The sequence below is a fragment of the Flavobacterium sp. genome, assembly GCF_036759525.1.
Taxonomy (GTDB): Bacteria; Bacteroidota; Bacteroidia; order Flavobacteriales; family Flavobacteriaceae; genus Flavobacterium.
Genome location: NZ_DAIOUN010000004.1, coordinates 124,136 through 181,806 on the forward strand (window position 1 = coordinate 124,136; position 57,671 = coordinate 181,806).

Here is a 57,671-nt window from a genome sequence, read left to right on the forward strand (position 1 = left end):
GACAGTTGATAGTTGAAGCAGCCGGTAAAGCATCGAATACCGGAGCCGAAGTATCTTGAACCGTTATTGTTTGTGTAGCAGTTCCGATATTTCCACACCCATCAACAGCTTTAAATGTTCTGGTTATAATTGTTGGACAAGAACCGGATACTGCATCTTGGTAAGTTACATTTGAAATTACGGAAGTATCAGTAACAGAACCTCCTAATTGATTAAATTGAGCAATAGTAAGATTGGCTACAACCGAGGAATAAGGTGGTGTGTTTGAAGTAAAGCTTGTGCCACATCCTTGGATAGTAATTGCTGCAGGAGCTACTACAACCGGAGCAATATTATCACCAGCTGAAATCGTAACAGGTAATGTCTTTTGACAATTATTAGCATCAGTAACAGTTACAGTATAAGTTCCAGGAGATAGATTCGTTAAATCTTCTGTCGTTGCACCATTACTCCACAAAATACTATAACTGGGTGTACCACCCGAGATAGTTAAATCTATAGAACCTGATGTAGCTCCTGAACAACCCGGTGAATTGGGAATGGCACTCAACATCAATTCAGTCGGACTATTAATGGTTTGTGTAAATGTATTTGTTAAACCTAATGAATCAGTAACTCTTAGAGTAACAATATTGGTTTGTGTGGTAAATACGTGGGTTGGATTTTGTTGAGTAGAATCTGTAATGCCATCGTTGTTAAAATCCCATGCAAAAGTGTAAGGAGGTGTCCCACCGTTTGTAGTAGATGTAAAATTTACAGTTGTATTGTTACCTACTCTACAAGCTTTGTAAGTGTATTGAACAGCAAGAGGAGCTGCAACTGTAACATTACTTGGGAATTCACATTGTGATTTACTGTAGGAATTACAAGTGTATGAGTTTTGTATGGAAGGATTGTTGGTGGTCCAAACAACTAATATACGAGACAAAGTAATTTCTTGTCCACATACCCAATTGAATGGCCCAAATAATAGACGTTGGCCTGAACCCGGAGTAACGGTTCCCATCCATACATTCAAGGATTGGGTTACACCGTTAATGTTCAAGTCTGCGAACAATCGTACATTGTTAATGTTAGAATTTGAATTCGAGGTATAATTCAGCATGATAAACATGGGCTGAGTTGTACCTGGAGTACAAGTGGTGTTTGTTAAAGGTACACCATTAACATTAGTTAAACTCAAAAAAACTTGGTTCAACGTATAATTATTAGAAGTACAATTGAAGTAATTCTGATAATAATTTGGTGGAGAACCGCACAAACGTAAATCGGGTGTTTGTGTTGTAAATTGAGCAAACAAATTACTAATACTAAAAAGAATTAATGTTAGTAAATAAAATAGTTTTGTTTTCATGATTTACTTGTTTAAGATAAGGGGACAGATGCTATAAACATTACTGTCTTAATTATAATATATAGTACTGGGTTAATATATTTTAGATTCAGATAACTCCCTGTAAGGAAGTCTATTAATACTAACGTTTAAAGACAGAAAGTTTTCTGTTACGTTTTTACCTAAAAAGGGTCTTAGGTTTGAAGGTCTTTTTTCCATAACTTTTATATTAAATAAATTGATAGAGTTTGGGGTTCTATGCTTTTGGACTTTAATTCATGGGTAAAACTAGATACAATACCTATGTAAAGTGTATTTTTTTCTGTAACTAACCAAAAAAGTCGATAAATAACACTGCGTGTGTTTTTCGCAGACCCTTTTTTCGATGAAATACCTCATTTATTGTTGTTTTTCTATTTTTAATCGTTAAATCTTTCTTAATCACGATTCGAAAGTAGAATTTAATTTTAAATAAAAAAAATATTTTATCGATAAAATGCAATTTTTCATCGATAAAGTGTGTTAAATAAAATTTTGTGTACGAAAAATCTGTTAAATAAGGTAGATTATCGATGTTTTTTTTAAGATAATTTTAGTTTTTTATGTCTAAAAAGTTCTACAAGGGTTGTCAATTATTCTGTTTTTTTAGGAATTTTTTATATTAATTCTTATATTAGAACTTTATTTTAACATAGTCTATTGAAGCAATTAGTATTGATAAGGCATGCAAAATCCAGTTGGGATTTACCGGTTCCGGATAAAGATCGTACTTTATCTCTTAGAGGAATTCATGATGCTCATGCAGTTTCCCTAAAAGCTAAAGATTATTTGCCCAATAATTATGTTATTTTTTCCAGTTCGGCTAAAAGAACGATAGAAACAGCAACCCTATTTTCTCAAAATTTACAATGGCCTTTAGAAAGTATTTTTTTTAAAGATGAACTCTATACTTTTGACGGAAAAGAATTGGAAAAATGTATCAAACAGATTTCAAATAGTTATGAAAATGTTATTCTTTTTGGTCATAATGCGGCAATAACAGATTTTGTTAATAAATTTGGAGACGTTTTTATAGAAAACGTACCTACTACCGGTTTGGTATCCATGCAATTCTCATGTGACGATTGGGCCCAATTAGGTAAGGGTATTATTCTTAAAACCCTTTTTCCAAAAAATTTAACTCATGATTAAAGCCATAGATTACAGATACATAGATAGAGAAAAAAGTTGGTTATGTTTTAATGCAAGAGTCCTTCAAGAAGCCGCAGATCCTACAGTTCCTCTTTTAGACCGACTTCGTTTTTTGGGAATTTTTTCCAATAATTTGGATGAGTTCTTCAGAGTTCGCTTTGCAGCCATTCGCCGACTTTCACTTACCAATGAAGCTGATGAGAAACTTTTAGGCGGAATCTCTTCGAAACAACTTATAAAAGATATTACTTCTATTGTAATAAAGCAACAATCTGAAAGTTTACGCATCTTAAACATTATTGAAAAGGAGTTGGAGAGCGAAGGTATTTTTATTATAAATGAATCTGAGATTTCTAAAGAACAGGAAAATTACATAAAGGATTTTTTTATTCAAAAGGTCAGTCCTGCTTTGGTAACCATAATCTTAAATGATTTAGCCGAATTCCCCTTGTTAAAAGATACATCAGGTTATTTGGCCGTTAAGTTGGTTATGAAAGAAAAAATTGAACAAGAGAGTACTTTTTTAGGCTTAAAAAAATTGAAGAAAGATGTTCGTTATGCAGTTATAGAAATCCCAAAAACGATTAATCGTTTTGTGGTTTTACCTTCTAATTCAGATAAACAATATATTATCCTTTTAGATGATGTAATTCGATACAATCTGAACAGCATATTTAATATTTTTGACTATGAGAGTATTTCGGCTCACATGATTAAAATAACCCGAGATGCTCAGTTAGAAATAGATAGTGATATCAGTAAAAGCTTTGCCGAAAAAATATCAGAAAGTGTTCGTGACAGACGCATCGGTGAACCGGTTCGTTTTGTATATGATCAATCAATTGGTAAAGATACATTGAAGTTCTTCTTGGAAAAAATGAAAATTGATTCTACAGATAGTATCATTCCGGGAGGACGTTATCACAATCGAAGAGATTACATGGATTTTCCAAATTTGGGTCGTTATGATTTATTGTATCAAACCAAAACCCCTCTTCCGGTTGATGGCTTGGGATTGGATGGAAGTATTTTACAAAAAATTAGCGAAAAAGATTATCTGGTTAATGCTCCTTACCAATCTTTTGCCTATTTAATTAAATTTTTAAGAGAAGCGGCTCTAGATCCAAAAGTAGTAAGTATAAAAATTACATTATACCGATTAGCCAAAAATTCACAAATTATCAGTTCACTTATCAATGCCGCCAAAAACGGAAAAAAAGTAACCGTTCAAATTGAATTGCAAGCTCGTTTTGATGAAGCTAGCAATATTTCATATGCAGAACAAATGCAAACCGAGGGAATAAACTTAATTTTTGGTGTAAAAGGACTTAAGGTACACAGTAAAATTTGTGTCATTGAACGCTTGGAAGATAAGAAGATAAAGCGGTATGGATTTGTATCAACAGGAAATTTTAATGAGTCTACCGCCAAAGTATATACCGATGTAACTTTATTTACCAGCCATCAACAGATTTTAAAAGATGCCGATAAAGTATTTGATTTTTTTGAAGTAAATTATCGCGTACACCGCTACAAACATTTGATTGTATCTCCCCATTACACTCGTAATAAATTGTATAAACTTTTAGATCGGGAAATAATGAATGCTTTATCCGGTAAAGAAAGTTATATTAAATTGAAAATGAATAGTTTGTCTGATTATAGAATGATTGATAAACTTTACGATGCGAGTAGGGCAGGAGTTAAAATTCAATTGATTGTTAGAGGAATTTGTTGTTTGATTCCCGGAGTAAAAGGCATGAGCGAAAATATTGAAGCAATAAGTATCGTAGATAATTTTTTAGAACATTCTCGCATTTTTATTTTTGGAAACAATGGCAAACCCGAAGTTTATATTTCTTCTGCCGATTTTATGACCCGTAATATTGATGCAAGAGTAGAAGTAACCTGTCCTATATATGACGAGTCTATTCAAAAAGAACTAATAGATAGTTTCGACTTGGGCTGGAAAGGAAATGTAAAAGCAAGACTTCATTCTGAAAAATTAGATAACAAATACCGTGTTCGCAACGAAAATGAACGCGTATTTAGAGCTCAGTTGGAAACCTACAACTATTACAGGAATCAACTTAATGTTATAACAGAAGAAATTTAAACCCCAAATTTTTACGAAATGATTACAATAAAACGCTATGCAGCCATAGATATTGGATCCAATGCCATGCGATTGTTGGTATCAAATATTGTTGAGCAACAAGGTAGAGAACCCCAATTTAATAAAAGCTCATTAGTGCGTGTGCCCATTCGTTTGGGACAAGATGTGTTTACGGTGGGTGAAATATCCGATGAAAACATCAATCGAATGATTGATGCCATGAAAGCCTACAAATTGTTGATGAAAGTTCATAAAGTAGAACACTACAAAGCCTGTGCAACTTCAGCCATGCGTGAGGCCGATAACAACAGAGAAATTGTTGAAATCATCCAACGCGAAGCTGATATCGATATTGACATTATTGATGGGAAAAAAGAAGCCAGTATCATTGCTTCTTCAGATTTGAAGGAATATATAACAACAGATAAAACCTATTTATATGTTGATGTTGGGGGTGGAAGTACCGAGTTTTCTTTGTTTTCCAATGGAAAAATCATTGCATCAAAATCTTTTAAAAACGGTACCGTTCGGATGTTGAATAATATGGTGAATGAAATCGTTTGGACCGAAATTGAAAAATGGATTAAAACACACACCGCTCCTTTTGACGAAATTACGTTGATTGGCTCCGGCGGAAACATCAATAAATTGTTTAAAATGACGGGCAAACAACAAGATAAACCGTTGACCTACCTGGGTTTAAATGCTCAATTTGCCATGCTCAATAAAATGACCTACGACGAACGCATAGCTGAGTTAGGTTTGAATCCCGACCGTGCCGATGTAATCATTCCTGCCACTAAAATCTATTTGAATGCCATGAAGTGGAGTGGAGCTCGCCATCTCTATGTTCCAAAAATCGGACTCTCAGACGGAATTGTGAAGGCAATGTATTATGGGAGAATTTGATAATTATTTTATTTGAAATATTTTATTTTCATATTTTTTTCAATTAATGCTTTTTCACAAAGTCAAAATTCTACATTTCGTATTGAAGCTTTTAAATTAATCGATGAATTTAGTGATGGACCTTGTTTTATAAAATCATATTTAGAAATTGAGGGAGTAACATCTGTTTATTTACAAAGTCTTGATTTAAATGTTGATGTAAAGTTTATATCTGAATTAAAAAGAATTATAAAAAAATCAAAAAAATGGAAATCAATTAAATTTGATTGCTCTGATAAATGTAGAGGATGCGATACGGTTGATAGTATGTTAGTATTAAATGATTCAATTCAAAACGACACTTTATATTTTGTAGATAATTTTAGTAAAATTTATAGCCCTAAAATGCAAAAAGTTTATTCTGATGAAAATCAAAAATTAAAAAAAATTTTCAGTAAGAGTGAAGAGTTAAATCAATTTATTAAAATGAATTTTAATGTGATTTTAGATGAAATATTACGAAAAAAGAACGATTCAATTTCAATTCATTCTATTAAAATAAATGATAAATCAATTTATGAAATTTTTGAATTTACTGAAAATAAATCTCAAATCATAAAAATTAATCAAATCTCAAGTTCAAAAAATTATTATTCACTTAAAATTAATAATCAAATCTTAAAGAAAGAAAATGAGATTTTAGAGTTATTTCCAGATTTAAAAATAGAAACTAATTATAGAAAGAGACTTTTTAAAGATAAAGATGGAAATTACATAATTACAGTAAAAATTGCAGATAATTTAGGCTGGATAACATTTGATATGAATGAAGAAATTATTCAAAATGTAGAAATATCACTTAATTAAAACCACCAATCTACCAATCATAAATCCGCGAACATCCGCTTTTGCAAAACAAATCAAAAAAATCCCTGACACTCTGTTAAATCCGTCCAAACTGTGTTCCATTAAAAGTATATATTGTTCACCCAAATTGACACATTGACTAATTGACCAATTGCCACATTAACTAAACATCCAAATCAAACGTCTTTCGCAACACCTCCAAATTCGGATTGATTTCTTTCATGCGATTGAATTTGTCTTGCGGTGTAAAGGCACGTTTGTTCTCCATTTTTTCATTCACCACCAACTCAATTTCTATGTCGTGGTTGTGTAACATGCCACGCAAGTAGCCTAAAACTTCATTTTTGGTGCGTTCAAATTCAATCTTAGTTCCTTCATTGGGAAGTTCATGCGTGATTTTGGTTCCTTCCAATTTGGGATCGTTTATCAACATAAGCGATTGCATGATCATCTGCCCTCGTTCTTCTAACTTTTGGGCAAATTTATTCCATTGCAACAGCATGTCTGTTTCTGTAAAAGGTTCAGTGGGATATTTAATGGTTTCTCTAACGACTAATTTTTGTGCTTCAGCTAATTCTTTTTTCTGTTTAATACTCGATAAAGAAAATGCAGAAACCTTTGGTTCAGTTGAAAGCGGTGGAATTATCGGTTTGGGTTTTTCTACTGTGTTTTCGGGAACAGTAGGTTTTGGTGTTTCAGTTTTAACTGTCGGTACAACTTCAACGGAAGTGTTGACTACTTCGATCGCACCTAATTGTCCCAAAAAATGAAAGGGTGGAATTATATATCCGTCAACTTTTTTTTTTCTCCATCAAAGGTGATGGAGCCCAATTGCATCAAACAAAGTTCAATAAGCAAACGTTGGTTTTGACTGGATTTGTATTTTAAATCGGTATCGTTGGCCAACTCAATCGCTTTCAATAAAAACTCCTGACTGCATTTTTGAGCTTGTTCGCCATACATTTTTTGAGCTTGTTCTCCGGCTTCCAACAAAGTCAAAGTTGCCGGATTTTTGCAAACCAATAAATCCCTAAAATGAGAAGCCAACCCTTGTATAAAATGATGAGCATCAAATCCACGTGCCAAAATATCGTTAAACGCGATCAACAATTCCGGTAATTTATTGGCTAAAATTAAATTGGTAATGTTGATATAGGATTCATAATCCAATACATTCAGATTCTCTGTAACAGCTTGACGCGTCAAATTAGTGCCGCAATACGAAACCACGCGATCAAAAATGGATAACGCATCACGCATGGCACCATCTGCTTTTTGAGCAATAATGTGCAATGCATCGTCTTCGTATTGAACCCCTTGGTTTTCGGCTACATAGGCCAAGTGTTCTTTAGCATCTTTTACCGTAATCCGTTTAAAATCAAAAATTTGACAACGCGATAAAATGGTTGGAATAATTTTATGCTTTTCGGTGGTTGCCAAAATGAAAATGGCATGTTTAGGTGGTTCTTCCAACGTTTTCAAAAACGCATTGAAAGCTGCCTGCGAAAGCATGTGTACCTCGTCAATAATATACACCTTATATTGTCCGGTTTGTGGCGGTATACGAACTTGGTCAATCAAATTTCGAATATCGTCTACCGAGTTGTTGGAAGCCGCATCTAATTCAAACACATTAAACGCAAAATCCTCATTCGGATCGTCATAACCGGGTTGGTTAATCTTTCGAGCTAAAATTCGGGCACACGTTGTTTTTCCCACCCCACGAGGTCCGGTAAAAAGCAATGCTTGAGCTAAGTGATTGTTTTCGATGGCATTAAGCAATGTGTTGGTAATAGCCTGTTGTCCCACCACGTCAATAAACGTTTGGGGTCTGTATTTTCGGGCAGATACTACAAATTGTTCCATCAAAAAAGTTTGGATGACAAATATAAAATTTAATTATCGATTGGCAAGGGAAGGAGGGAAAATTAGTTAATGTGGCAATGGGGCAATGTGGCAATTGGGTAATGCGTCAATTGATTAACGATTGAAGAATGATGATTGTTGATTACAAGAAAACTATCTGGATTTTTATTTTTTTTGTGTTGATTCATTAATTTAGTGTTTTAATATAATTTTCCATCTTTATAAGTTCTAATGAAAATAGCAATACAGCAAAATAAAATTTCAATAGGTGAGAAGTATAAAATTTATTTAAACAAAGAAAAAGTTTATTTTGCTTCATCAATGCCTTTTAGGTTTTTGTCCATTATTAATTTGTTTAAAGAAATGGAATCAAGACCAAGAATCGTTTTAAAAAAACGTTGGAGTTGGTTTGAAACGAAATATGATATTTTTAGAAATGACCATGAAAAATTAGAATTTAGAACTATAAGTGTTTGGAAGAATCATCATAAATGTAGAGTAGGCCAGGATTATTATGAAGTTTTCGGTCATAGAGGAAAAAAATATTCAGTTTTTAAAAATAATAATCAAATAGCATTTTGGGATAAAAATACTGTAGTTTGGTTTGAAGGAGATAATTATGTAATTACAGCAAATAATGATTGTGATATAGAATTGATAATTTCTTTTTGCTTAATTATTGATAATAAATCTGAAAATGGGAGTAGTAATGGTAACGCTTTTACAATTGATCTTGGTAATATTGGTTTTGAAGCTAGAAAATTTGATGTTAATTGGAAGCCAAAATAATATTTTTTAATTGATAATGATTTTGAATTTAATAAAGTGTAATTGAGTTTAAAACATGTTTTTATTTTTTTAAAATATTGCTTAAAGCAACATTAACAAAATACCTCAAAAGTCCTCAGAACATTCTGCAAGTGTCTCCCAGCTTTGCGGTTTTTTTATTTCAAATAGATACTTGGTTGAAAGCAGTTAAGTGTCGAATGAAAAATTAGCGTTTATTGATTTTTGAACTAAGTTAGCTATCATCACTGAGAACAGACAACCGACATCAGACAACCGACAACCGACAACTGTTCATTACCCTAACGTTAAATCTCTCAATGTTTTACACAAAAGTTTTTTATGTAGAAATAAAGTGTACCTTTGCACCCTGAAAAAAACACAGATGGAATCAATTAGAAACATTGCAATTATTGCCCACGTTGACCACGGTAAGACGACTTTGGTTGACAAAATTATGTATCACTGTCAACTATTCCGTGAAAACGAAAACACCGGTGATTTAATATTAGACAACAATGATTTAGAACGTGAACGTGGAATTACCATCGTTTCTAAAAATGTTTCTGTAGTATATAAAGGTACAAAAATCAACATTATTGATACGCCGGGTCACGCCGATTTTGGTGGTGAAGTAGAGCGTGTGTTGAATATGGCTGATGGGGTTTGTTTGTTAGTAGATGCTTTTGAAGGACCCATGCCACAAACCCGTTTTGTATTGCAAAAAGCCATAGATTTAGGGTTGAAACCTTGTGTGGTTATCAATAAAGTGGATAAAGAAAATTGTACTCCGGAAGAAGTGCACGAAAAAGTTTTCGACTTGATGTTTGAATTGGGTGCAGAAGAATGGCAGTTGGATTTCCCAACGGTTTATGGTTCGGCTAAAAACAACTGGATGTCTGACGATTGGAAAAATGTAACCGATAACATTGAACCGCTTTTGGATATGGTGGTTAATAATGTTCCGGCTCCAAAAGTTTCTGAAGGAACCCCACAAATGTTGATCACGTCTTTGGATTTCTCGTCTTTTACCGGTCGTATTGCGATTGGCCGTTTAGAAAGAGGAATTCTTAAAGAAAATATGCCTATTTCTTTGGTAAAAAGAGATGGCAAAATTATCAAATCAAGAATTAAAGAATTACACACTTTTGAAGGTTTAGGCCGTAAAAAAGTAATGGAGGTAGCTGCTGGAGATATTTGTGCAGTAGTTGGAATTGAAGGATTTGAAATTGGCGATACCATTGCCGATTTTGAAAATCCGGAAGCTTTACAAACCATTGCTATTGATGAGCCAACCATGAGTATGTTGTTTACCATTAACGATTCGCCGTTTTTTGGTAAGGAAGGCAAGTTTGTAACTTCTCGTCATATTAAAGATCGTTTGGCAAAAGAATTAGAGAAAAACTTAGCTCTTCGCGTGGCGGATACCGATTCAGCTGATAAGTTCATGGTTTTTGGTCGTGGTGTATTGCACCTTTCGGTTTTGATTGAAACAATGAGAAGAGAAGGATACGAATTGCAAATTGGTCAGCCACAAGTTATCATCAAAGAAATTGATGGTCAAAAATGTGAGCCTATTGAGGAATTAACCATCGACTTACCGGAGCATGTATCCGGAAAAGCAGTAGAGTTTGTTTCGGTTCGAAAAGGTGAAATGTTAAGCATGGAAAGCAAAGGTGAGCGAATGATTATCAAATTCAATATTCCATCGCGTGGAATCATTGGTTTGAGAAATCAATTGTTAACTGCTACTGCCGGAGAAGCCATTATGGCTCACCGTTTCATTGGTTATGAGCCGTTTAAAGGGGAAATTGCGGGTCGTATCAACGGTTCTTTAATTTCGATGGAGAATGGAAAAGCCATTCCTTATTCAATCAACAAGTTACAAGATCGTGGTAAATTCTTTGTGGATCCAAACGAAGATATTTATGAAGGTCAGGTTGTGGGTGAAAATTCCAGAGGTGATGATATGACCATTAATATTACCAAAACGAAACAGTTAACCAACTTCCGTTCTGCGGGAGCTGATGATAAAACGAAGATTATTCCGGCGATTAAATTCTCTTTAGAAGAAGCTTTGGAATACATTCAAAAAGATGAGTATGTAGAAGTAACACCAAAATCACTTCGTTTGCGTAAAATCTATTTGAATGAAAACGATAGAAAACGTTATAAGTTATAATACAAAAACCATCCGATTGGATGGTTTTTTATTTAGGGACTACTTACTATCATAATCCAAAGTGATTCTTTGTATTTTCCTTGAGCATCTGTGTAATAATATAGGAGTGCCTCTTCCCATGTGTCAAATCGTTCTAAGTATACACTTCGCAATTTGGTATTTGGATTGTATAGGATTTTAGGATTTAAGCCTATCGAATTCAGGTAATTGTAAAACCGATTGGCGTTATAAGGATAAGCAAAAACATTGGCTACAACATAAAATCCTTTTTGTGTTTTAGGTATGGTAACCGGTTTTCCGGCCAATACTATTTTTTTACTTGGATTTTTTTCTTTTTGAATCTTTTCACTAATCTCATTCCAATAAGTTAGCGGGATTTTTGTTGCCTCTCTAAAAGAATCCGTTTTACTATCATTGTTAGCGGATTGCAGGATCGTTTTATCCTCGGTGCTATTCTCTAAACGTGTGTTTTCTTTTGTCGGATTTGGGTTAGAGGTAGTAAAAGCGGAGTTTGAATTTACGTTATTGGCGGTTTTAAGTGAGGAGTTGGAGCTTAAAGGTTCTACAATTTCAACATTTAAAGCTGTAAAAAATAAGGCATAGCGGTCTCCCGTTGATTTTAATTTCAAACTAATTTTTGAAGTATTATTTTCTATTATACTATTGTTTGTATTATCTATGTTTAACAATCCGGCATCATAACCCAAAGTATTACGGCTATTGGGATTTCTATCAGTAAAATAATCATCGTATGCAATGAGCGTGCTGTTAAAAAAGTTGGTTTCCGGTTTTAGTGGATGAGCCAAAGAGGTATATTTGATTTGATTTCCGGATTTGATTTCCAATCGATCTCCGTCCAAACCTTCATCTCCCTCCAAAGCAGCAAAAGCTAATTTAGCATTAACTTTTCCGTTGGGTAACGTATTAAATCCTGTAAATTGAATTTCAACCGGCTTTGTAGTAATTCCGGCAAAACCATCGTAACTAGTAATAAATTTTGCGGTTTCGGTCGTGTCTTCGTAAACAATAAATAGCGACCAACCACCGGCGACACCTCCACTTAATTTTCCCTGAGTAGCCTTTATGTTTGCAACGAAATATTCTCCGTTGGGATTTTCAAGTTCTTGAACCAATGGAGTAACATCTGCATAAACGGCATAGGGAGCACTTTCGGCAAAGTTTTTTTGATTAAGCCCATCAAATATAATTTCACCTACTACCGTTTGGTAATTTTTTTTCCCCGGAAGTTGAATTAAAATGCTATCTATGGATAGTCTGGAATTATCTTCTGCGTGGTATTTCCATTTCCGATTGCGAATTCCTAAGGCATATTTGTAGGTGGCAGACCAGTACAATCCGGCATATATAATTTTTTTTCTCTCAGGATTATTTAAGCTTAAGGTGGCAGAGCTGGAGCTAAATGTAGTCTCAATAGTATCTACATCAATATATGCCATTTCAAATTCATCATTTAACTTGGCTTTTTTACCTATTTCGTTGTAAGGTGTTGTATTGTTTCTAGAATCAACTCGATTAACAATTTGATTAGAAATAAGGGCCATGTCTCCTTTTATGTATTTTTGGAAACGAATTTTAAATGGAGTAGCTATTTGGGCTTCACTGATTAAGGGTGTCAACAAAAAACTACTAACTATGCAAAAAAGTTGGGCAATATCTCTTTTAAACTTCATTTTACAAATGTGAGATTTTTTTACTAAAATAGTAAATATAATCCAACTTAAACCAGAAATAGTATATCGATTTTGAAATGTTTTAACCCTATTTGGTTAATAAGAATTCAAAAGGAATATGAAGTCTTTCTTTCCAAGCATTTTCAGAATGATCGGCTCCTACAAACTTTCGGGTAATCCAATGATTTTCATCAAATCCTTTTGTTTTTAAGATGTTGTCTACTTCTTGTTGTAACGGTTCATAAACCGCATCTAAGGTCTCTGTTCCGTAATCAAAATATATTTTACAAGAATTGGAAGTGGGTAAATTATTTTTTAGATAAGTGTAAAATGCTTCAGGTATTGGATTTTCTTTCATTGCAAAAGTTCCGGGCCAATGCGTAGATAGACAAGCAGCCCCTCCAAAAATTTCCGGATATTCGCATAGGGCATAAAGCGAAATTAATCCACCCATACTTGAACCGGCAATAAATGTATAGGCTTTTTCTTTACGTGTGGCATACGTTTTATCAACAAAAGGTTTCACTTCTTCCACAATAAACTTCAAATAAGTGTCAGAATAAGGTTTAAAGCTTTCTTGGGTTCTTCCGGCTTCTCTTAAAGATTCGGTTACTAGGTTTTTTGCTTTATCACTTAAAGATTCGAATGGTTTTTGCGGGAAATATTCGGGATGTCTATCTTTTCCGGCATTCCAAATCCCAACTACAATTGTATTCTGAATTTTTCCGTCTCTATACAATTGGGTTATGCATTCATCTACGCCCCATTCTTGAGAATTCCATGTTGTTGAAGCATCAAACAACATTTGCCCGTCATGCATATACAATACGGCATATCTTTTTCTTGGGTTGTAATTTTCAGGAAGCCAAACAGCTATAGTTCTTTTTCCTAAGAATTGTGATCCAAAATCGGGATATACTTCTACAATTCCGTTTGAAACGGTTAAGGCTTGACTCAAAAGTTGCATGGGAAATAAAACAAGTGTAAGAAACAGAATTTTGATTGTTTTCATGATATTAACGTTTTAGAGAAAAATGGCCTTTTAAGCTTCTGCCATCTTCAAATTCGGCTACAAACCAATAATCATCAGATGGCATGGGTCTTCCATTGTAAGTCCCGTCCCATCCTAATGTATAATTTTTAAGTTGTTTTAACAATTTACCATAGCGGTCGAAAATATAAATTACAGTGTTGAAATAGTAAAATTCATTCATCCCTTGAATGTTCCAAGTGTCATTATATCCGTCACCATTGGGAGTAAAGAATTTAGGGGCTCCAAGAACCGCTATTATTTCGCTTACAACACCACAACCATTTAAATCTTTTACATACACGGTATATATTCCGGCAACCACATTTTGAAAAACATTTGACGATTGATACAGTCCATTCTCCGAATCTAAACTGTAAACATAATTACCCATTCCGGATACATTGACCGTAACAGAATTGTTCTCGGATAAATCAATTATATCTATACTTTCTATAGTTGCTGGTTGCGAATACACTACTTCTATAATTCTGGATTTCGTACATCCTAGACTAGAAGTTACTTCAACTTCATATATTCCATTTTCATTTACGGTTAAACTGTATGAAGTAGCACCCGCAATTTCTTGGTTATTCTTATACCATTGGTAGGTGTAATCTGAAATTGAACCTGAAAGTAATCCCGGGTCTAAAGTAACAGAATCTACTTCAAAACATATTATATTTTGAAAATTACCCGAAATTGGTGGTAATGGATTTACTATAAAATCAACGGTGGTTGTGGCTTCACAAGAAGGGTTTTGTAAATTAGTCACCACAGCCGTAATCGTTTGTGTGAATGTTTGAAACGTATTAGGAAACGGACTTGGTAATTCGGAACCGTTTTGGGCGAAATAACGAATTTGAACGCCGGTTTGATTTTGTAAAATAGCGTTTTGCAATTGTGAAGTAACAAACGTATAAACTCCATTTTCAAAGCCATCGTCATCACAGGAAACTAGTGCAGAAACAGGGTGTGCTATGGGTAATTGGTCTACATGAAAACGAATGGTTATTTCATCATAACAAGGGCCATTGCTTGCTGAAGTGACTGTATTGGTTACTCGGGCTGTTATAATTTGACTGCCGGTTGCAAATGAGGGAATCGGGTTTATGGGATTATTGTTTTGGTCTCTAAAGGTAACCGATACATCAGCCGGATTTTGAGATCCTAAAAGTTCAGGCAATAATCGTGTGGTATCAAATGTAAAAATTCCATCTTGATTGTCATCACAGGATATGAAATCAACAACCGGATTTGCAACAGGCAAGGCTTCTACCGTAAGTTCAATGTAGGGGCCTAAACCAAAACAACTATTGTCTAAGGTACTTTCTACACGGACCCATATTTGTTGAAATTGAGGGGAATCTGTATTTCTATAATTGACAGGATTTATAGATAAATCAACTCCCTGAGCATTTACTTCTGCCAAAGCATCTGATTCATTTTTATAATATTTTATACTGTAACTCGTACCTGAGGGCAAAACAGAAGTTAACAATTCATTGGTAACACCGCTAAAGTTAAAGGTAGCAATACCATCTCTGTCATCATTTGTGGCGTCTATATAATCGTCGCAAACAAAAAATTGACGTTTAAAAGTTGATGGAATTTGAGTTGCCGAGACAATCACATTGAGCTGTGCTGTTCTATAACAGCCGTTGCTGTTTTCCACACGAACCCAAATAGTTGTATTGGCGGTATTGTAGACAATAGGATTAGAAATTAAATCACTCGGATTGTTTGTTAATGCCCCATTTTCTGTCGTAAAATAAGTAAATACTTCGTTTTCAAAATTCGAAGAAATACTGGCATTTTTTTCTAATAAATTAACTGCAGATATACCATCATTTGAGTCATCCGTATCACATTGAACCAGTAATACCGGTGTAGTAATAGAGGGTAAAGGATATACCGTAAGAGTGGCAAATTCAGACAACAAACCACATGTGTTTCCTACACGATTTAGAAATACTCTATACCTGTAACCATTCATAGAGGTGGTTACGCTGTTTATTTGCAATTGAGCGGTAGTTGTACCACTGTAAATTGCCGAATTGCTCAGGTTATTCCAAGTAGCTCCATTGTCTGAACTCATTTGCCATAGGTAACTATCTGCCGGCGTACCTGAATAGGTAAACTGAACCCATTCGGTATCACAAACCATTTGGTCTTCCGGTTGGGTATCAATGGTAATTGGAGCCGCTGTAATATAATTCGGGTTGGGCGTTGTATAGCCATTTGAAGCATTGGTAACCAATCCGTTAGAGTTTGTTATTACAGTAGTATCCCCTAAAAAGCCATCGTTGTTTCCATCAGAAAATCCTGCTTCTATGACATCAAAACATAAATCATTATCGCTATCCAATTCAATGTAATTAGGGTTTCCATCATTATCCGTATCTACAACAGTGTAATTAAGAATGCCACTATCTGTAAAAGTTTCCAATCCGTTGTATAATCCATTTAATCCCCATAAAGTACCGTCTATTCTTCCGTTAAAGTTGGCGTCAGGAGCGTTTGAACCCGATTCGGTTAAATCAAATATACCATCATTATCACTGTCTAAATCTAAGTAATCCGGTACCAAATCACCATCTGTATCCACAGGAATAAAGCCAGTGCCAAATGCATCACTCATCCCATCATTATTAACATCAACAGCAGTATAGGCAATAGGATTGGATCCTTGTGCTTCCAAATAATCCGGTATTCCATCATTATCGCTATCCAAATCCAATTGATCGGGAATCCCATCTCCATCAGAATCTTTAGGAACACAGGTTGCAGTTAATTTAAAAGTAGCTCGTGATAAATCCTCAGTGTTGTTTTTGTGAATATAAGAAAAAGATGTGGTATTGTGACTTAAAAATTGAAAGTTACCAGTGCCAGCTGCAAGTGGAACAGCCGCATTTAATCGGAATCTTATTTGGAAAGAAGAATAAGAGGTTACTCCGCTTTCATAAACGCCATCATAATTTGTATCAACCAATAGTTGTCCGGTTGGATTTAACAAAGTAATGGTTTTATCAATATCGGTTTGAATGATGAATTCTCCGGCTGAAGATAGTAAGTTCGCCGCATTTGCGGTATCTACATAGGTCATGCTAATACTCAAAGGTTGAGCAAAAGTGAGGTTGTATGTAACTGAATTTCCAATACCATTAGCAGGTTGTGAAACAAAGCTTCCATCATTGGCACCTGTAAAAGGTATCGGATTCCCTACATAAGTTAGAGTTCCGTTGTAAGAGTTTGAATAAGTGCCAACCGATAAATTTCCGGAGTTAATATTTTGCAAGGGAAAAACCAAATCACCATAGGATTCTGTACAATTGCTAATTCCATCATTATCTAAGTCAATATCGATATTATCATTAACTCCATCATTATCAGAATCAGCCGGGCAACCACTCACCGGAATCTCATCAGAAATTAAATTGATACCACATTCAGATAATGTTGCCGATAAAAAGTACAATCCGGGTTGAGTTGGACTGTAATTGGGATTGGTAGCACCGGGAATGGGTTGATTGTTAAAATACCATTGATAGGTGTCAAAAGGAGATAATGTATTTACCGATAAATTTACGTTAGGTATACAATTTTCGGCACTAACATCCAATCGATTGAATGCAATTTCAGGTTTGAATGTAAATCCGGAATAATAACCGCCATATGTAGCTGCGTCATTTGATCCAAAATAAGAAATGTACAATTGTTTGTCTGCAAAAACAGATACATTTCCGGTAATTCCTGTTAATCGATACGAAACATAGTTGGGATTTCCAACAATATTAAAAGGACCTTGTGCATTTATGGATGCAGGAAGATTGAATAATGTGTAATTGGTTCCATTTATGATAAACGAAATATTCGCTCCGGTTTCTGTTACAATATTAACTCCGCTATTGGTTGTGTAGGAAATAGAACCAATAAGGTTTATAAAAGGAATATTATCAATAATTTTTGGGGTTTGACAGGATAATGGTGGTACAAAATACATTTCTTGATTGGCTTGCGAGTTTCCACCTACTCCTTGATAAGCAAAAATATTTTTGGATGTTTGCACATATAAATTGCCATCAATACTATAATTAGATCCATCCAAAGCGATGTATTGTCCGGCATCTATTACATAATCTGGAGTCCCAGTATTGCCGTTTAGAAAGATTTGCGTGTTGTTTTCGTGAGCAACCAATAAGGGTCTTTCTGTAATGTTTTCACCAAATCCACGAACAAAAATATATTCGTTACCAATGCGTTCTACGGGCACAATTTGATCAAACCCTAAATCCAAATTGTTATCAATATTTCCATTTGTACCTGCAAAAGAACCGCAATTCACCGTTATAGGTTTGTCTGAAGAAACCAGAGCACCAATTAGTCCGTCTCTGTTGGCTTGAGTAGGACCGGTAACGGCTAATACGAAACTTTGACCTCGGTTTAACAGAACCGGAGCCGGATTGTTACCTACACCGGGGTTGTTGATTAGTTGAACTCCGGGTTTAATATCGCTAAAAGTTACCGTGGTATTATTTTCTGTAGCTAAAACCGATACAAACGTTAGGTGGTTATTGGTAATCCCGGAAATTCCCGTATTGACAAAAGCACCTATTCTGAATTGTGTCCCTAATCCGGCTAAGCCTTTGGAAACCAAACCGCTTGCTTGAAAATTCTGGGTTGAGGCAGTTAAGCGAACGGCAACATATATTTGGTCTTCCGCTTCAATAATAAAGCCTTTGTTATTTAGTACATTATTAATTGAAGCATTGTTAACATGTAGTGGTGTGTTGGTTCCAAAACCTACATTATAGATATAAGGAGTATTTCTGGAAACTGTTCCATTGATAATTCCTCCTCCAATAGGATTGATAGTAAAATTTATCGGTGTTAAACTTGGAGAAGAAATATAAATAAATTGATTCTGTACAGGTTGATTGTCTGTTCCTCCAATAGGTGGAATATAATGGGTTTTACTAAATTGGGCAAAACCCAATGAAGTAAACAACAAAAATAAGGCTAAAAATTTTTTCATGTTCTTTTTCAAAGGAACACAAAGATAGGAAATTATCTCTTTAAGCTGAAGTGCCCTGAGATGATTCTTCCGTTTTCAAAAACCAATCGAAACCAATAGTCAGAAGAGGGCATAGGATTACCCAAAAACAATCCGTCCCATCCCTCATTAGATGTCCCCAATTGTTTCAAAAGTTTTCCATAACGGTCAAAAATGAACAATTGAGCATTGGGTTCAAAAAGGTTTTCAATTTTCCAAAAATCATTAATTCCATCTCCATTTGGCGTAAAGAATTTTGGATAATCCAATATATAGATTGTATCTGTAAAACCTGCACAACCATTTAAATCTAAAGAAGAAATGGTGTATATGCCCGGAGCAAGACCTGTAAAAAACGGACTCTCTTGGTAATTTAAACCATCAATGCTAAATACATAATCTCCACTTCCTGAATATTGAATGGTAATCGAATTTTGATTTCCACTAAAATCATTGATTACAGTTCCCAAGTAATTAATAGCCTCTGATTCGGATACAGAAAATTCTTGAATTATATTACAGCCTTGATTGTTGGTAAGTGTTACAGTGTAATTTCCGGGTTGATTCACCGTAATTGTTCGTGTAGTAGCACCTGTAGACCATAGGTAGCTGTAATTCCCTACAGCAGCATTCAATTGAACGGAGCTATCTTCACAAAATTGTACCGAATTAGATATTGAAACATTCTCAAAGAAGCTCACTTGAAAGTTTACGGGTAATATGCCAAAACAGCTCACGCCATCTGTTATTCTCACAAAAATAGTGGCATTTGGAGTTGTATTGGTATACACTGCAGGTAGTGGGTTTTGTTGCAGTTGTGCATCTGTTTCATTGGCATAGTATTGGGCTTGCAAACCGGTTGGGAAAAATGCCAAAACAGAGCTTGAAAAAGTGTTCAATAAATTCAAAGTGGTTATACCATCTTGCTCACCGGTGGTGTCACACAAAATAAAAGGGGCTAAAGTTACATTAGAAGATGATGTGCTTAAAACCAATTGGCCAATTCCGGAACAGCCAAAATTATTTTCTACTCGGGTGTACAGTATTTGATTGGGTATCGTATTTTGAAATGCGTTACCGATTTGTATCGCGTTTTGGTTATTCAAAGCATCAGATTCTAAAAGGTAATATCTAACCGTATTTATGTTTTGATTGGAGCCAATTACAAGAGCATTCGCTTCATTAAGATTGTATATTGCAATTCCATTACAAGAAGAAGTGCATTGGGTAAGTGTCGCGTTTACCGGTTGTGGATTGGGAACATATTCAATTGTAATTTCACCAAATGAAGAACAAGACGCAGAAAAAATAACTTCAACTTCATAAATACCAAATGTAGTAACTTGTAAGGTTGGATTTTGATTGGTAAGTAAAACGCCATTGCGAAACCATCTGTATCCTGTGGCATTTGGAGTGGTGGCATCAAGCACTAAAGTTTCACTTCCGCAAAGTGGGTTTCCGGTGGCAACCAATCTATCCGGACCCAAATCGGTCTCTACAGTAAAACTACCACCACCTAAAAATATAGCCGAATCATACAGATTATTTCCTTGGTCTGCAATAACCAATTTTATGTGATAAGAAACACCTGGTGTTACATTGCTTTCTGCTCGTAATATTCGGGTTTGTCCATTGTAATTTGTGGGGTGATTACTGCCGTTAAATGAATCAAAAAAGGCTTCGTTTGCGGGAGGACAAATAGTTCCCGAACCGCGAACCGTTGGTATTTTAACGGGAATGTTTGTTCCGGGAACTACAGCCAAATTATTGTAGACTCCACTTGGTGTGTTTTCTTTTAATAAAAAAGCAAAACCATCCGAAAAATTACATTGATTCGGACTTGGATTTGATAAATATTGTTCCGAAGAAAATATATATTCAAAACTCACTTTGTTGGCAAATGGTATAAAATCGAATTCTAAAACGGTGGCATTAATGGTATTGTTTTCATTAATAGCTTGTTCTAAATCGGGATCACCGGGCCACGATGTGGGTCCTTCACTCAACAAACTGGTATTTGGCCCAATAGCTGATACAGCTCTACCCGTTGTAAGTAAAACTCCCTCTTGAAAAGGGAAACTGCTTGTGCCCGCTGCAAAATAGCCGTAGCTGTTTCCACTCCCAAAAGCCCAACCGGAAACCGAAATGTTTGAAACATTGGCACAACCTGAGTTGATTAAAACGTTTTCAACCAAATCTTGGGCAGTTCGATTGTCATCTACGGTAATATATTGTGAAGCTGCTTTTTGAAAAAATCCAAGCAGAGTAAGAATTAGTATTGTTTTTTGGGCAAACTTCATAGCGTTTGCAAAGATACTACAAATCTCTTTTCTGAAGAATTTTATAAGACATTAACATAAATATAACTATCCAAGCTCCAACTATCAGTAAAGGAACAATTCCCACACCATAATCTCGGGCAATGGCTTCTCCTCCAATAGTTTCTTCTATAGATTTAATCACAGACAATCTACTAAAAGGTTCTCGAATAAGATTTGACATCGATTCTAATGGAAAAAATTGAGTAATGTATTGGTAATCATCCGAACCTTTAAAAATTTTAAACTTGAGTACCCCAATTCCAATCCCTTCAATAATATTCCAAACAAATAAAAATCCCAATGCAAATGCAGATCTTTTTACTAAAATTCCCAAAAACAAACAGAAAGAAAAGAAAGCGGTTAGCTTTAAAAAGTAAGCCAATAAATATTCTAAATCAGAAAAAACAATCCCTATTTCGGTGTACGATGAAAATGAAAACCCCAGCAAAAGCGACATTACAAATACAAATAGTGTAGATCCTAAAGCAAAAGCCAATACGGTCAAAAATTTAGATTGAATGAATTCTCTTTTACTCAATCCATCAATTAGGTTTTGTTTCAGAGTGCCGTAGCTGTATTCGTTTGCCATCATCGATACAATAACAATGGCTAGAAAAAACTTAAGTAAAGCTGCAATATAGGTGTTAAAATGCCATATGTAAGGGAAATTAAAAATACCTTGGTCGGCAATTTGCAATTCAAAGTTTCCAATTTTAAATTTTATAGAAGCTATAAGGGCTATAAATGAAAGAATTACAAAGTAAGCTATAGTTAATACTCTACTGGCTCTGTTTTTCCAAATTTTTTGAAATTCTATTTCCAATAATCGAATCATAATGTTTTGCTTTTGAAATGAGAAAGTTTAGTTTTTTGAGGTTAATTCCAAGAATTGTTCCTCTAAACTGTTTTTTCGTTTAATTAAATGACTCACATAAATACCTTGGGAAACTAAGTATTTATTCAAATCTTGAGCTTCTAAAGCTTCTTTTAAGTATACGGTTAGTTTACCTTCTTCTTCGTTAATTTTATCAATAGATTGATGTTGGTTTAAAACCGATTTCAATTGATTAAGATTTTCAGATTGGAGTTCAAAGAAACCTTCATTAGAAATCATTTCATCAACTTTCCCAGAATACAACATTTTTCCTTTTCGAAGAACCAATACATGAGTACAAACTTTCTCTACTTCATCCAATAAATGGGAGGCCAATAGTATGGTAGTGCCTTGAGCAGCAATGATTTTAATAATATCTCTAATTTGTCTTATACCTTGTGGGTCGAGTCCATTGGTTGGTTCGTCCAATATAAGTATTTCAGGATCATTGAGTAATGCAGAGGCTATAGCCAAACGCTGTTTCATTCCCAAAGAAAAAGTTTTGAATTTACTGTCCTTACGATCCAGTAATCCTACCAATTCTAATTTTTCTAGAATTTTTTCAGGAGGTGTGCCTTTGATTTTACAAACTATTTTTAGATTTTCTTCTGCAGTCATGTATGGGTAAAAGTTGGGGCGTTCAATTATGGCTCCTACTTTTTTGAGGGCTTCATGGGTTTCCATAGTTCCTCCAAACCATTCGTAATTTCCCGATGTTTTGTTTACTACGTTCAAAACAATTCCCAAAGTGGTTGATTTACCACTACCATTAGGGCCTAAAATTCCATATACGTTCCCTTTGTTAATTTCAAAGGACAAATCGTTTACAGCATGAACGATTCCAAATCGTTTGTGGAGGTTCGAAATTTTTAAAATTTGTTCCAAAATGAGAAGGTTTAATTTTTATAAGACTATTTTGAGAGGAATTTGTTACTAAAAAAGTGAAAAATAAAAAAAGACACTTAAAAAGTGCCTTTTCGTGTCAAAAAAAATAATCATTAACTTAACTCCAATTCTCTCTTTTTCAAGAACATGTATTGTAAGGTTTCGTTAATTTCTTTGATTTGAGGTGTAAGAACAATTAATTTTCCTCTGGGATCATCTGCTACTTGTTTGCCACAACACCTGCATTCGTATTCATTAAAATGATTGGTTATTTTACGAATGGGTTGATACCGATGCCCTATAAACATGCAAACCCATTTTTTTTGGGTACCAACAGATTTTGTGTGTGGTGTTTTCATAATAGTTAGGTTATTGATTCGAGACTAAAATTACAAAAACAACGATTAAAGTTATAATAAAATCGATAAAAGGAATAAAAAATTAATAATTGTAAGAAAAATATATTTTATTTAACAATTTGATTTTCTTGGTTTTAACATTTTTATTCGTTTTTTTACTTTAATGCTATAACAAAAAAAACCTCTTCAAAAAAGGAAGAGGTTTTAGTTCGTATAGTATTTTATGATTTCTGTTCTTTATTAAAGTAAACCAAATAATAATACATTTGTTTTTCTTCATCCCAGCCTTTTTCTACAAACTTTTCGGCACTTTCCGGATTGATGAAGTCCAATTTAATTTGAATATTCGTATCCAAATTGATAACGTTTTTAATTTTCTTGCGAGCATCGGTTACCGCTGCATTGGCAATAGGAAAATTGGTTACATCTTCAATACTGTATTTCTCACCGCGATCTACTTTGTAATTTTTAAATTCCGGAATTAAATCGGGATTGTCAATTACTTCATTTAAAAACTGACTTTCTTCAAACTCATCATTTTTGGCAAAATAATTTACCGAACGGTTCATAAACATAACCTCTTGTTTTTTGTCTTCTGCCGGAAGAACCACGTCTTTGGCAAAATCTTGACAAAATTTCAAGTATTTTTTGGTGATAAAATTTTCATCCTGAAAAGCATCAACACTCAGGAAATGTTCTAGCCAGTAGCGAGCATCATAGCGGTTACTGTCAACAGTCAATATTTTATAGCCTTCCTCTTTTTTGTAATTAAAGATTAAACAACCTTTGTCCAACTTATTTAAATTGATACCGTGTTGCAACAACATCTCCAAATTACTTCCTTTTTCTTCAAATTGTAAAAAGTCGGCTTGGATTTCACTTTTAAAAACACCAATTGCATCTACTTGGTTATTATCTATAGTCAAATGGGTTATGTATGCTACATACACTTCGCCGTTTTTAATATGCGGATGATTGGATTGTTCATACAAGTGTTTGGTTATTTTTTTAGACACCTCGTGATTGGTAGAGGGATTGTCAAATACTTCCGAGGCCAATTTGTACATGTCATGGTATTCCAAATCTACTTCGTGAGCAAATTGATAGTAGTTTTCTTCTTTTTCCCGAAATGGTTTTAAGAAAAACTCTTTTAACAAGGGTGTAATTTCGTCATTGGTTTGACAAGGTTGTTCAGATAAAAAAGCAGCTTCATTTCTACTTTTGTTTCCAACACGATGGATGGATAAGGACTCGATGTGGGCGTTGAATAAATTTATCATAAGGTTCTAAGGCACTGAGGCACTAAGGTTCTGAGGTTTATTAATTTCGATCTTTAATTTTGTTGATAAATGAAACTAACATTCTTTCAAGTTCTCTCGAATCTTCATAAAGAATAGAAAAATCAGTTTCATTTAAATAGTTAATGTTTTTAGCAATTTCAATTTGGGTTTGCATTTCAAATAAGGAACTTAAAGAAATGTTTTGGAATTTTAAATAATCATTCTTTCCTTACCTTCCAAAACCCTCGACAATGTTACTGGGAATTGAGATTGAACTTCTTCTAATTTGAGATGTTAATCCAAATTGCTCATCTTTGGGAATAATTGAGTAGTTTGATAGATTTTGGTAACCAAATTCATGGCTTTTTGCCAAATCAAAAGGTCTTTAAATGTGCTCATAATAAAAATTGTATGGTTTATAATTGAGTCACAAATTAATACAATTTTAGCAACATTTCCAAACCTTAGCCCCTCAGCACCTTAGCCCCTCAGTCCCTAAATTAATTCCAATTCTCCTCAAACCCAAAATCTTCAAACGAATCGTCTCCGTCAAACATATCCAAATCATCTTCATCCAAATCATCTTCAAAATCTGAAAATAAATTATCCTCATCGGCTTCAAAATTGATGTTGTTTTCACCAATTGGCATGAGTCCGTGTGAGTATAATAATTCCGGGTAAGTAACTCCCACTTGTTTTTCTTCTATGGCGGCTAACTCTACCAAGAAGGTCCACATATTTAAGAAGTCGTAAACGTAAATTATTTTAGTTTGTTTTTCATACAATAAATCTTCCAAGATAAAATCGCTCATAATTCGCATTTCTCCGGGAACATCTCCGGTATCAAAAAGGGGTATCTCATCTTCTTGGTTCCAGTTGTCGTCACAAGTATAAAAAGAAGCTACCTCATTACCGTCAAAACCAAAAGCATTGACAATAACATTGTGTAAATCTTCCAGAGAATCTGAACTCTCTACTGCCAAATCTCTAAAAACATCGTCTTCGTTGTCGAGTATAACTCGTAATTTGTAAATCATCTTCGTTGCATTTTTACGGAAGGCAAAAGTAACGATTATTTACTATTTAAGACGATAGAAATGTTTTTTGTTGATAAGATTTAAAGAACCAAAAGGGAATTATTTTTCATAGAATTCGATGGGTAAAGCATCCGGATCTTGAATAAAAGTGAATCGTTTTCCGGTGAATTCATCTATGCGAATGGGTTCTGAGGTTATACCTTTAGAATTCAGAAAAACGATAGTCTCGTCCAAATTATCAACTTCAAAGGCCAAGTGTCGTAACCCAACTGCTTCAGGTCTTGAAGGACGTTTGGGTGGGTTAGGAAATGAAAACAATTCAATCACATAATGGTCATGTAAGGCTAAATCCAATTTGAAGGAATCCCGTTCTTTGCGATAAACTTCACGAATAATTTTCAGACCTAAAATTTGATTGTAAAATTTTTTTGATATTTCATAATCGGAAGCAATAATGGCAATATGGTGAACTTTATTTAGTTTCATAGTAAATTTTCACTTTTGGCATGTAATAACAACATTATCGTTTTGGCATCTTTAATTTCTCCTGAATAAACCATTTTTAATGCTTGGTTAAAATCGAGTTCCAACACTTCTATATATTCATGTTCTGAGGCCAATCCGCCACCTTCGCTTACTTTCATTTCGGGTTGGTATTCGGCTGTAAAAAAGTATAAAATTTCTGTAACTGCACCGGGCGACATGTAGGCTTCAAAAACTTTTTTTACGTCTTGAATTCGGTAACCGGTTTCTTCTTCGGTTTCCCGTTTGATGCAATCTTCGGGATTTTTTTCGTCTAAAAGTCCGGCACAAACTTCAATCATCATACCGCTTTCATTTCCGTTCAAAAAAGTGGGTAATCGAAATTGACGCGTTAAAATAACCGTTTGTTTTGCTTTGTTGTACAATAAAATGGCAGCACCATTTCCACGATCATAAACTTCTCTACGTTGTATTTCAGGTTCACCGTTTTCGGGAGTAAATTCAAAGGTAACTTTGTTAAGTAAATACCAATTGTCGGATAACAATTCGGTTTTGGTGATTTGGATTTTTGGGTTCATTAAAAAAAAGTGAAGGTATGTTTTTTACCTATTTTGAATTTCAAATCGGCTTCAGATAAAAAAGAGCGAACTATTGCACTAAATAAATCACCTGCTGATCCATTGGTAACAGGTCCCGGCATAAAACATGTAGGTGAAAAGTCAAAATAGGAAGGGTAACTTTGGTATAATCGAACTTCATCATATGAAGTGTTATACACCTTGTACATTCCCGTAAATTCATTTTTAGTGTAAAATAAGTTTTGTTTTTCAGTGTAAATTTTAGGGATATTAACTTGCAAATATTTATCGGGTTCAAAACTTTGCAAAATCTCCAAATTTTTCGGTTTCAAAGTTGTTAATTCATCTGTAACCAATTCATTTAAATTGTTTTTTGATGTCATAAAAGAAGTGCTTTGAAAATAGGCAGTAGTAGTGTTCTCTTGTCCACAAACAAGAAATGAAAACAAAGAGAACATGACAATTACAATAATTTTTACCAATGCATTCATACCAAGTAAAGATACTAAAAGTTCTTATGTATTACAATTCATCTTTGAAATTTCACATTTCAGTAACATTTTATTTTTTTCAACATAGGCTTAAACCAATTTTGCTTCATCAAAATCAATCCCATGAAAACACTAATTTCTTTTTTGCTTTTTGTAATTGCAATTCAAAGTTTGGCCCAAACCCAAATTTCAGGAAAAATTACCGATGAAAAAGGTATCGCTATTCCCGGTGCCAATATTTATTTAGAAGGAACGTATGATGGAGCTTCTTCCGATGAAAACGGAAATTTTAAATTCAATACTTCCGAAACGGGTACGAAAGTTTTGATTGTGAGTTTTCTTTCTTTTGAAACATTTAAAAAACAAATTGAGGTTTCCAATTTTAAAAATCAAACCATCAAACTCAGAGAAAGTGTCAATACGTTAGATGCTGTGATTGTATCTGCCGGAACGTTTGAAGCCGGAGATAAAGCTCGAGTTTCCGTATTAAAACCGTTGGATATTGTAACCACTGCCGGTTCTGCCGGTGATATTATTGCGGCTTTAAACACACTTCCGGGAACCCAAACTGTGGGTGAAAGCGGTCGCTTATTTGTGCGTGGTGGTGAAGCCGATGAAACCCAAACGTTTGTGGACGGACTTCGGGTAGCTCAACCGTATGGAGCAACTGCACAAAATCTGCCTACTCGCGGTCGTTTTTCACCGTTTTTATTTAATGGCATTTCGTTTTCAACAGGAGGTTACAGTGCCGAATTTGGTGAAGCAATTTCGAGTGTGTTGACTTTAAACACCATTGATGAACCAACGCAAGAGCAAACCGATATTTCGTTAATGACCGTTGGATTAGGCATCGGAAATACGCAAAAATGGAATAAAAATTCATTGACGTTTAATGCGGCATATATCAACTTGGAGCCCTATCAAAAATTAATTCCACAAGCAGTAGATTGGAATAAACCGTATCAATCGTTAGCAGGAGAAATGGTCTATCGGTATCAATTTAAAAACGGATTGTTGAAAATTTATGGAGCTTTTGATGTGGCTCAATTTGACATCAATCAGGAAGATATCAATCAGCCGGAAAAAGTGCGTTTTGATTTGAGAAACGATAATTTTTATGGAAATGCTTCGTACAAAGGAACTTTTGGCGACAATTGGAGTTTGCATACCGGAGTGAGTTACGGTTTAGGTGTGAATAAAATCGGCATCAATTCTGATCAAGTGAAGAATGATGAAAATGCTATTCATTTAAAAATGAAAGTGGGAAAGAAAATCACAGAACGAATCAAAATTACTGCCGGTGCGGATTATTTTGTGACTGATTTTGATGAAAAATTCACTGAATTTGAAGGTCAATCGTTTAACGTTGGGTATCAAAATGCTATTGCAGCGGCTTACATGGAATCAGATATTTTCTTTAGTAAAAAGTTAGCCATGAAAATAGGAGCAAGGGCTTCTCAAAACAGTTTGTTGGATGAATTTCGTCTTTCACCAAGAGCTTCATTTGCTTACAAAGTTTCAAAAAACAGTCAATTTTCCTTCGCATATGGCGATTTTGTTCAAACGCCAAGAGCTGATTACATCAAATATTCAGATGATTTTCAATCTGAAAAAGCAAGTCATTATATCTTAAATTTTCAACATAATAAAAACGGACGTTTATTTAGAGCGGAAGCGTATTATAAAAAATATGACGATTTGGTGAAATTTGACACCAATGGAGCTCAATTCAATTCAGCTTTCAGCAACGATGGTTCCGGTTTTGCCAAAGGAATTGATATTTTTTGGCGAGATAATAAAACCTTTAAAAACACCGATTATTGGGTTTCGTATTCGTACATCGATACGGAACGTGATTATTTGAATTTTCCCAATCAAGTCACACCAAGTTTTGTAGCCGATCATACATTATCAATTGTTACCAAACATTGGATTGAGGACTGGAAATCGCAAATTGGGTTTTCTTATATTGTCAATTCCGGTCGTCCGTATAACAATCCGAATGAATTGGAGTTCATGAACGGTAAAACAAAACCTTTTCAAAATTTAAGTTTCAATTGGGCGTATTTGCTTTCGCAGCAAAAGATATTGTATTTCTCAGTTTCCAATATCATCGGAACGGATAATGTATTTGGGTATCAATATGCCAATTCACCAGATTTGAATGGTCAATTTCAACGTAGAGCCATTGGTCAACCTGCCGATCGTTTCTTTTTTGTAGGTTTCTTTTGGACGATAAGCGATAATAAGAAAACGAATCAGTTGGAGAATCTATAGGTTCTGAGGTGCTAAGGCTCTAAGGATTTTAGATTACAATTAACTCAGCACCTTAGAACCTCAGTGCCTTAGTACCTTAAAAAAACAATTCATCCTCAAAAATCAACAGTTCAGTCAAACTCTTTTTTAAAAGTGAGTATTTCAGTAGAAATTTGAATCAGAAAATCAATATCAAAAATCAATATCAATATCAAAATTCAAAAAACGAACAATCTAGAAATCAAAAAATCTAATTATCTAACAATCTAAAAAATTAAAATTATGACAAAAATTATCATTACCCTCGTTTTGTTTGTGACATCACAAGTATTCTCACAAGGTCAATTTGAGCAAGGAATGGGAAAAGCTTTCGCTCTGTGGGGAGAAGGAAAAAACACAGAAGCTTCAGCCATGTTTGAACGAATTGCTTCGGCTGAAAAAGAAAACTGGTTGCCCAATTATTATGTAGCTTTAGTGAATACCACAACGGCTTTTGCTACCAAAGACAAAGAACAAATGAATGCTTTGCTATCAAAAGCACAGTCCGCATTAGACGTTGAGTTGAACAAATATCCGAACCATGCTGAATTGTTAGTCATGCAGGCCATGATTCATACGGCTTGGATTGCTTTTGACCCTATGACCAACGGTATGAAATTATCTGGAAAAGTCATGGAATTGTATGGGAAAGCAGAACAAATTGAACCTAATAATCCTCGTGTAGTTTTAGGCAAAGCCGAATTTGAAATGGGTTCTGCACGTTTTTTCGGAACCGATACCAAACCAATCTGTGCACAAATTGAAAAAGCAATTGAACTTTTTGCTACTTTTAAACCTCAATCGGTTTTTCATCCTAATTGGGGGTTGGATCGGGCACAAGAAATTGCAAAATCTTGTAAAAAATAGAAACTATGCAAAAGTATATCAAAGAGTTTCCAAGAGCTACTTGGATTAGTTTGGGTGTTTTTCTCGTATTGATTTTAATTCGATTTCTATCAGGTGGAAAAATCAATATGGATTACAATCTTTTGGTGAACTTGGGGTACTGTTTGCTTTACGGATATACTTTGTATTATGCCAATAGTTTTATTTTTAACACATTAGATGCCTATTTTAAAAACGATAGGTTTACCAAAAAACGCTTGATTTTAGGTGCTCTCGCTTCTTTTACTATTTCACTTTTTGTTATTTTTTTATTGCGAATTTTTGAAGATGTAGTGATAGAAAAACAAGCATTTACAACTTTTATTCAAAATGAAAAACCGGCAAACTATGTGGTGGCTATCATTATCACTTTAATAGTTACACTCGGAATTCACGCATTTTATTTTTATAAAGCTTATCAGGAAAACAAAGTAAAAGAACAAAAAGTGATTGCCGGAACAGCTTCGGCACAGTTTGAAAGTTTAAAAAATCAAATTGATCCTCATTTTTTATTCAACAGTTTAAATGTGTTGAGTTCTTTGATAGAAGAAAATCCGGAGAGTGCTCAAAAGTTTACCACTTCACTGTCTAAAATCTATCGCTATGTTTTAGAACAAAAAGACAAAGAATTGGTTTCGGTTCAGGAAGAATTAAACTTTGCTAAAACGTATATGAATCTACTAAAAATGAGATTTGAAAACAGCATTACGTTTGAATTGCCTGAAAATTTTGCTAATGAAGAAGCCAAAGTGGTTCCGTTATCGTTGCAATTACTATTAGAAAATTGCATCAAGCATAATGTAGTGAGTGAATCCAAACCTTTGCATATTAAAATATATATTGACGATAATCAGTTGGTTATTGAAAACAATCTTCAAAAAAAGGAAATTCTTTCTGATAGAAGAGGAGTGGGATTGCAAAACATTGTAAATCGCTACGCTATATTGACGGAAAGAAAAGTATGGGTCGTAGAAAATGAAACTAGTTTTAAGGTAGGCTTACCTATTTTAACGAAACAAATTACAATTATGGAAACAAAAACAAATTACAATCAAGATATGGCGTATGCCCGAGCCAAAGAACGGGTAGAAAGAATTAAAGGTTTTTACGGAAATTTAATTTCGTATTGTGTAGTTATCCCGGTTTTAATTATTGTTAATCTGAACACCTCAAATTTCCAATGGTTTTGGTTCCCCATGTTGGGTTGGGGAATGGGAGTGCTGTTTCACGGCTTAGAAACTTTTGGATATGGAAAGACGTGGGAAGAACGAAAAATTCAGGAAATTTTAGAAAAAGAAGCGAATCAAAAAAATAAGTGGAACTAATAAGCAATTATCATGGAAACGAACACAGAATTTGAAAGATACCAAAAAGCAAGTAAAAAGGTAAAAGAAATCAAAGGATTTTACATTCACTTCATTTGTTATGTTATTGTAATCAGTTTGATGGTTTACTTAAACCTTAAGTTTTCACCGGAACATTTATGGTTTTTTTATCCCATGTTAGGTTGGGGAGTTGGATTGATTGGTCACGCCATTGGCGTTTTTGGAACCGATTCGCTTTTTAGTAAAAATTGGGAGGAGCGAAAAATCAAAGAATTAATGGAAAAAGAAAAAAAGAACAAGTATTTATAAAATGGTAAAGTTATGAACGCACAAGAAGAAATTAAATACCAAGAAGCTCTGAAACGAGTGAGAAAAATTAAAGGATTTTATTCGCATTTATTGGTTTACATTGTAGTGAATATCATGATAGTTGTGGTTAATATTCAAAATTTATCTCCGGGAGAATCTTATTTTCAATACAAAAACTTTTTTACCGCTTTCTTTTGGGGAATTGGTTTAGTAGCCCACGGGTTTTCAGTTTTCTTACCCCAATGGTTTTTAGGAAGCAATTGGGAAGAACGTAAAATTAGAGAATTGATGGAGAAAGATAAGAAGAAGTGGGAGTAGAGGTTAGTGTTCAGTTGTCAGTTATCAGTTGTCAGTTATCGGTTTTTAGTTGACAGTTAAATTAGTAGCAATAACCCATTACCCATCACCCATTACCCATCACCAATAACCTATCAAAATGAGAATCATCATCATAGAAGACGAAAAACCAGCCGCTCGATTATTACAACGTAAAGTTGAAAAATTAGGTTTGCAAGTAGAAACTATGCTTCACTCGGTTGAAGAAGCAATATTATGGTTTCAAAAGAATCAGCATCCGGATTTGATATTTTTAGATATTCAATTATCGGATGGTTTATCATTTGAAATTTTTGAACAAATTGAAATTAAAAGTGCAGTGATTTTTACAACTGCTTTTGATGAATATGCATTGCGGGCTTTCAAATTGAATAGTATTGATTATTTACTTAAACCTATTGATGTTGATGATTTAGCAATAGCAATTACAAAATTCAAAAATCAATTTCAAAAAAGTAATATTACGTCTTTAGATTTTGAAGCAATAAAGCGAATGTTGGTCAATCCAATTGAAAAGTCATACAAACAACGTTTTACCATCAAAATTGGTGAACACTTGAAAATGATTTCCATTGATGAGGTGGAATGTTTTTACAGTGAAAATAAAGGAACCTATCTTCATACTTTGGACAATCGAGATTATCTTTTAGATATCACATTAGAACAATTAGAATCTGAACTGAATCCGAAAGATTTTTTCAGAGTTAGCCGAAAATTTATTATTCCATTACAGACTATAAAGGATATAGTGGTGTATAGTAATTCTCGTCTCAAGGTGATTTTACCTACTTACAAATCCGATGAGGTAATTGTAAGCCGTGAAAAAGTAAATGATTTTAAGGTTTGGTTGGGTTGATTTATTTACTAAATCGATGCAACACAAATGTCATCGCACTTAATAATAAGAAAGCCATCAATTGATGAGCTAAACCCAACCAAAGCGGAACGTGAAGCAGTAAAGTGAATATGCCTAGAATAAATTGAGCAAAGACAAAAAGTACTAATACGTTTAAACCTTTGATTTGTAGGGTTGTAAGCGAGTACTTTTTACTTTTGAAATATAAAAATAAAATCATCCCAACTACAAAATAGGCCAGTGTTCTATGAATAAATTGCACTCCGCTTTTTCCTTCGGTTAAGTTTTGCAAAAGAGTGGGTTGTTCTATCCAAACCGTTTCGTGAATTAATTTTCCTTCACTCATCAATGGCCAATGATTGTGAATTAATCCAGCGTTTAATCCGGCTACAAATCCGCCATAAATAATTTGAAGGATTAAAACCACCAAGGCAATTCGAGCTAATTTTCGCAATGGTATAATAACTTCAACTTTGTTAGGATAAATTAAATCCAAAGCCACCCAAAGTGTATAAGCAAAGGTGATAAATGCGAAAGTAAGGTGCAAAGCCAATCGATAGTGACTCACATCCGGTTTGTCAATTAAGCCGCTTTTCACCATAAACCAACCTAAAAATCCTTGAAAACCACCCATGAAAAGTAGAATGATGCATTTTTTGATGGTTTCGGAGTCTAATTTTTTCTTTATCAAAAAATAAACAAACGGAATGATGAAAACTAGTCCAATAATTCTACCAATAAAGCGGTGAAACCATTCCCAGAAATAAATAAATTTATAATCGTCTAATGTAAAATCGTTGTGAATATTGATTTTTTGGTATTCGGGAAATTTCTTGTATTCTTCAAAAGCCTCATTCCAAGCTTGTTCTGAGGTAGGAGGAAAAGTATCGGTTACCAAATGCCAGTCGGTCATGGAAAGGCCGGAATTTGTCAGCCGTGTGATACCGCCAACCATTACCATGATAAATAATAAAATACATCCGGAAAGGAGCCAAATTATAACGGGTTTGTTGGTTTTCATGTTTTAATAACTTAATGCAAAATTACACGACTTTTATATTTTCATTAGAATAAACAAAAGTTAATCTTGTCCTTAATTTTTTAGGGCTTGTAATCCTAATTTTTCCCCTTTCTTGAGTACAAAGGAAAGTGCGGCTTCATATTCATTCGGAATTTCTCCTTCTAAAATGGCTTCTTTTACGGCTTCTTTTAAAACGCCAATTTCACGAGAGGGTTTCAAATTAAAAAGTACCATAATTTCTTCTCCTGAAATAGGCGGTTGAAAATTTCGCACGTGATCGCGTTCTTCCACCTCTACAATTTTTTGACGTACAATCTTGAAATTATTGTGGTATTTTTTGAATTTATTCGGGTTTTTGGTGGTAATATCGGCTTCACACAAAATCATTAAATCTTCAATGTCTTCGCCGGCATCAAACAATAAACGTCGAACGGCAGAATCGGTAACAATGTCTTGCGAAAGCACAATCGGTCGCGAACTCAACATCACCAATTTGGAAACGTATTTCAACTTATGGTTCAATGGCATGTGCAATCGTTCAAAGATTTTCTTGACCATTTTTCCACCCAAAAATTCGTGACCGTGGAACGTCCAACCTTGTTTTTTGTTGAACTTTTTTGTTGGTGCTTTTCCAATGTCGTGAAGCAAAGCCGCCCAACGCAACCAAACATCATCGGTATTCGGACAAATATTATCAACCACTTCTAAGGTGTGATAAAAGTTGTTTTTGTGGGTATGACCTTCTATTTCTTCCACTTGATTTAAAGCAGTTAATTCCGGTAAAATCAAATCTAATAAGCCGGTTTGATACAATAAAATAAATCCGATGGATGGTTTTTCTGTGGAAAGAATTTTGTTTAATTCATCCACAATGCGTTCACCGGAAATGATGTTGATTCGATCACAATTCTTAGCAATCGAAGCCAATGCATTTTCTTCAATCGTAAAATTCAATTGCGTAGCAAAACGAATCGCTCGCATCATTCGCAATGGATCATCCGAGAAAGTGATGTCGGCATCCAATGGAGTTCGAATAATTTTGTTTTTCAAATCTTCTAAACCATGGAAAGGATCTATTAAATCGCCATAATTTTTTTCATTCAGCGAAAAAGCCAAAGCATTAATGGTGAAATCGCGTCGGTTTTGATCGTCTTGTAAAGAGCCGTTTTCTACAACCGGATTCCGACTTTCGAAGTGGTAACTTTCTTTTCGGGCTCCAACAAATTCGATGTCAATTTCTTGGTATCGAAGCATGGCTGTGCCATACGTTTTAAAAACCTGTACTTTGGGTTGGTTTGGTAGTAACTCTGAAACTTTGAGAGCTAATTCGATTCCACTGCCAACGGCTACAATATCGATGTCTTTTTTAAAATCGCGTTCTAACAAAAAATCACGAACAAAGCCACCAATTACGTAGCATTCAACGCCAAGCTCTTGTGCGGCTTGCGAGATGATTTTGAATATGGGGTTATGTAGAGCTTTGGTGTAATTCATTTTTTTTAATGTGGCAATGTGGCAATTTGACAATGTGTCAATGTGAAAATTTGTCAATGTGACAATGAGAGGTTATCCATTAAAAATTGATTAATTGATTGTTTCTCCAATTGACTAATTGACACATTATCCAATTGCCACATTTACTTCCGAATAATTTGAACCCGACTATCCAACGTTAATTTGATTATCGTGGATGGCTTATCGCAAATTTTTTCGCGGTGCAAATTTACAACATAGTCTACACCTTTAATAATTTCGGGACTAATTTCTTTAAATGATTTTGGAGTGGGTTCGCCGGAAATATTTGCAGAAGTAGAAACCAAAGGTCTTTTCATGCGTTCCATCAATTTAAAACAAAACGGTTCTTTCACAATTCGAACGGCCAAAGTTTGGTCTTCTGCAATAATGTTGGGAGCCACATTTTTGGGTTTATCTAAAATTAAAGTGGTGGGTTTCTCAGATAAATCAAGAATTTGCCAAGCAACTTCGGGAATATCTTTGAAAACATTGTACATCATCTTTTCGCCATTCATCAACACAATCATGCTTTTGGATTCTTCTCTTTTTTTGAGTTCATATATTTTTTTAACAGCTTCAAGATTTGTCGCATCACAACCAATTCCCCAAACGGTATCGGTAGGGTAGAGTATTATGCCGCCGTTTTGGATTACTTGAAAGGCATTGTGTATTTCAGTGTTTATGTTTTCCATACTTAATTTTGTTTAAATTGAAGGGATTCGTTTAATGGAGCTCCTCTCCAAATTAATGAAAACAAAGGTCTGTTTTTAGCTTTAACAATACTACTTAATCCATATTTAAAAAGTAAAAACCACCTAACTGATTGATAACCAATATGGCCATAGTGTTTTTTCATCACATACAATAAAGAAATTTTGAGTTCTTTTTTTATGGCCAAAGATTTTTCTGTACTCGCACCATGAAAGTGAATAAATTCAGCCTGAGGTATTAAATAAGCAAACTTATTGATTTTTGCGAGTCTTAAACAGAGATCAGTTTCTTCATAATACAAGAAAATGTTATCATCAAATCCTCCTACTTTAATGAAATCTTCTGTTTTAACAAACATAAAACTTCCGGGAATAAAATTAACTTGAATTGGAGAAATGTATCTTTTTTTTCGTTTTGGATATTTTTTTGGATTGATTAATTCTAAAAAATTTCTTCCAAAAATTTCTCTGGCAGGAGAAGCAAAATGGTCTAATGAAATTAAAAATTTATTATCTTCTTTGTAAGCTTGTGCTCCTGCTATTCCTATGGATAAGTTATTGTCAAGTTCTTTTTTTAAAATGGTTAAACAATCATTTATAAAAAGAGTGTCGTTGTTTACAAAGGCAAGATATTTTGCATTAGAATGTTTAAAGCCATGCATGTTCCCTCCACCAAAACCTGAATTTCTATTATTTTTTACCAGTTTTAAATTAGGTAAAAAAGAATTGTTACAAAAGTTCTTTAGGTTTTCATAATCTTTTTTTTCTGAATTGTTATCGGTAATAATTACTTGGAAATTAATTTCAGATGAAGTCTTTTCATAAATAGATTTGATACAATCAATGCTTAAATCACTTGAATTATAATTGATTAAAATAACGGCAATATCAAACATATTATAAAAATTGGTTTATACCTTTTTCAATGAAAGTCAATTTATTTTCCTTGGTTTGACGTTCAATTTCGTGGTTTATTTCGATATGGCTTTTGGATTGTTCTTTGTGGTAAATATGATAAGCTATTCCTGCAAATTTTAGTCGTTTGCCTTTGATTCCTAGATTATGCATACGTTCAATCATTTCGGAGTCATCGATTCCCCAACCAACCAGGCTTTCATTAAAGCCATTTATTTTTATGAAATCTTCTCGCCAAAATGACATATTGCATCCTCTAAGTTTTGAAGATCTCTTTTCTACTATTTTGGCATATTTCATCATAAATGGGATACGAATCGTTCTGCCTCGTTTTTTTATTCCTTTTGAAAAAAGATTAAAATGAATGATTTTTTTTGAAAAGAGCACCTCTAAAATTGATGGTTGAATATTTACCCTAGAGCCAAAAAGATAAAATCCTTTTTGAGCAAATTGTAGATGATCTTCAACAAAATGTTTGTTCATAATAATATCACCATCAATTTCAATAATATAGTCATATTGAGCTTTAGCAATAGCTTTATTCATAATTCTTGGCTTTCTGTTTTTGATATCTTCATGCCAAATATGAATCAATGGAACAGGAAAAATACTTTGATAATGTTCAATTAAATCTTTTGTTTCACTTTTTGAGCCATCATCGGCTATGATTACTTCATTTGGCAAAACCGTTTGATTCATAATGCTCAACAATAATAAGTCTAAGGCTTCTGGCCAATTATATGTAGGCGTAACTAATGTACATTTTGGATTTTCTTTCATGCTTTTAAATAAATGGCAAGTTAGGATAATTTTTTATATTTGTAAAAAATACATTTATGGTTTATGATTGTTTCATTTTTTTCAATGAATTGGATTTGTTGGAAATTAGATTGAATGAATTAGATGGTGTTGTTGATAAATTTGTTTTAGTAGAAGCTGACAGAACTTTTCAAAATACAAAAAAACCATTCATTTTTGAAGAAAATAAAGAACGATTTTCAAAGTATTTGCATAAAATAATACATATAAAACTTACCAAATATCCATTATTTATACCGATTATTAATCCTTTTTCACCATGGAAGATTGAATTTTTTCAACGTGATTCTGTTGTTAAAGGATTAGTTGATTGTAAACCCGACGATATTATTTTGATTTCAGATGTGGATGAGATTCCTAATCCGGAAGTAATTAAAAAACAATTGGAAAAGGGAGTTCATAAAATATATGGATTAAAAATGGACATGTTTATGTATTATCTTAATAACAAACTTGTTTATGACGGAGGTAGCAACATGTCTAAAGAGGAATCAAAAGATGGTATTTGGCACTGTACAGCATTGTTACCGCATAAACTTTTAAAGAAAAAGCCTTATCGAATTAGAAAAACAATCATGCGAACCAAAAGAAAAGGAGAAGTGTATGAAATTATTCCAAATGCCGGGTGGCACTTTACTTATGTTGGCGGAGCAAAAAAAATTGTCGAAAAACTAGAGTCATTTTCGCACACAGAATATAATTTAGATGAATTTAAAGATGTCAATAAAATTAGCGAGTTGATAAAAAAAGGTAAGGATTTATTTGGAAGAGACATGGAATTTGAAGTTGTTGATTTATCGTATAACTTACCCGAATATTTAAAAACATCCGAGGCTCAACAAAAATTTAAAGATTTATTTATCTATTAATAAAATGAAATCATCCTTTTTGATTCAACAAAATGTTGATAAAGAAAAAATTATTAATATTATTGAAAATTTTAATCAGGAAGGGAAACTATTTGATAATAGAAAACGTAATAAGATAAAACTTTTTGAAGTTGATAAAATTACAATCAATGTTAAATCTTTTAAAATTCCAAATCTCATTAACAAAATAGTTTATCGTTTTTTTAGAAAATCTAAAGCGAGACGTTCTTTTGAATTTGCAAATAAATTGTTAGAAAATGGAATTGGCACTCCGCAACCCTTTGCTTTTTTAGAAAATTATGATTGGATAGGTTTGAAAGACAGTTATTATGTGAGTGAACACTTAGATTGTGATTTAACCTACCGTGAGCTAGTTGAAATTCCTGACTATCCCGATCGTGAAAAAATTTTAAGACAATTTACTCAATTTTCCTACCAATTACATCAAAAAGGGATTGAATTTAAAGATCATTCTCCGGGAAATACGTTAATTAAGAAAAATCAAAAAGACGATTATGAATTCTTTCTAGTCGATTTAAATCGGATGGAATTTCATGCTAAAATGGATTTTAATCTTCGTATGAAAAATCTATGCAGACTAACTCCTCACAAAGAAATGGTGGCAATCATGAGTAATGAATATGCTAAAATTTCAGGAGAATCTGAAAATTTAATTTTTGAAACCTTGTGGAAATACACGGCTGATTTTCAGTATAAATATTACAGAAAAAAAAGATTAAAAAAGAAATTCCTTTTTTGGAAATAATATGTCTAAAAAAACCACTAAATTTCCATTCTTTTAAAGAATTGATGAAAGTTTCAATAATTATCACGACATACAATGCCGAGGAATGGTTGCAAAAAGTCTTAACAGGATTTAGCGTTCAGTCTGAAGATGATTTTGAAATTGTGATTGCAGATGATGGCTCTACCTCCAAAACAAAAGATTTGCTTGACACGTTTTCATCAAAATTTAAATACCCGATTATACACGTTTGGCAAGAAGATGACGGTTTTCAAAAATCAAAGATTTTAAATAAAGCCATTCTTAAATCATCTTCAGATTATCTTTTGTTTACCGATGGCGATTGCATACCCAGAAAGGATTTTGTTGAGGTCCATTTAAAAAACAAAGAAGAAGGTTGTTTTTTATCAGGTGGGTATTTTAAACTTCCTATGTCTGTTTCAAAAGCTATTACAGCCGACGATATAGTTAACCAAAACTGTTTTCAAATTTCTTGGCTCAAAAAGCATGGTTTGAAAATGAGTTTTAAAGTTTCTAAACTGACCCAAAATAAGCTTTTTGCCTATTTTATGAATTGGCTTACCCCCACAAAACGCTCTTGGAATGGTCATAATTCTTCTGGTTTTAAAAAAGATATTTTAGCGGTAAACGGATTTAATCATCAAATGAAATATGGCGGTTTAGATAGAGAATTGGGCGAACGACTTTTCAATTTAGGATTGTTGTCTAAACAAATCAGGTACAGTGCCATTTGCTTACATTTAGATCATAAACGAGGTTATTCTTCTCCTGAAATTTGGGAGAAAAACAAGGCTATCAGGGCTTTTAATAAAAAGCATAAAGTGATTAAAGTTGAAGAAGGAATTGATTCGCTTTAAGTTTTTTTGATGCTTAAATCGTTAAAAAAATCATTCAATTTTTCTAAAATTAACTCCAACGGATATTCATCAAAGTACTTAAAAGTGTGTTCTTTTATGTATTTTTCATCATGCTTTTCATAAATTTCCGGTTTCAAATCTTTTAAATGAATGGAAACATTTTCTTTTTCATTTTCAAAAATTTGCCAAGTTTCTTTGTCCACAGAAGGAGAAAATAACGAAAAAGTTGGAACACTCAGTGCTTTTGCCATATTAACTGATCCTCCTTCGTTACCAATGAGAACAGAACAACGGGAAAGCAAAGCTAAAAAAGGTCTAAGTCCTTCACTATATAAATCAAAATGAATATTGTTTTTTGTTTTTTCAGTACAAAAATCATATACTTTTTTTGCTTCTTCCAGCTGAGAGGGAATGTAATTAAAAACAATATTGGCATCTAGTTTTTCAACAGTAAAATCAATCAACTTTGCCATTTTTTCCAGCGGATAGGTTTTGTACCATTCGCTTCCCAGAATACCAAACATAATTAAAGGTTTTTGACTGTAATTGATTCCATGTTTTTGAAGCATTTGTTCTGCCGATTCAATTTCATCATTTCGCAGAAAAATTTTAGGCTTGTAGTCAGTAATCGTTTCAGAGATAAGTGGTTTTAAAAGCAAAAGCCTATTATCAATTGCCAAACCTAATTCAGATTTAGTGCCGTTTTTAAAACGTTTTATGTTATGATTGTAAAAAAAAGAAGAATAAGTTTTTTTGTAGGAAATCGTAACTCTTGCACCTGAAAAAAATGTAATTAAATTGGTTTCCAATTTGCTATAGGCATCTATAACCACGTCATATTTTTTCTTACGAATATCTACAATGAATTTAAATAATTTTGGATACGATTTTCTTACTGTATTTGTTAAAATTATAATTTCATTAATCGAGGGATTTTCTAATAAAACATCAACACAATTTGGATAACACATGTAGTCAATTTTAGCTTCTGGGTATTTGATTTTCAGATTATTACAAAGTATAGTGCTGGTTAAAACATCACCAATTCTTTTTTGTTGAATTACTAAAATTTTCATATTAACCTTGGTTTTATAAGGATGCTAAAATACAAACTATTTGTAGATGGTTTTCCTTGATATATGCTTTTTGATTAAAATTATACTAAAAGTTATACTTTTGTTTTGAATTTAAAGAATGAAAGAAAATGGCAATAAGTGGTTTGGTTATAACATTTAATGAGGAAAAAATGATTGGTAAGTGCATTGATGCTTTGTTTAAAGTATGTGATGAAGTTATTATTGTTGATTCGTTAAGTAAAGACAGAACAGTAGAAATTGCTAAAGAAAAAGGAGCAATTGTTATTTCACAGCCTTTTTTAGGAGATGGTCCACAAAGGTCATATGGTTTGCCCTATTGCAAAAATGATTGGATTTTGAATTTGGATGCCGATGAGTTTTTGGACAAAGATGCTGAGGAATTTATTTTAAATGAAAAATACTTAATTGGCAATTATGATGCATTTAGTTTTAGAGTGAGAAATTATTTAGCAGATAAATTGATTGATTTTGCAGGTTGGTATCCCGACCATAAAGTAAGGTTTTTTAACAAGAACACTGCTAAACCCTCAGATTCAAAAGTACATCAAAAAATAATAACCCAAAACGAAAAAAAAGTTCCGGTTCACATACTTCATTATGGTTGGGCTTCCTTAGATCAAATCATAGCAAAGAAAAATCAATATTCAACTTGGCATGCTCAACAACTTTTTGACCAAGGAAAAAGAATTAATGCATTTAAACCAATTCTAAATGGTTCAGTTGCTTTTTTAAGATGTTATTTTCTAAAGAAAGGGTTTCTAAATGGTATAGATGGTTTAACCATTTCTTTAATTCAAGGTTTTTTTTCTTATGCCAAGTATGCCAAGTTGATAAAGTTGCAAAAAAACTAAACCGCCACATTATATTCTCTCAACGCATCGTTAAGCGACGTTTTCAAATCGGTCGAAGGTTTTCGCTGACCAATAATCAATGCACAAGGCACTTGAAATTCACCAGCCGGAAATTTTTTGGTATAGCTTCCCGGAATCACCACAGATCGAGCAGGTACATAACCTTTATATTCTACCGGATTATCGCCGGTAACGTCAATAATTTTGGTTGAACCGGTCAAAACCACATTGGCACCTAAAACGGCCTCTTTTTCAACACGAACGCCCTCCACTACAATGCATCTCGAACCAATAAAAGCACCATCTTCAATGATAACCGGTGCGGCTTGTAGCGGTTCTAGAACGCCACCAATACCAACTCCGCCACTCAAGTGAACGTCTTTTCCAATTTGAGCACAGCTACCCACAGTTGCCCAAGTATCTACCATTGTACCTTCATCCACGTATGCCCCGATATTTACATAACTGGGCATCATAATCACACCTTTGGATACATACGCACCATAACGTGCCACAGCAGGTGGGACTACGCGTACTCCTTTTTCGGCATAGTTGCGTTTCAATTCCATTTTGTCGTGGTATTCAAAAATACCGGCTTCCCAGGTTTCCATTTTTTGGATAGGGAAATACATGACTACGGCTTTTTTTACCCATTCGTTTACTTGCCAACCATCAGTTGTGGGTTCGGCTACACGAAGTTTTCCGTTATCTAATAATTCAATAACTTCTCTAATGGCAGCAGTAGTAGTTTCTTCTTGTAATAAAGCTCTGTTTTCCCAAGCTTTTTCTATGATAGGTTGTAAATTGTTCATTTTATAAAATTTTGACAAAGATAAAATCTTTTCGTGATACATTTTGGTTTGATTTTTGTAAACTTAACACAGATAAATAACAAAATGAACTAAATTTGTATTGAACCTATTGATATTTAGTATGAAAACGAAAAACACATCTCTATTCTTATTCGCTCTTTTGATAATGAGTTGTACTCAAAAAGTAAAAGAAGAAAGAAGCGAGGAAATCGTTGCAGATTCTACTGAGGTTGTTGTAAATAATGAGCACAACGCCAAGAACTCTTTAGATTATATTGGGATGTATCAAGGTGTTGTACCTTGTGCAGATTGTGAAGGAATTGAAACTTTACTTACATTGGAAGATGAAACCAACTACGTTTTAAAAACCAATTATTTAGGGAAAAAGAAAAATTCAACTAATGAAGTTCGGGGTGTTTATTCTTGGAATGAAGCCGGAAACACAATTATTTTATCTAATATCGAGAAAGCTCCCAATCAGTATTTTGTGGGAGAAAATTATCTAAAACAATTGGATATGGAGGGAAATACAATTGAAGGTGAATTGGCTGAGAAATATGTGTTGCAAAAGAAATCTGTAGTTGATGAATTGCCTCCTCCGCCAGCTCCATCAGCTTCAAATTTTAATGATGTTAAAAAGCAAATTTCATCAGAGGAGAAAAAATCAATCATCTCAACCAAATGGCGTTTAGTTGAAATATACGGAAAAAAAATTGAAGCTTCCACCGATAAATCTAAAAAAGAAATGTTTATTCAATTAAATAAAGACAATCGTTTTACTGCATTTGCCGGTTGCAATAACATGATGGGAAGTTATGAAATTAAAGAAGATGCCATGAGAATCAAATTCACCAAAGGAGCTTCTACTATGATGGCGTGCCCGGATATGACCACCGAACAAGAATTTGCCGCAATGCTCGAAAAAGTGGATAATTACAGTATTAACGGAAATAATTTGTCATTCAATAGAGCCAGAATGGCACCTTTGGCGAAGTTTGAAGCAATTAAATAATGATGTATATTTGTAAAAAGTATTTGTTATGGAAACCATTAGAATCGATTGTGAACCAAACATCAAGTCAAAAATTGTAGAGTTTTTGAATAATTTTTCTTCAAACGATTATAAAATAATTAAAGAAGATGCATCATTTATGAACGATAAGAAAAAACTTGAGGCCACTTTAGAAAAAATGGCAAATGGAACTGCCGAGTTTTATTCACTTGATGAACTTGATCATTATTTAGAAAAAACGATTTCTAAATATGAAGATAAGAATTGAAAAAGATTTTTTATTGGCATTAAACGAACAGGTTGAATATATTGCAAAAGATAAACCTAAAGCAGCCAGGAAGTTTAAATCTGATTTGATTAAAAATCTCAGTAAAGATTTAAAAAGTCCATTTCATTTTAAAAAATCCATATATTTTGATAATGAGAATATCAGGGATTATGTATTCAAAGGTTATGTTTGCGTTTATTTCATTGATACAAAAAACAAAATAGTTACCATTTTTGGTTTCATTAAGTACAAAGAATCTTTATAAAATGCCCAGAATCCTCGCCATAGATTACGGAATCAAACGAACCGGAATTGCCGTGACCGATGAACTGCAAATCATTGCTTCAGGGTTAACAACCATTCCTTCTGATACAATTATTCCTTTTTTGAAAGATTATTTTTCAAAGGAAAATGTTTCTACCGTTTTAATTGGCGAACCCAAACAAATGAACGGATTACCATCAGAAAGTGCTCCCATCATCGAAAAATTTGTAGAAACATTTTCGGTTGAATTTCCACAAATGAAAGTTATTCGAGTCGATGAACGGTTTACTTCCAAAATGGCTTTTCAAACCATGATTGATAGCGGTTTACGCAAAAAGCAACGTCAAAATAAAGGTTTAGTAGATGAAATTGCAGCTACTATTTTACTGCAAGATTTCTTAACTCGTAAAATGATTTAAACCAAAATAGGCAAAAAGATTAACGAATTTTCAGAATTCTTTTTATTACTTTTGCCACCTTAAAAGAGCAAATGTAGCTCACAAATAATACGCATTATAAAATGATTTTACCAATAGTAGGTTACGGAGATCCGGTTTTACGCAAAGTAGGTCAAGATATTGCTGCAGATTATCCAAATCTTTCGGATTTGATTGCCAATATGTATGAAACCATGTATAATGCCTATGGCGTTGGTTTAGCTGCTCCCCAAATTGGTTTGGCCATTCGTTTGTTTATTGTAGATACAGAGCCTTTTAGCGAAAGCGATGATTTGAAACCGGAAGAAAAAGAACAATTGAAAGGTTTTAAAAAGACGTTTATTAATGCTAAAATTCTAAAAGAAGAAGGAAACGAATGGGGTTTTAATGAAGGTTGTTTGAGCATTCCGGATGTTCGCGAAGATGTATATCGAAAAGAGCGAATTACGATTGACTATTTTGATGAAAACTTCACCAAGCACACTGAAGTATATGATGGGTTGATTGCCAGAGTAATTCAGCACGAATACGATCATATTGAAGGCGTTTTATTTACCGATAAAATTTCAACATTAAAAAAGACATTGATTAAAAAAAGACTTCAAAATATAATGGATGGCAAAATTAGAGCTGATTACAAAATGAAGTTTTTCAATAAAAAAGGAAGATAAATACCTTAAACTTTCCCATCTCCTTAGGAGAGGGGTTAGGGGTGAGGTTTTAAAAGTTTAATATATTACACAATATGAGTTTACAGAAAATATTAGCCATTTCGGGAAAACCGGGATTATTTGAATTGAAATTACAAACCCGTACCGGTTTTGTTGCCGAAAGTTTATTAGACGGAAAAAAAATAACAGTTGGAATGCGTAGCAATGTGAGTTTGCTATCCGAAATTGCGGTCTATACGTATAATGAAGAAATAAAATTAGCCGAAGTATTCAAAGCCATTGCTGCAAAAGAAAACGAAGGTGCTTCTATTTCACACAAAGAAGATAACGCGGTATTGTTGTCTTATTTCAGAGAAGTTATGCCCGAATTTGATGAAGATAGAGTTTATCCCTCTGATATTAAAAAAATAATCAATTGGTACAATATGTTACAACCTAAAGGGTATGTAACACTTGAAGCGTTATCTCAAGAAGAAAAAGAAGAAACAGCCGAATAAATTTTGATAATGAAATCCTGCAATGAGCAGGATTTTTTATTTTTACACAAATCAATATATAATGCATACAAGAGAACAACAATTAGCCGCTTTTGGTCGCCTACTCGATATCATGGACGATTTATGAGAAAAATGTCCGTGGGATAAAAAGCAAACCTTAGAAAGTTTACGCCATCTTACTATCGAAGAAACTTACGAATTAGGCGATGCTATTTTGGATAACGATTTACAAGAAATAAAAAAGGAGTTGGGCGATTTGTTGTTGCATATAGTGTTTTATGCCAAAATAGGTAGCGAAACGAACCATTTTGATATTGCTGATGTAGCCAATAGTATTTGCGATAAATTGATTGATCGCCATCCGCATATTTACGGCGATGTGGTGGTGGCCAATGAAGAAGAAGTGAAACAAAATTGGGAAAAACTAAAACTGAAAGAAGGCAAAAAATCGGTTTTAGAAGGAGTTCCCAAAAGTTTACCGGCTTTGGTAAAAGCAAGCCGTATTCAAGACAAAGTAAAAGGAGTTGGTTTTGATTGGGAAGAACCACATCAAGTTTGGGATAAAGTGCAAGAAGAATTAAACGAATTACAAATAGAAGTCAAGGCCGGAAATACCGATAAAATTGAAGCTGAATTTGGCGATGTTTTGTTTTCGATGATTAATTATGCACGGTTTTTAAAAATCAATCCAGAGGATGCTTTGGAGCGAACAAACAAAAAATTTATGAAACGCTTTATGTATCTCGAAAGTAAAGCAGGTGAACTTGGTAAACCGCTTTCTGAAATGACATTGGCCGAGATGGATGTGTTTTGGGAAGAAGCAAAAAAAAGGTAAATAAAAAGAGGGTTGTTTGAACAACCCTCTTTTCTATTCTGCCATTCTCTTTAATTTGTTTTTATCGGTAATACTGATTTTTTTTCCATTTAAATCAATCCAGCCGTTTTTGTTGAATTCAGATAATAAACGAATGCAACTTTCGGTAGCGGTACCAATCATCCCAGCCAATTCTTCACGTGAAAGTTGAATGTGCAACGAGCCATCATCATTTTTACCAAAAGTATCTTCCAAATAAATTAGAGTTTCGGCCAATCGTTCTTTAACTGTTTTTTGAGCCATGGAAACCATGTGGTCGTCAGATTCTTTTAAATCGCCACAAATGGTCTTCATAACATTCATTGAAAACTGATTGTTGTTGTTGAAAAAGCCCAAAACCTCAGATTTAGGTATGAAACAAACTTCCATATCTTCCAAAGCAACTGCACTTAAATTGGCAGGCTCATCACTAATCATAGAACGTTGTCCTAACAATTCTCCCGGTTTAACCAATTTTACAATTTGATCTTTACCGTTTGCACTCAATTTAGATAGTTTACAAATACCATCTTTTACACAATATATACCATTAACCGATTCACCTTCTTCAAAAATAGGTTCACCTTTTTTTATGGTATAAGAGGTTTTGCAATTTGCCATTTTTAACAATTCCTCTTTATTTAGGGCTTTTAGTGAACTAAATTCCCTAACGATACATTGTTCACACTTGCTCATTAGTGTTTGTTTTTTTATTGGTATTTACAAAGATAATTAAAGTATGACAAATATCATATTTTAATTTTCATCCTTTTGCAACCTTTGTTACAGGTAAAATGAGCAAATTATGAACACTGGAAATTGTTTCCATTGTGGCATTGAAATCACGAAAAATGAGGAGATAATTTTTGATGAAAAAGCATTTTGTTGTAACGGTTGTAAAACCGTTTATGAAATCTTTAGTCAAAACGATTTAACTTGTTATTATGATTTTCAGTCGGCACCCGGTGCTACACCACAAGATATTAAAGGTAAATATGATTTTTTAGACAATGAAGACATTGCTACAAAACTTTTGGAATTCCAAGAAAACACAACACATGTTGTTTCACTCTACATACCTCATGTTCACTGTAGTTCGTGTGTTTGGATTCTGGAAAATCTACAAAAACTTCAATCAGGAATACTAACATCGCAGGTTAATTTTCCGGAAAAAAAAGTCAGAATATCATTCAACCCTCAAATTACAACTCTTAAACGGATTGTAGAGTTATTAGCATCCATAGGTTACGAACCCTATATTAGTTTGGAGAATTTTGATTCCGGGAAAAAAGAAATAGACCGTAGTTTAATTTATAAAATTGGAGTAGCTTTTTTTTGTTTTGGAAACATTATGCTGCTTTCATTTCCCGAATATTTTGAAGTTGAAGAATATTGGATAAATGAATACCGTGGATTTTTTAGATGGTTGATTTTCGGGATTTCTTTGCCTGCTTTTATTTATTCTGCCAGCGGGTATTACGTTTCGGCTTATAAAAGTATTAAATCCGGTTTTTTTAATATTGATATTCCTATTGCACTGGGTATTGTAGTTATGTTTATTCGCAGTACAGTAGATATTATCTTTGATTACGGTCAAGGCTTTTTTGATAGCATGACCGGACTCATTTTCTTTATGCTGTTAGGGAAGTTGTTTCAGCAAAAAACTTACGCATTTCTCTCGTTTGAAAGGGATTATAAATCCTATTTTCCTATTGCAATTACCAAAGTTTTAGCCGATGGTTCGGAAACTTCTGTACAAGTGTATGATATTCAAAAAGGAGACCGACTTATAATACGAAATCAAGAATTAATTCCGGTTGATGGGATTTTAATTTCCGATAAAGCAGCCATTGATTACAGTTTTGTAACTGGTGAAGCCGTTGCCATAGAAAAAAAATCAGGCGATAAAATTTTTGCCGGAGGCAAACAATTAGGTAAAGTTATTGAAATGGAAGTGCTTTACTCCGTTTCTCAAAGTTATCTCACTCAATTATGGAGTAACGATGTATTTCAGAAAAAAGTGGCTATCAAACACAAAACGGTTACCGATAAAATCAGTCGATACTTTACACCCGCTTTATTAGCTCTTGCTCTTGTTTCATTTTTGTATTGGATTTTTATAGATACCAATACGGCATTTAATGTGTTAACTGCTATACTCATAGTGGCTTGTCCTTGTGCATTGGCATTAACGGCTCCTTTTACGTTGGGAAATGTATTGCGAATTTTGGGCAAAAGAAATCTGTATCTAAAAAATGCCACAGTAATAGAGCAATTGGCACAAGTTGATACTATTGTTTTTGATAAAACCGGTACCATTACTACAAATAGAAAAACAGCTATTACATATGAAGGAGCACCTTTAAGTATTTTCGATTTAAAACTTCTTAGTAATGCTTTAAGAGGTTCTAATCATCCCTTAAGTAGACGGTTATATGAATTTATACCCACGCAAATTAAAGTAAACCCAACCCATTTTGAAGAGATAATAGGGAAAGGGATTTATGCAGAAATTGAAGGGAATACTATCAAATTAGGATCTTCTCAATTCTTAAAAACCCTAACAGAAAATACCCATAGGAAAACCAAAGTACACGTTGAAATTAATGGAGTTTACAAAGGGAGCTATGTGTTTAATAATCAATACCGAGTAGGATTAGAGTCGTTGTTCTTGCAATTGTCAAAAAAATACCAACTGGTAATTTTATCCGGTGATAATGATGGAGAACGAAAGATTTTAGAAAAAATGCTTCCCGTTTCTACAGTTTTGGTATTCAATCAAAAACCCGTACAAAAATTACAGTACATCGAAGATCTTCAAAAACAAGGTAAAAATGTGATGATGATTGGCGATGGTTTAAATGATTCCGGTGCTTTGGCTCAAAGTAACATTGGACTTTCCATATCCGAAAATGTAAATGTTTTTTCTCCTGCTTGTGATGGGATTTTAGATGCTACTCAGTTTCACAACATAAATTTCTTTATGCAGTATTCCAAAAAGGCAATGCAAACTATATATATGAGTTTCGGACTTTCAATTCTGTATAATATAGTAGGGTTAAGTTATGCCGTATCGGGTAATTTATCCCCACTTGTTGCAGCTATTATAATGCCATTAAGCACCGTATCTATTGTAAGCTTTGTTACGATAATGACCAACTTTTATGCGAGAAATTACAACGCAATAAAAGAAAAAAATGAGGCATGATAAATATCATATTTTATAAAATCGAGTAAGGCTAATTTTGTTAACATAAATTTAAGGTATGAGTGTTATTTATATTCTAATTACGATAAGCATAATTGTGGCTGTATTTTTTCTCTTTGCCTTCTTAAGAGCAGTAAGAAATGGCCAATATGATGACGACTACACGCCATCTGTGCGCATGCTTTTTGATGATGAACTCAAAATCAAATCAAACAATAAACCAATACAAACAATTAAAGAAAAACAAGTATAATTATGGAGATGCAACAATTTTATTACGACAACAAAATTGTAAAGAAATTCCTCTACGCCTGTATCGTTTTTGGTGTGGTAGGGATGTTAGTAGGCCTTATTTTGGCTATCCTGTTTTTATTTCCCAATCTAACGGATGGAGTATCATTCTTAAGTTTTGGTAGATTAAGACCTTTACACACCAATGCAGTAATTTTTGCTTTCGTTGGAAATGCCATTTTTGCAGGAGTCTATTACTCTATGCAAAGATTGTTAAAGACAAGAATGTACAGCGACTTACTCAGTAACATCAACTTTTGGGGTTGGCAATTAATTATTGTTGCCGCTGCTGTAACTTTACCTTTGGGTATTACAACTTCAAAAGAGTATGCCGAATTGGAATGGCCAATCGATATTGCCATTGCTTTAATTTGGGTAGTATTTGGTATCAATATGATTATGACTATTCTAAAACGTAGAGAGCGACATATTTATGTTGCAATTTGGTTTTACATAGCCACATTTGTTACGGTTGCCATTCTTCATATTTTCAATAGTTTAGAACTTCCTGTTTCTGCTTTAAAAAGTTATTCAGTATATGCAGGCGTACAAGATGCTTTAGTACAATGGTGGTATGGGCACAATGCGGTGGCGTTTTTCTTAACTACGCCGTTTTTAGGTTTGATGTACTATTTTGTGCCTAAAGTAGCGAATCGTCCGGTGTATTCGTATCGTTTATCTATTATCCACTTTTGGTCGTTGATTTTTATATACATTTGGGCAGGACCTCATCACTTATTGTATACCGCTTTACCGGATTGGGCTCAAAATTTAGGCGTTGTTTTCTCTGTAATGCTAATTGCTCCATCTTGGGGGGGTATGATTAATGGATTACTCACTTTAAGAGGGGTTTGGGATAAAGTTAGAACCGATGCCGTTTTAAAATTTTTCGTGGTTGGTATTACCGGTTATGGTATGGCAACCTTTGAAGGTCCAATGCTTTCGCTTAAAAACGTTAACGCTATTGCACACTTTACCGATTGGATTATAGCCCACGTTCACGTAGGAGCCTTAGCTTGGAACGGATTTATGACGTTTGGTATGATTTATTGGTTGATTCCTCGTATGACTAAAACCAAATTGTTCTCCGAAAAATTAGCTAATTTCCATTTTTGGATAGGAACTTTGGGTATTATTTTATACGCTCTTCCGCTATATGTTGCCGGTTTTACACAAGCTTCTATGTGGAAACAATTCAACCCAGACGGGACATTAGTATACGGTAATTTCTTAGAAACTGTAACACAAATTATGCCCATGTATTGGATGCGTGCCATAGGTGGTACATTATATGTTGTGGGATTATTGGTTTTAGTATACAATGTAATTCGCACAGTTGCCGCAGGATCAAAAGTAGAAGATGAATTGGCCGAAGCTCCAGCTTTGGCAGTAATTTCTCCAAAACGATTAAAAGGTGAAAAATGGCATTCTTGGTTAGAACGCAAACCGATTCAATTTACCATTCTTTCATTGGTTGCCATTCTCATTGGAGGTATTATTCAAATTATACCTACTATCGTAGTGAAATCGAATATTCCTACTATTGCTTCAGTAAAACCGTATACACCTTTAGAATTGCAAGGACGCGATTTGTACATCCGCGAAGGTTGTGTGGGATGTCACTCGCAAATGATTCGTCCGTTCCGTTCGGAAGTAGTTCGCTATGGCGATTACTCAAAAGCGGGTGAATATGTTTACGATCATCCTTTCTTATGGGGTTCAAAACGTACCGGTCCTGATTTACATCGTTTGGGTGCTAAATACAATGACAATTGGCATTTTAATCACATGTGGGATCCTCAAAGTACCTCACCGGGTTCTATAATGCCGGGATACAAATGGTTGTATGACAATAAAGCTATGGATCACAGTCTTATTGAGAAAAAAATGGAGGTAATGGTAACCCTTGGGGTTCCATATTCTGATGAAGATATTAAAAATGCACGACTTTCAATTGAAAAACAATCGGCTGAAATTGAAAAGAACCTTCATTCAGATCCTGATTTTGTAAAATCGTATGAAGAAAGTAAAAAGAACGCTGCCACTCGGGGTGATGCATTCGTTCCTATGAAAGATAGAGAAATTACTGCATTGATTGCCTACTTGCAACGTTTAGGTACCGATATTAAAGTTAAAGAAACCGCTCAAAATAAATAGTCATGCTCAAGTTTATCAAACATCATATGGATACCATTTCCGGAATAGAAATCTATCCTATAATTTCCCTGAGTATTTTCTTTCTTTTTTTTGCCTTGCTTTTGGTGTGGGTGTTCACTTACAGTAAAGATAAGATCAAAGAGTTGAGCGATATTCCTTTACAAGAAGACTAATAGTAACTTTATACGTTTTAAAAAATGAAAAAAATAATTCCATCATATGTTAGAGTTCCGTTGCTTTTTGCCATCGTATTGGGTGCAATGGAATATTTTATAGATTCAGGAGATAAGCCGGCTTTTGTAGAGTATCCTATGGTTGCTCTGTTTCTGGGTGTTTTCCTATTTCTATTAATTGCCATCGAAATTGTGGTTAGTGCAGTAGATAAAGTAACCTATCATTTACTCACAGAAGAACAAAAAAAGCAATTGGAGGAAGCCCAATCTATCCCGTTTACCGAAAGTAAATTTTACCAAGGGATAATGAAAAAACTTACCCGTTCTAAAGAAATTCACGAAGAACAAGATGTATTGTTAGATCATGATTACGATGGGATTAAAGAATTGGATAATGTTCTTCCACCTTGGTGGGTGAAATTATTCTATATTACAATTCTATTTGCTTTTGTTTATTTGGTTCGCTTTCACATTGTTAATGATTATACACAAGAGGAAGAATTTGAAACCGAAATGGAAATTGCCAGAGCTGAAATTGAAAAATACAAACTCACAGCTCCCGATTTAATGGATAAAGATAAAGTTACATTATTAACAGATGCTACAGCATTAGCCGAAGGCAAAGCCATATACGATGCCAAGTGTGTTGCTTGTCACAAACCCGATGGAGGTGGATCTATTGGTCCCAATTTAACCGATGCTCATTGGGTTTTGGGTGGCGGAATTAAAAACGTTTTCAACACCATTATGGAAGGAGGACGAGAAGGAAAAGGAATGATTTCTTGGAAAGCCGAAATTAAGCCTTCAGATATACAAAAAGTTGCCAGTTACATATTGTCTTTGCAAGGTACAAACCCCAAAGATGCTAAAGCCCCAGAAGGAGATATTTGGATAGATGAAAATGCTCCTAAAACTGAAACCGCAATCGATTCTATTGCACCTGTAAATTAAATATATTAAATTCCAAATCCCGCATTGCGGGATTTGGTTACTTTTAAAAGCCATGTCAAAAGTTAAAGACGAAAGTTTTAGAGATACTATTGGTACCATCAATCAAGAGGGTAAGAGAGCGTGGATTTTTCCCAAAAAACCCAAAGGCTTTTACTACGATAAACGGAAATTACTTAGTTATTTCTTACTTCTTTTTTTACTCACTGCTCCCTTTATTAAAATAAATGGACATCAGTTTTTAATGTTTAATGTACTAGAAAGAAGATTTAATATTTTTAGTTTTCCATTTTGGCCTCAAGACTTTCATTTATTTGTAATTTCAATGATAATTGGAGTTGTCGGATTGGCCTTGTTTACAGTAGCTTTTGGACGTATTTTTTGCGGCTGGTTTTGTCCGCAAACTATTTTTATGGAAATGGTTTTTCGTCGAATTGAGTATTGGATTGATGGAGATAGAGGGGCTCAAATTCGTTTGGCAAAACAAGAATGGAATGCCGAAAAAATAAGAAAAAGACTCACGAAATGGTTTGTGTTTTTCTTGTTTTCTTTCCTCATAGCCAATGTCTTTCTGGCCTATTTGGTAAGTAGTGACCGACTCTTGTTGATGATAAAAGAAGGACCGGCATTACACACAAGTACCTTAATAGCTTTATTGATTTTTACTGCGGTCTTTTATTTTGTATTTGCTTGGTTTAGAGAACAAGTATGTATTATTGCTTGTCCTTATGGGCGTATGCAAGGGGTTTTGTTGGACAATAAATCTATAAATGTGGCCTACGATTATGTAAGAGGGGAAAAAGAATTGGGTAGAGCTAAGTTTAATAAACAAGAAGATAGAGCAACCTCAGGGAAAGGAGATTGTATTGATTGCAAACAATGTGTACACGTTTGTCCCACCGGAATAGATATTCGAAACGGAACTCAGCTGGAATGTATCAATTGTACAGCTTGTATAGATGAATGTGATACTATTATGGAAAGTGTAGGTTTACCCAAAGGTCTTATTCGTTATGCCAGTGAGGATGAAATTGTAAAAAAAGAAAAATTTGTTTTCACAACCCGAATGAAAGGGTATGCTGCAGTGCTCCTCATTTTAATTGGAGTTTTAATTGGAATGCTTTTCTTGCGAAATGATGTAGAAGCTACAGTTTTGAGACTTCCCGGACAATTGTTTCAACATAAAGGAGAAAATATTAGTAATGTTTATACCTATAAAGTAGTTAATAAAACAACCAAAAAATTTGAAAATGTAACATTCAAATTAATTGAGCCTAAAGGCGAAATTATAGTAGTAGGAAAATCTAAACTTACCGTAAAACCAGATAGTATTGCAAAAGGCACTCTATTTATCGAAATAAATCCGGCTTATCTGGAAGGAGATAAAATTAAATTAAAAATTGAAGTTTATGATGGTGACAATCTAATTGAAACCACTACGACCAACTTCATGGGACCAAGAAGTTTTAATTAATCAATTGTAGCGGACAGTAAAACGTTGCATTAAAAAAGAAATAAAAATTATGAAAATAAACTGGGGAACTGCTATTGTAATTGCATTCGGATTGTTTATCGGATTTATTTTGTACTTCGTGTTTAAAGTACAATCCGATTCTACTTATGATCACGAATTGGTTGTTGAAGAATATTACAAACAAGAACTCGTGTTTGAAAAACAAATGGAGAAGGAACAAAATGCTCTCAATTTAAAAGATGATATCACTATTGAAGCCTTCTCAGAAGGACTAAAAATACATTTTCCGGATTCTATGAATTATACCGAAATAAATGGAAAAGTGTCCCTGTACAGACCGTCTAACCAAAAACTGGATTTTGAAGTTCCGATTTCCTTGTCCGGTTCACATTTGCTCATACCTAAAAGTAACTTGGTGGGCGGTCGTTGGGACATTTCTATAGATTGGACGTATCAAGGCAAAGAATTTTTAACAAAGAAAACCATTTATTTATAAAAGGGTATAGGGTATAGGTAATGGGGAATTGGTCAATTTTATCTATAACCTCATACCTATATCCCATTACCAATCACTTATCAATATCATGCTCTACACGGCTGTCATATTCGGATTAATCAGTAGTTTCCACTGCATTGGAATGTGTGGCCCTATTGCTATGATGATTCCGGTAGACCGCAATAATGCAGCCAATAGAGTTTTTCAAATTTTCCTGTATCATTTAGGTAGATTGACGGCCTATGCCCTTTTAGGTTTATTTTTTGGAATGTTGGGCAGAGGTTTATTCTTAGCCGGATTTCAACAGCAATTATCCATAGTAGTAGGTGTTTTGATGATCTTGTTTGTCTTAATTCCTGAACGAAAATTGGCTCAGTACAATTTTTCAAAACCCATTTATAGAGTTATTTCCAAAGTAAAATCCCATTTGGGGGCTCAATTCAAAAGAAAAACGTTCGATGCTTTATTTACTATGGGTTTACTTAATGGTTTTTTACCTTGCGGAATGGTGTATGCCGCACTTTTCGGTGCCATTGCCATGCAAAATGAGTGGATGGGTGCAACTTATATGGCATTATTTGGTGTAGGAACAATACCTATGATGAGTGCCGTGGTGCTCATTGCTAATTGTATTACTGTTCCTGTTCGCACAAAAATTCAAAAAATGATTCCTATCATGGTATTCATCATTGGTGGCTTATTTATAGTAAGAGGTTTGGGCTTAGATATTCCTTATCTTTCTCCCAAAACCACAAGTCTTATTGTTCAAGCTCAACCCAATTGTCATCAATAATTATCTCTCGTAAATTACTTTTTCTTCCAATTGCGAAATCACTCCATTCAATGTTTGAAATTTGGTTTTAAGCGTTTCTCTTTGCGTGAGCCTTTGAATGTAAACTACAAAATGAAGATGAGGTCCGTTAGACCATCCTACATTTCCACTTTTAGCCAAAGGTTGTCCCATCGTTACTTTGTCGCCTTTTTTTACCAATGCCCCATTTTGTTTAATGTGTGTGTATTCGGCAAAAGTGCCATCCGAATGTTGTATGGTAATATAATTATTAAATTCGGCACACGATTTTACAGCACACGTTTTAAAATGTTTTTGAGTTACAGCTACTACGGTTCCACCACGTGCTGCAGTTATGAGCGTGCCAACGGGCATAGTAAAATCTAGGGCATTTTGATTTTGATGCGAAAAGCTTCCGTTGTATCCTTGTCCAATTTTGTATTTTTCACCAGCCTGAAATGGGAGTTGGTATACAAACGTATCGTCATAAGTTTCCAAATAATGATTTCCCCAATTCATAAGTGTAGTATAGGAGAATTTATACATCATTTTGGGATTAACCACAGTCAAAGCAGCTATTTTG

General features: G+C 34.0%; 56 protein-coding genes and 2 pseudogenes (1 of these 58 cut by a window edge). 31 read left to right on the forward strand and 27 right to left on the reverse strand.

The window, feature by feature from the left end; translation table 11 throughout:
• Positions 1–1,354, reverse strand: a 1,354-nt coding sequence (locus V7M80_RS05170; protein ID WP_333694527.1) for a PKD domain-containing protein, incomplete at its 3' end; no start/stop codon positions are given.
• Between the two features lie 678 nt (positions 1,355–2,032).
• On the opposite strand from V7M80_RS05170, the gene V7M80_RS05175 reads away from it, so the two are divergent.
• Genes V7M80_RS05175 through V7M80_RS05190 form a run of 4 tightly spaced genes read left to right on the forward strand, consistent with a single transcriptional unit; the run spans position 2,033 to position 6,395 of the window.
• Positions 2,033–2,524 carry a SixA phosphatase family protein gene (locus tag V7M80_RS05175; RefSeq protein ID WP_333694529.1) on the forward strand — a complete coding sequence of 164 codons (492 nt, stop codon included), beginning with the start codon at positions 2,033–2,035 and terminating at the stop codon, positions 2,522–2,524.
• Positions 2,517–4,640, forward strand: a complete 2,124-nt coding sequence (gene ppk1 / locus V7M80_RS05180; protein ID WP_333694530.1) for a polyphosphate kinase 1 — start codon at positions 2,517–2,519, stop codon at positions 4,638–4,640. Before V7M80_RS05175 ends, ppk1 begins: the two co-directional genes overlap by 8 nt.
• A gap of 18 nt (positions 4,641–4,658) precedes the next feature.
• Positions 4,659–5,549 carry a Ppx/GppA phosphatase family protein gene (locus tag V7M80_RS05185; RefSeq protein ID WP_333694532.1) on the forward strand — a complete coding sequence of 297 codons (891 nt, stop codon included), beginning with the start codon at positions 4,659–4,661 and terminating at the stop codon, positions 5,547–5,549.
• A 12-nt stretch (positions 5,550–5,561) separates the two neighbouring features.
• Positions 5,562–6,395, forward strand: a complete 834-nt coding sequence (locus tag V7M80_RS05190; protein ID WP_333694534.1) for a hypothetical protein — start codon at positions 5,562–5,564, stop codon at positions 6,393–6,395.
• Between the two features lie 163 nt (positions 6,396–6,558).
• Here the strand turns inward: V7M80_RS05190 and V7M80_RS05195 are convergent, their stop codons facing one another.
• The 3 genes from V7M80_RS05195 to V7M80_RS05205 form a co-directional block, all read right to left on the reverse strand.
• Complete coding sequence (locus V7M80_RS05195) at positions 6,559–7,158, reverse strand: DNA polymerase III subunit gamma/tau (RefSeq protein ID WP_333694536.1); 600 nt, start codon at positions 7,156–7,158, stop codon at positions 6,559–6,561.
• A 17-nt stretch (positions 7,159–7,175) separates the two neighbouring features.
• Positions 7,176–8,261, reverse strand: a complete 1,086-nt coding sequence (gene dnaX / locus V7M80_RS05200) for a DNA polymerase III subunit gamma/tau (protein WP_333694537.1) — start codon at positions 8,259–8,261, stop codon at positions 7,176–7,178.
• A gap of 62 nt (positions 8,262–8,323) precedes the next feature.
• Positions 8,324–8,449, reverse strand: coding sequence for a hypothetical protein (locus tag V7M80_RS05205; protein ID WP_333694538.1), 126 nt, complete (start codon positions 8,447–8,449; stop codon positions 8,324–8,326).
• 43 nt (positions 8,450–8,492) lie between these two features.
• Between V7M80_RS05205 and V7M80_RS05210 the strand changes: the two genes are divergently transcribed.
• Both V7M80_RS05210 and typA read left to right on the forward strand, forming a co-directional pair.
• A complete protein-coding gene (locus V7M80_RS05210) occupies positions 8,493–9,050 on the forward strand; it encodes a hypothetical protein (protein WP_333694540.1) in 558 nt (185 codons plus the stop codon).
• Positions 9,051–9,432: 382 nt separating this feature from the next.
• Complete coding sequence (gene typA / locus V7M80_RS05215; protein WP_333694542.1) at positions 9,433–11,229, forward strand: translational GTPase TypA; 1,797 nt, start codon at positions 9,433–9,435, stop codon at positions 11,227–11,229.
• Between the two features lie 32 nt (positions 11,230–11,261).
• On the opposite strand, the gene V7M80_RS05220 is transcribed toward typA, so the two are convergent.
• From V7M80_RS05220 to V7M80_RS05285, 14 genes and pseudogenes are all read right to left on the reverse strand, one after another.
• A complete protein-coding gene (locus V7M80_RS05220) occupies positions 11,262–12,920 on the reverse strand; it encodes a hypothetical protein (protein ID WP_333694543.1) in 1,659 nt (552 codons plus the stop codon).
• An 88-nt stretch (positions 12,921–13,008) separates the two neighbouring features.
• Positions 13,009–13,932, reverse strand: a complete 924-nt coding sequence (locus tag V7M80_RS05225) for an alpha/beta hydrolase (RefSeq protein WP_333694545.1) — start codon at positions 13,930–13,932, stop codon at positions 13,009–13,011.
• 4 nt (positions 13,933–13,936) lie between these two features.
• Positions 13,937–18,985 (reverse strand): T9SS type B sorting domain-containing protein, encoded by a 5,049-nt coding sequence (locus V7M80_RS05230; RefSeq protein WP_333694546.1) that lies wholly within the window; start codon positions 18,983–18,985, stop codon positions 13,937–13,939.
• Positions 18,986–19,017: 32 nt separating this feature from the next.
• Positions 19,018–21,303: a choice-of-anchor L domain-containing protein gene (locus V7M80_RS05235; protein ID WP_333694547.1), complete on the reverse strand. Its 2,286-nt coding sequence runs from the start codon at positions 21,301–21,303 to the stop codon at positions 19,018–19,020.
• A gap of 16 nt (positions 21,304–21,319) precedes the next feature.
• Positions 21,320–22,159 (reverse strand): ABC transporter permease, encoded by an 840-nt coding sequence (locus tag V7M80_RS05240; RefSeq protein ID WP_333694548.1) that lies wholly within the window; start codon positions 22,157–22,159, stop codon positions 21,320–21,322.
• Between the two features lie 27 nt (positions 22,160–22,186).
• Positions 22,187–23,083: an ABC transporter ATP-binding protein gene (locus V7M80_RS05245; RefSeq protein WP_333694550.1), complete on the reverse strand. Its 897-nt coding sequence runs from the start codon at positions 23,081–23,083 to the stop codon at positions 22,187–22,189.
• Positions 23,084–23,196: 113 nt separating this feature from the next.
• The gene (locus tag V7M80_RS05250; RefSeq protein ID WP_333694552.1) at positions 23,197–23,442 is read right to left on the reverse strand and encodes a hypothetical protein; all 246 of its coding nucleotides are present in this window, start codon (positions 23,440–23,442) and stop codon (positions 23,197–23,199) included.
• Positions 23,443–23,663: 221 nt separating this feature from the next.
• On the reverse strand, positions 23,664–24,722 hold the full coding sequence (locus V7M80_RS05255; protein WP_333694554.1) for a nucleoid-associated protein: 1,059 nt from the start codon (positions 24,720–24,722) through the stop codon (positions 23,664–23,666).
• A gap of 40 nt (positions 24,723–24,762) precedes the next feature.
• Positions 24,763–25,047: pseudogene (locus tag V7M80_RS05260) on the reverse strand (four helix bundle protein).
• Positions 25,017–25,121 carry a four helix bundle protein gene (locus V7M80_RS05265; RefSeq protein WP_333694555.1) on the reverse strand — a complete coding sequence of 35 codons (105 nt, stop codon included), beginning with the start codon at positions 25,119–25,121 and terminating at the stop codon, positions 25,017–25,019. The pseudogene V7M80_RS05260 and the gene V7M80_RS05265 overlap by 31 nt, the downstream one beginning before the upstream one ends.
• A 101-nt stretch (positions 25,122–25,222) precedes the next feature.
• Positions 25,223–25,759, reverse strand: coding sequence for an IS1096 element passenger TnpR family protein (locus V7M80_RS05270; RefSeq protein WP_333694557.1), 537 nt, complete (start codon positions 25,757–25,759; stop codon positions 25,223–25,225).
• A gap of 99 nt (positions 25,760–25,858) precedes the next feature.
• Entirely contained in the window at positions 25,859–26,245 is a 387-nt protein-coding gene (gene gloA2 / locus V7M80_RS05275; RefSeq protein ID WP_333694558.1) for an SMU1112c/YaeR family gloxylase I-like metalloprotein, read from the reverse strand.
• Positions 26,242–26,820 (reverse strand): GDP-mannose pyrophosphatase NudK, encoded by a 579-nt coding sequence (gene nudK / locus V7M80_RS05280; RefSeq protein ID WP_333694559.1) that lies wholly within the window; start codon positions 26,818–26,820, stop codon positions 26,242–26,244. Before nudK ends, gloA2 begins: the two co-directional genes overlap by 4 nt.
• The gene (locus tag V7M80_RS05285) at positions 26,820–27,311 is read right to left on the reverse strand and encodes a hypothetical protein (RefSeq protein WP_333694560.1); all 492 of its coding nucleotides are present in this window, start codon (positions 27,309–27,311) and stop codon (positions 26,820–26,822) included. Before V7M80_RS05285 ends, nudK begins: the two co-directional genes overlap by 1 nt.
• Positions 27,312–27,434: 123 nt before the next feature.
• Here V7M80_RS05285 and V7M80_RS05290 point away from each other — a divergent pair, with 123 nt between their 5' ends.
• From V7M80_RS05290 to V7M80_RS05315, 6 genes are all read left to right on the forward strand, one after another.
• Positions 27,435–29,588, forward strand: coding sequence for a TonB-dependent receptor (locus V7M80_RS05290; RefSeq protein ID WP_333694561.1), 2,154 nt, complete (start codon positions 27,435–27,437; stop codon positions 29,586–29,588).
• 261 nt (positions 29,589–29,849) lie between these two features.
• Entirely contained in the window at positions 29,850–30,473 is a 624-nt protein-coding gene (locus tag V7M80_RS05295; RefSeq protein WP_333694563.1) for a hypothetical protein, read from the forward strand.
• A 5-nt stretch (positions 30,474–30,478) separates the two neighbouring features.
• Positions 30,479–31,816, forward strand: coding sequence for a 2TM domain-containing protein (locus tag V7M80_RS05300; RefSeq protein WP_333694564.1), 1,338 nt, complete (start codon positions 30,479–30,481; stop codon positions 31,814–31,816).
• 12 nt (positions 31,817–31,828) lie between these two features.
• The gene (locus V7M80_RS05305) at positions 31,829–32,125 is read left to right on the forward strand and encodes a 2TM domain-containing protein (RefSeq protein WP_333694566.1); all 297 of its coding nucleotides are present in this window, start codon (positions 31,829–31,831) and stop codon (positions 32,123–32,125) included.
• Between the two features lie 12 nt (positions 32,126–32,137).
• Positions 32,138–32,443, forward strand: a complete 306-nt coding sequence (locus tag V7M80_RS05310) for a 2TM domain-containing protein (protein WP_333694567.1) — start codon at positions 32,138–32,140, stop codon at positions 32,441–32,443.
• A gap of 118 nt (positions 32,444–32,561) precedes the next feature.
• Positions 32,562–33,317 carry a LytR/AlgR family response regulator transcription factor gene (locus tag V7M80_RS05315; RefSeq protein ID WP_333694568.1) on the forward strand — a complete coding sequence of 252 codons (756 nt, stop codon included), beginning with the start codon at positions 32,562–32,564 and terminating at the stop codon, positions 33,315–33,317.
• 1 nt (position 33,318) lies between these two features.
• Here the strand turns inward: V7M80_RS05315 and V7M80_RS05320 are convergent, their stop codons facing one another.
• The 5 genes from V7M80_RS05320 to V7M80_RS05340 all read right to left on the reverse strand — a co-directional run bounded on the left by V7M80_RS05320 (position 33,319) and on the right by V7M80_RS05340 (position 38,258).
• Positions 33,319–34,338 carry a COX15/CtaA family protein gene (locus V7M80_RS05320; protein WP_333694570.1) on the reverse strand — a complete coding sequence of 340 codons (1,020 nt, stop codon included), beginning with the start codon at positions 34,336–34,338 and terminating at the stop codon, positions 33,319–33,321.
• A gap of 72 nt (positions 34,339–34,410) precedes the next feature.
• Positions 34,411–35,832: a CCA tRNA nucleotidyltransferase gene (locus V7M80_RS05325; protein ID WP_333694572.1), complete on the reverse strand. Its 1,422-nt coding sequence runs from the start codon at positions 35,830–35,832 to the stop codon at positions 34,411–34,413.
• A 143-nt stretch (positions 35,833–35,975) separates the two neighbouring features.
• Positions 35,976–36,545 carry an L-threonylcarbamoyladenylate synthase gene (locus tag V7M80_RS05330; protein WP_333694574.1) on the reverse strand — a complete coding sequence of 190 codons (570 nt, stop codon included), beginning with the start codon at positions 36,543–36,545 and terminating at the stop codon, positions 35,976–35,978.
• A 2-nt stretch (positions 36,546–36,547) separates the two neighbouring features.
• Positions 36,548–37,459: a glycosyltransferase family 2 protein gene (locus V7M80_RS05335; RefSeq protein WP_333694575.1), complete on the reverse strand. Its 912-nt coding sequence runs from the start codon at positions 37,457–37,459 to the stop codon at positions 36,548–36,550.
• Position 37,460: 1 nt separating this feature from the next.
• Positions 37,461–38,258: a glycosyltransferase family 2 protein gene (locus tag V7M80_RS05340; RefSeq protein ID WP_333694576.1), complete on the reverse strand. Its 798-nt coding sequence runs from the start codon at positions 38,256–38,258 to the stop codon at positions 37,461–37,463.
• Between the two features lie 56 nt (positions 38,259–38,314).
• Between V7M80_RS05340 and V7M80_RS05345 the strand changes: the two genes are divergently transcribed.
• The 3 genes from V7M80_RS05345 to V7M80_RS05355 are packed head-to-tail and all read left to right on the forward strand — an operon-like array spanning position 38,315 to position 40,789.
• Positions 38,315–39,166: a hypothetical protein gene (locus tag V7M80_RS05345; RefSeq protein WP_333694577.1), complete on the forward strand. Its 852-nt coding sequence runs from the start codon at positions 38,315–38,317 to the stop codon at positions 39,164–39,166.
• Positions 39,167–39,170: 4 nt separating this feature from the next.
• The gene (locus V7M80_RS05350) at positions 39,171–39,932 is read left to right on the forward strand and encodes a lipopolysaccharide kinase InaA family protein (RefSeq protein WP_333694579.1); all 762 of its coding nucleotides are present in this window, start codon (positions 39,171–39,173) and stop codon (positions 39,930–39,932) included.
• A gap of 44 nt (positions 39,933–39,976) precedes the next feature.
• On the forward strand, positions 39,977–40,789 hold the full coding sequence (locus tag V7M80_RS05355; protein WP_333694580.1) for a glycosyltransferase family 2 protein: 813 nt from the start codon (positions 39,977–39,979) through the stop codon (positions 40,787–40,789).
• Here V7M80_RS05355 and V7M80_RS05360 read toward each other — a convergent pair.
• Positions 40,786–41,865 carry a glycosyltransferase family 9 protein gene (locus V7M80_RS05360; RefSeq protein WP_333694582.1) on the reverse strand — a complete coding sequence of 360 codons (1,080 nt, stop codon included), beginning with the start codon at positions 41,863–41,865 and terminating at the stop codon, positions 40,786–40,788. The genes V7M80_RS05355 and V7M80_RS05360 overlap by 4 nt on opposite strands.
• Positions 41,866–41,993: 128 nt before the next feature.
• Between V7M80_RS05360 and V7M80_RS05365 the strand changes: the two genes are divergently transcribed.
• Positions 41,994–42,737 carry a glycosyltransferase family 2 protein gene (locus tag V7M80_RS05365; protein WP_333694583.1) on the forward strand — a complete coding sequence of 248 codons (744 nt, stop codon included), beginning with the start codon at positions 41,994–41,996 and terminating at the stop codon, positions 42,735–42,737.
• Here the strand turns inward: V7M80_RS05365 and V7M80_RS05370 are convergent.
• Entirely contained in the window at positions 42,734–43,549 is an 816-nt protein-coding gene (locus V7M80_RS05370) for a 2,3,4,5-tetrahydropyridine-2,6-dicarboxylate N-succinyltransferase (RefSeq protein WP_333694585.1), read from the reverse strand. The genes V7M80_RS05365 and V7M80_RS05370 overlap by 4 nt on opposite strands.
• 121 nt (positions 43,550–43,670) lie before the next feature.
• Between V7M80_RS05370 and V7M80_RS05375 the strand changes: the two genes are divergently transcribed.
• The 7 genes and pseudogenes from V7M80_RS05375 (at position 43,671) to mazG (ending at position 47,533) form a co-directional block, all read left to right on the forward strand.
• Positions 43,671–44,561 carry a copper resistance protein NlpE N-terminal domain-containing protein gene (locus V7M80_RS05375; protein ID WP_333694586.1) on the forward strand — a complete coding sequence of 297 codons (891 nt, stop codon included), beginning with the start codon at positions 43,671–43,673 and terminating at the stop codon, positions 44,559–44,561.
• Positions 44,562–44,589: 28 nt separating this feature from the next.
• Positions 44,590–44,829: a hypothetical protein gene (locus tag V7M80_RS05380; protein ID WP_333694587.1), complete on the forward strand. Its 240-nt coding sequence runs from the start codon at positions 44,590–44,592 to the stop codon at positions 44,827–44,829.
• Positions 44,813–45,094: a type II toxin-antitoxin system RelE/ParE family toxin gene (locus V7M80_RS05385; protein WP_333694589.1), complete on the forward strand. Its 282-nt coding sequence runs from the start codon at positions 44,813–44,815 to the stop codon at positions 45,092–45,094. Before V7M80_RS05380 ends, V7M80_RS05385 begins: the two co-directional genes overlap by 17 nt.
• Before the next feature lies 1 nt (position 45,095).
• Entirely contained in the window at positions 45,096–45,512 is a 417-nt protein-coding gene (ruvX, locus tag V7M80_RS05390; RefSeq protein ID WP_026710439.1) for a Holliday junction resolvase RuvX, read from the forward strand.
• Between the two features lie 101 nt (positions 45,513–45,613).
• Positions 45,614–46,201, forward strand: a complete 588-nt coding sequence (def, locus tag V7M80_RS05395) for a peptide deformylase (protein ID WP_333694591.1) — start codon at positions 45,614–45,616, stop codon at positions 46,199–46,201.
• 74 nt (positions 46,202–46,275) lie between these two features.
• Positions 46,276–46,698 (forward strand): DUF5606 family protein, encoded by a 423-nt coding sequence (locus tag V7M80_RS05400; RefSeq protein ID WP_333694593.1) that lies wholly within the window; start codon positions 46,276–46,278, stop codon positions 46,696–46,698.
• 61 nt (positions 46,699–46,759) lie between these two features.
• Positions 46,760–47,533: pseudogene (gene mazG / locus V7M80_RS05405) on the forward strand (nucleoside triphosphate pyrophosphohydrolase).
• A 33-nt stretch (positions 47,534–47,566) separates the two neighbouring features.
• Here the strand turns inward: mazG and V7M80_RS05410 are convergent.
• A complete protein-coding gene (locus tag V7M80_RS05410) occupies positions 47,567–48,247 on the reverse strand; it encodes a Crp/Fnr family transcriptional regulator (RefSeq protein WP_333694595.1) in 681 nt (226 codons plus the stop codon).
• Between the two features lie 109 nt (positions 48,248–48,356).
• Here V7M80_RS05410 and V7M80_RS05415 point away from each other — a divergent pair, with 109 nt between their 5' ends.
• The 8 genes from V7M80_RS05415 to V7M80_RS05450 all read left to right on the forward strand — a co-directional run bounded on the left by V7M80_RS05415 (position 48,357) and on the right by V7M80_RS05450 (position 57,091).
• A complete protein-coding gene (locus tag V7M80_RS05415; RefSeq protein WP_333694596.1) occupies positions 48,357–50,759 on the forward strand; it encodes a heavy metal translocating P-type ATPase in 2,403 nt (800 codons plus the stop codon).
• Between the two features lie 58 nt (positions 50,760–50,817).
• Entirely contained in the window at positions 50,818–51,012 is a 195-nt protein-coding gene (gene ccoS, locus V7M80_RS05420) for a cbb3-type cytochrome oxidase assembly protein CcoS (RefSeq protein ID WP_333694599.1), read from the forward strand.
• Positions 51,013–51,014: 2 nt separating this feature from the next.
• Positions 51,015–53,207 carry a cytochrome-c oxidase, cbb3-type subunit I gene (gene ccoN, locus V7M80_RS05425; protein WP_333694601.1) on the forward strand — a complete coding sequence of 731 codons (2,193 nt, stop codon included), beginning with the start codon at positions 51,015–51,017 and terminating at the stop codon, positions 53,205–53,207.
• 2 nt (positions 53,208–53,209) lie between these two features.
• Positions 53,210–53,380, forward strand: coding sequence for a CcoQ/FixQ family Cbb3-type cytochrome c oxidase assembly chaperone (locus V7M80_RS05430; RefSeq protein WP_333694602.1), 171 nt, complete (start codon positions 53,210–53,212; stop codon positions 53,378–53,380).
• A gap of 24 nt (positions 53,381–53,404) precedes the next feature.
• Entirely contained in the window at positions 53,405–54,331 is a 927-nt protein-coding gene (locus tag V7M80_RS05435) for a cbb3-type cytochrome c oxidase N-terminal domain-containing protein (protein ID WP_333694603.1), read from the forward strand.
• Between the two features lie 52 nt (positions 54,332–54,383).
• On the forward strand, positions 54,384–55,802 hold the full coding sequence (gene ccoG, locus V7M80_RS05440) for a cytochrome c oxidase accessory protein CcoG (protein WP_333694605.1): 1,419 nt from the start codon (positions 54,384–54,386) through the stop codon (positions 55,800–55,802).
• Between the two features lie 49 nt (positions 55,803–55,851).
• A complete protein-coding gene (locus V7M80_RS05445) occupies positions 55,852–56,298 on the forward strand; it encodes a FixH family protein (RefSeq protein ID WP_333694606.1) in 447 nt (148 codons plus the stop codon).
• An 88-nt stretch (positions 56,299–56,386) separates the two neighbouring features.
• Positions 56,387–57,091: a sulfite exporter TauE/SafE family protein gene (locus tag V7M80_RS05450; protein ID WP_333694607.1), complete on the forward strand. Its 705-nt coding sequence runs from the start codon at positions 56,387–56,389 to the stop codon at positions 57,089–57,091.
• On the opposite strand, the gene V7M80_RS05455 is transcribed toward V7M80_RS05450, so the two are convergent.
• Positions 57,092–57,671: the 3' portion of a M23 family metallopeptidase gene (locus V7M80_RS05455; protein WP_333694608.1), read on the reverse strand. It continues 224 nt past the right edge of the window; 580 of the gene's 804 nt are visible here — the last part of the coding sequence; its start codon lies beyond the right edge, outside the window; its stop codon occupies positions 57,092–57,094.

Bases quoted from the DNA above. Each gene is read 5' to 3' on its own strand.
- ppk1 (WP_333694530.1), top strand. From the start codon at position 2,517: ATGATTAAAGCCATAGATTACAGATACATAGATAGAGAAAAAAGTTGG.
- V7M80_RS05185 (WP_333694532.1), top strand. From the start codon at position 4,659: ATGATTACAATAAAACGCTATGCAGCCATAGATATTGGATCCAATGCC.
- dnaX (WP_333694537.1), bottom strand. From the start codon at position 8,261: ATGGAACAATTTGTAGTATCTGCCCGAAAATACAGACCCCAAACGTTT.
- V7M80_RS05205 (WP_333694538.1), bottom strand. From the start codon at position 8,449: ATGAATCAACACAAAAAAAATAAAAATCCAGATAGTTTTCTTGTAATC.
- V7M80_RS05210 (WP_333694540.1), top strand. From the start codon at position 8,493: ATGAAAATAGCAATACAGCAAAATAAAATTTCAATAGGTGAGAAGTAT.
- typA (WP_333694542.1), top strand. From the start codon at position 9,433: ATGGAATCAATTAGAAACATTGCAATTATTGCCCACGTTGACCACGGT.
- V7M80_RS05220 (WP_333694543.1), bottom strand. From the start codon at position 12,920: ATGAAGTTTAAAAGAGATATTGCCCAACTTTTTTGCATAGTTAGTAGT.
- V7M80_RS05225 (WP_333694545.1), bottom strand. From the start codon at position 13,932: ATGAAAACAATCAAAATTCTGTTTCTTACACTTGTTTTATTTCCCATG.
- V7M80_RS05230 (WP_333694546.1), bottom strand. From the start codon at position 18,985: ATGAAAAAATTTTTAGCCTTATTTTTGTTGTTTACTTCATTGGGTTTT.
- V7M80_RS05235 (WP_333694547.1), bottom strand. From the start codon at position 21,303: ATGAAGTTTGCCCAAAAAACAATACTAATTCTTACTCTGCTTGGATTT.
- V7M80_RS05240 (WP_333694548.1), bottom strand. From the start codon at position 22,159: ATGATTCGATTATTGGAAATAGAATTTCAAAAAATTTGGAAAAACAGA.
- V7M80_RS05250 (WP_333694552.1), bottom strand. From the start codon at position 23,442: ATGAAAACACCACACACAAAATCTGTTGGTACCCAAAAAAAATGGGTT.
- V7M80_RS05255 (WP_333694554.1), bottom strand. From the start codon at position 24,722: ATGATAAATTTATTCAACGCCCACATCGAGTCCTTATCCATCCATCGT.
- V7M80_RS05265 (WP_333694555.1), bottom strand. From the start codon at position 25,121: ATGAGCACATTTAAAGACCTTTTGATTTGGCAAAAAGCCATGAATTTG.
- V7M80_RS05270 (WP_333694557.1), bottom strand. From the start codon at position 25,759: ATGATTTACAAATTACGAGTTATACTCGACAACGAAGACGATGTTTTT.
- gloA2 (WP_333694558.1), bottom strand. From the start codon at position 26,245: ATGAAACTAAATAAAGTTCACCATATTGCCATTATTGCTTCCGATTAT.
- nudK (WP_333694559.1), bottom strand. From the start codon at position 26,820: ATGAACCCAAAAATCCAAATCACCAAAACCGAATTGTTATCCGACAAT.
- V7M80_RS05285 (WP_333694560.1), bottom strand. From the start codon at position 27,311: ATGAATGCATTGGTAAAAATTATTGTAATTGTCATGTTCTCTTTGTTT.
- V7M80_RS05290 (WP_333694561.1), top strand. From the start codon at position 27,435: ATGAAAACACTAATTTCTTTTTTGCTTTTTGTAATTGCAATTCAAAGT.
- V7M80_RS05295 (WP_333694563.1), top strand. From the start codon at position 29,850: ATGACAAAAATTATCATTACCCTCGTTTTGTTTGTGACATCACAAGTA.
- V7M80_RS05300 (WP_333694564.1), top strand. From the start codon at position 30,479: ATGCAAAAGTATATCAAAGAGTTTCCAAGAGCTACTTGGATTAGTTTG.
- V7M80_RS05305 (WP_333694566.1), top strand. From the start codon at position 31,829: ATGGAAACGAACACAGAATTTGAAAGATACCAAAAAGCAAGTAAAAAG.
- V7M80_RS05310 (WP_333694567.1), top strand. From the start codon at position 32,138: ATGAACGCACAAGAAGAAATTAAATACCAAGAAGCTCTGAAACGAGTG.
- V7M80_RS05315 (WP_333694568.1), top strand. From the start codon at position 32,562: ATGAGAATCATCATCATAGAAGACGAAAAACCAGCCGCTCGATTATTA.
- V7M80_RS05320 (WP_333694570.1), bottom strand. From the start codon at position 34,338: ATGAAAACCAACAAACCCGTTATAATTTGGCTCCTTTCCGGATGTATT.
- V7M80_RS05325 (WP_333694572.1), bottom strand. From the start codon at position 35,832: ATGAATTACACCAAAGCTCTACATAACCCCATATTCAAAATCATCTCG.
- V7M80_RS05330 (WP_333694574.1), bottom strand. From the start codon at position 36,545: ATGGAAAACATAAACACTGAAATACACAATGCCTTTCAAGTAATCCAA.
- V7M80_RS05335 (WP_333694575.1), bottom strand. From the start codon at position 37,459: ATGTTTGATATTGCCGTTATTTTAATCAATTATAATTCAAGTGATTTA.
- V7M80_RS05340 (WP_333694576.1), bottom strand. From the start codon at position 38,258: ATGAAAGAAAATCCAAAATGTACATTAGTTACGCCTACATATAATTGG.
- V7M80_RS05345 (WP_333694577.1), top strand. From the start codon at position 38,315: ATGGTTTATGATTGTTTCATTTTTTTCAATGAATTGGATTTGTTGGAA.
- V7M80_RS05350 (WP_333694579.1), top strand. From the start codon at position 39,171: ATGAAATCATCCTTTTTGATTCAACAAAATGTTGATAAAGAAAAAATT.
- V7M80_RS05355 (WP_333694580.1), top strand. From the start codon at position 39,977: ATGAAAGTTTCAATAATTATCACGACATACAATGCCGAGGAATGGTTG.
- V7M80_RS05360 (WP_333694582.1), bottom strand. From the start codon at position 41,865: ATGAAAATTTTAGTAATTCAACAAAAAAGAATTGGTGATGTTTTAACC.
- V7M80_RS05365 (WP_333694583.1), top strand. From the start codon at position 41,994: ATGGCAATAAGTGGTTTGGTTATAACATTTAATGAGGAAAAAATGATT.
- V7M80_RS05370 (WP_333694585.1), bottom strand. From the start codon at position 43,549: ATGAACAATTTACAACCTATCATAGAAAAAGCTTGGGAAAACAGAGCT.
- V7M80_RS05375 (WP_333694586.1), top strand. From the start codon at position 43,671: ATGAAAACGAAAAACACATCTCTATTCTTATTCGCTCTTTTGATAATG.
- V7M80_RS05380 (WP_333694587.1), top strand. From the start codon at position 44,590: ATGGAAACCATTAGAATCGATTGTGAACCAAACATCAAGTCAAAAATT.
- V7M80_RS05385 (WP_333694589.1), top strand. From the start codon at position 44,813: ATGAAGATAAGAATTGAAAAAGATTTTTTATTGGCATTAAACGAACAG.
- ruvX (WP_026710439.1), top strand. From the start codon at position 45,096: ATGCCCAGAATCCTCGCCATAGATTACGGAATCAAACGAACCGGAATT.
- def (WP_333694591.1), top strand. From the start codon at position 45,614: ATGATTTTACCAATAGTAGGTTACGGAGATCCGGTTTTACGCAAAGTA.
- V7M80_RS05400 (WP_333694593.1), top strand. From the start codon at position 46,276: ATGAGTTTACAGAAAATATTAGCCATTTCGGGAAAACCGGGATTATTT.
- V7M80_RS05410 (WP_333694595.1), bottom strand. From the start codon at position 48,247: ATGAGCAAGTGTGAACAATGTATCGTTAGGGAATTTAGTTCACTAAAA.
- V7M80_RS05415 (WP_333694596.1), top strand. From the start codon at position 48,357: ATGAACACTGGAAATTGTTTCCATTGTGGCATTGAAATCACGAAAAAT.
- ccoS (WP_333694599.1), top strand. From the start codon at position 50,818: ATGAGTGTTATTTATATTCTAATTACGATAAGCATAATTGTGGCTGTA.
- ccoN (WP_333694601.1), top strand. From the start codon at position 51,015: ATGGAGATGCAACAATTTTATTACGACAACAAAATTGTAAAGAAATTC.
- V7M80_RS05430 (WP_333694602.1), top strand. From the start codon at position 53,210: ATGCTCAAGTTTATCAAACATCATATGGATACCATTTCCGGAATAGAA.
- V7M80_RS05435 (WP_333694603.1), top strand. From the start codon at position 53,405: ATGAAAAAAATAATTCCATCATATGTTAGAGTTCCGTTGCTTTTTGCC.
- ccoG (WP_333694605.1), top strand. From the start codon at position 54,384: ATGTCAAAAGTTAAAGACGAAAGTTTTAGAGATACTATTGGTACCATC.
- V7M80_RS05445 (WP_333694606.1), top strand. From the start codon at position 55,852: ATGAAAATAAACTGGGGAACTGCTATTGTAATTGCATTCGGATTGTTT.
- V7M80_RS05450 (WP_333694607.1), top strand. From the start codon at position 56,387: ATGCTCTACACGGCTGTCATATTCGGATTAATCAGTAGTTTCCACTGC.